Genomic DNA, 56,445 nt, shown 5'->3' with positions numbered 1-56,445 from the left:
TCGATATTCAGGTGTTGCCCGCAACTTACCTGTCTGGTCCGTCTCCGGCTTACCTGAGCTGGACCACGCCCGTCCAAGCATCTTTAAATATTTTAAGAAAATTTGCGTCTGATTCTAGAGGTTTAACCGGCCGGTAACATTAACGCGCTTTAATCACGGTCAGTCTGTACCGGGTATCTGCGGGTAAATGCGATGCAATTCAGTATTTTGAAGGCAAACGGACGCAACCTGGCGCGGGGTATCGCCGTCCTGATGGTTGCGGGCACTACGGCGGGATGCAGTTCCCAGGTCTCGCGGTTCAACAGCGTCGACGATGTCTTCACGTCGTCGACAAACAACCAGCGCGCCATCATCGACAAGCAGGACGCCGCCCAGCCCTATCCCGGCGATGCCGCCGCGGTTTCGGCCGCGCCGCCCGACGGCAGCCACACCCAGTCGGTAAGCCGTTCAAGCCTCGAACCGGTCACGACGCAGCAATTGCCGCCGGTCGACCAGGCGCAGCCGGCTACCGCGTCGGCGCCCGCCGCCAGTCCGGCTCGCACCGCTTCGGCGCCAGCCGCTCCCCGGGTCGACCGGACTGCGACCGGAACCGTGGCAAAGCCGTTCAAAGAGTCACAGCCCGATGCTCCGCGCATGGTGACTGCGGGCGGCGAGCCGCGTGCCACCGAGATCATCGTCAAGGACGGCGAGACCATTTCCGGCCTGTCGCGGCGCTACGGTGTGCCCGCCGACGCCCTGATGAAGGTCAATGGGCTAAGCGCGACCAACGGGCTGAAGACCGGCCAGAAGATCGTCATCCCGGCCTATGCCTATTCGGGCAAGAAACCGGCCCCGAAGCTTGCCGACGCCAAGCCTGCGAACGACACCAAGCACGATGTGCCGGCCAAGGCACCGGAGATGGTCGCCGTGCTCCCGCAGCAGCCCAAGCTCAAGGAGGGCAAGTCCGCCGCGCAGGTGGATGCATCGGCCGCGGCGAGCCAGCCGAAGGACGGTGCACCCAAGGCGGCTGGTGCCGGTGGCTCCTACACCGTCCAGCAGGGTGATACGCTGTCGGCCATCGCCAGGAAGACCGGCGTCGGCGTGGTTGCGTTGAAGCAGGCGAACGGCATGCAGGACGGTCTGCTCAAGATCGGCCAGACATTGAAGGTGCCGGCCGGCGGAACCGCGACAGTTGCCAACGCCAAGCCGGCAAAGGTCGATCCGGTAACAACTGCCACCACCCCGCCTGCGGCGAAGACGACGCCGTCGGAAACGCTCGCCGCCTACACGCCGCCGAAGAAGGAAAAGGTCATCCAGCAGGCCGAGGACGACGACGCGGTCGCGCCGAACGCCACCGGTATCGGCAAGATGCGCTGGCCGGTGCGCGGCCGCGTGATCTCCAGTTTCGGCGGCGGCAAGGACGGTGTCGACATTGCCGTGCCGGAAGGAACGCCAGTCAAGGCGGCCGAGAACGGCGTCGTCATCTATGCCGGCGATGGCCTCAAGGAATTCGGCAATACGGTGCTGGTGCGGCACGAGAACGGTTTGGTCACAGTCTATGGTCACGCCCGTTCGATAGAGGTCCAGCGCGGCCAGAAGGTCAAGCGCGGCCAGGAAATCGCGCAGTCCGGCATGAGCGGCACCACCGACTCGCCGAAACTGCATTTCGAAGTGCGCAAGAATTCGGCGCCGGTCGATCCTTCGACCTATCTTGAATAAAGAAAGTCGATCCTTCGACCTATCTTGAATAGAACAAGAAAAGCGATTGCGGGCCGCCTGACCTCCAGTCCGGCCCGCCGGCTCAGCCCGCTCCGCAAGGGGCGGGCTTTTTCAGGGGCTTTTCCGGACCATGATCTTGCCCGAAAACCGGGCTCCACTTTTTGCTACGCTGACCTTCGGTTCGGATCATGGTCTAATCCTGGAGCGACTTGCCGAGCCGGCCTGCCAGATCCTGGGTGTACTGCCAGGCGACGCGGCCCGAACGGCTGCCGCGCGTCGTCGCCCATTCCAGCGCCTCGGCGCGCAGCGTCTCGGGATCGATGGCAAGTCCGTGATGGCGGACATATCCGTCGATCATGTCGAGATACTCGTCCTGCGAGCATTTGTGGAAGCCGAGCCAGAGGCCGAAACGGTCGGAGAGCGAGACTTTTTCCTCGACCGCTTCCGACGGGTTGATGGCGGTCGAGCGCTCATTGTCGATCATGTCGCGCGGCAAAAGGTGGCGCCGGTTCGACGTGGCGTAGAAGATCACATTGGCCGGGCGGCCCTCGACTCCGCCTTCGAGCGCCGCCTTCAGCGACTTGTAGGACGTGTCGTCGTGGTCGAATGAGAGGTCGTCGCAAAACAGGATAAAACGGTAAGGCGCTGCCTTCAGCAGCGCCATCAGCTTCGGCAGCGTGTCGATGTCCTCGCGGTGGATCTCGATGAGCTTGAGTGGCAGGTCCAGCTTTGCCGATGCGTTGACCGCCGCATGCACGGCCTTGACCAGCGAGGATTTTCCCATGCCGCGTGCGCCCCACAACAGCACGTTGTTGGCTGCGTAACCGGACGCGAAACGCTCGGTGTTGTCGACCAGTATGTCGCGGACGCGGTCGACGCCGCGGATCAGACCGATGTCGACGCGGTTGACCTTGCGCACCGGCTCCAGATAGCCGGGATCAGCCTGCCAGACGAAGCAGTCGGCCGCGCCGAGATCGGTTTCCGGCACCGGCGGCGGGGCGAGGCGGGCGACCGCCTCGATCAGGCGGTCGAGTTTCTTGTTCAGGGCTTCGACGGTGCTGTCGGTCATTCTTGTCTTTTGTTTTTGCATTCAGGAAGCAACGGAACCTGTCGATTCCGGCGGCTTCGCAACCGGCTCCAACCTTTTGTTAGGCCACGATCTTTTTCGAGAACCGCGCTCCGTCTTTCGGGACCATGCTCTAACACGGCTCAACCAGCCGGAAAAGCAGCTGAAATGCTCGGCCGCAGTTGCATTGGCAACTTTACCGACTATATTCCGGCCAAATTTCACGGGGCCGCCAAATTACCCGTTTGGCGGCTGTTTTTCAAAATTCAGGAGTACTTCGATGTTCGTGACACCGGCATATGCCCAAGGCGTCGGCACCTCCCCGGATATGTTCATCAGCATTTTGCCGTTTGTCCTGATTTTCGTGATCATGTATTTTCTGATCATCCGGCCTCAGCGCACGCAGTTGAAGAAGCGCGGCGAGATGCTGGCGGCGGTGCGCCGCGGCGATACGGTCGTCACTGGCGGCGGTTTCGTCGGCAAGGTGACCAAGGTCATCGACGACAACGAGCTCGAGATCGATCTCGGCGGTGGCACCAAGGTAACGGCGTTGCGCTCGACGATTGCCGATGTGCGCGTCAAGGGCGAGCCAGTGGCGAACCAGAACGCCAAGAAATAAACCGATTGTCGGCGAACGATCTGCGGATACACCCAGACCGACAAACGCCGTTTGCTGTATTTTCGCGCTTCAGGACGAACCTGATCTGGCTGGCCGCCGGTATCACGGGGCGCCAACGATCTCGTGATGCCATTGCGCACTGGTCCCATGCCGGCAAGATTGACAATAGTTGAAGAAAGCCCGATGGCAGCATCAAAGTGAACTGCCTTGTGCTCGACATCAACCTTTGTGCGGACCACGGCGAGCCAGTGGCGAACCAGAGCGCCTAGAAATAACCCAATTCCAGGCGGAACGATCCGCCCGAATGCCGTGACGGACGACGCCATATGCTCTATTTCTCGCGCTTCAAGATGATCCTGATCTGGCTGGCCGTGGCCGCCACAGTGATCCTGGCTGCGCCCAATCTTTTTTCGGCAAGCACGCTCGCCAAGCTTCCCGACTGGGTTCCGAAGCGCCAGATGACGCTCGGCCTCGATCTGCAGGGCGGCTCGCATATCCTGCTCAGGATGGATCCGAACGATCTGATCAAGGATCGGCTGGAGACGACGCGCGACGAAATCAGGACGCGGCTGCGCGATGCCAAGATCGGCTATACCGGCCTTGCCGGATCAGGCCGGGCCGTGCAGGTCCGCATCACCGATCCCGGTCAGGTCGAAGCCGCCAAGACGGCGCTGAAGACATTGACCGACCCGGTGGCCGCCGGCCTGTTCAGCGGCGGCTCCGTCCAAGAAATGTCGCTGGATGATTCCGAGCCCGGTCTGCTCAAATTTGCCTTCACCGATGCCGGCATCAAATATCGCACATCGACAGCGCTGGCGCAGTCGCTCGAAGTCGTCGAGCGCCGCGTCAACGAACTCGGCACCACCGAGCCGATCGTGCAACGCCAAGGCGACGACCGCATTCTGGTCCAGGTGCCGGGCCTGCAGGATCCGCAACGGCTAAAGGACATTCTAGGCCAGACCGCCAAGCTGACCTTCCAGATGGTCGACCAGTCGATGCCGGTGCAGGACGCGCTCAACGGTCGTCCGCCGGCCGGATCCTCGGTGTTGTATTCGCAGGATGATCCGCCGGTTCCCTATCTGATCGAGAACCGCGTCATCGTTTCTGGCGAAAATCTCGTCGATGCGCAGGCGACGTACAATTCCCAGACCAATGAGCCGGTGGTTTCGTTCACGTTCGATTCCAAGGGGGCGGCGCGTTTCGGCCAGACCACCTCGCAGAATGTCGGCAAGCTGTTTGCCATCATCCTCGACAATCAGGTGATTTCGGCGCCGCAGATCCGCGAACCGATCCTTGGCGGCAGCGGCCAGATCTCAGGCAATTTCACCGCCGAGAGCGCCAACGACCTTGCCGTGCTGTTGCGTGCCGGCGCGCTGCCGGCGACGCTGACGGTGATCGAAGAGCGCACGGTAGGCCCTGGGCTCGGCGAGGATTCAATTCACGCCGGCAAGGTCGCCGGCGTGATCGGCTCCATCCTCGTCGTCGTGTTCATGTTCGTGGCCTATGGCTTTCTCGGCTTCATTGCCAACATCGCGCTGGCGGTGCATGTCGCGATGATCATCGGGTTGTTGTCGTTGCTTGGCGCGACACTGACATTGCCCGGCATCGCCGGCATCGTGCTGACCATCGGCATGGCGGTCGATTCAAACGTTCTCATCTACGAGCGCATCCGCGAGGAGCGGCGAAACGGCCGCTCGGTAATCCAGGCGATCGACACGGGTTTTTCCAAAGCGCTGGCGACCATCGTCGATTCGAACGTCACCTCGCTGATCGCGACCGTGGTGCTGTTCTGGCTCGGGACCGGCCCGGTGAAGGGCTTTGCCGTAACCTTCGCCATCGGCATTCTGACCACCGTCTTCACCGCCTTCACCTTCACCCGCCTGCTGGTGTCGATCTGGCTTCGCCGCGCCCGCCCGAAGGAGTTGCCGCGCGCGCCGGTTACCTTCGTTCCGCCGGGCACGCGAATTCCGTTCATGGGCATCCGCCGCTGGACATTCGCGCTGTCCAGCGTGCTGTCAATCCTGGCGGTCGTGCTGTTCATGACCGTCGACATCAATTACGGCATCGACTTCAAGGGCGGTTCGCTGATCGAGGTCCAGGCCAAGGATGGCACCGCCGATATTGCCGACATCCGCGGCAGGCTTTCTGAACTCAATATCGGCGAAGTGCAGGTGCAGCAGTTCGGCGACCCGAACGACGTCTTGATTCGCGTCGGCACGCAGGAGGGCGGCGAGAACGCCGAACAGACCGTCATCGACAAGGTGCGTGGAGAGTTGCAGGACCATTACGATTTCCGCCGCGTCGAGGTGGTGGGACCGACGGTTTCCGGCGAGCTCGCCAAGCAAGGCACCATCGCCATGCTGATCGCGCTGCTCGGAATCCTGGTCTATGTCTGGTTCCGCTTCGAATGGCAGTTCGCGGTCGGCGCCATCATCGCCACGGTCCACGATGTGGTCATGACCATCGGCTTCTTCGTCATCACCGGTCTCGAATTCAACCAATCGTCGCTTGCGGCGATACTCACTATCATCGGCTATTCGCTCAATGACACGATCGTCGTCTATGACCGTGTTCGCGAAGACTTGCGAAAATACAAGAGGATGCCGCTGCCGCAATTGTTGAACAACGCCATCAACGAGACGCTGTCGCGAACGACGCTGACCTCGGTGACGACGATGCTCGCGCTGCTGGCGCTGGTGCTGTTCGGCGGCGAGGTGATCCGCTCGTTCACGCTGGCGATGCTGTTCGGCGTCGTCTTCGGAACCTATTCGTCGATTTTCATCGCCGCGCCATTGCTCATCCTGTTCAAGCTGCGGCCGGAAACCGCGACGGCCGATGTGGAGAAGCCGGTGAGCGGCGGCAAAGCCATAGCAACCTGACGGGCGGCCAACGGGATGACCAAAGGCATTGTCATCCGTGAAGCGCATTTCCCCGGCCGTGCGCCGATCGAGGCCTATGGCAATGGCGGGTTTCGTTTCGCCGACATGTCGCATCGCGGCTCGCTCCTGTGCCTGCCGTCGGGCATCTATGGCTGGGAGCCGGCTGATCCCCTGGCACTGACGGCGGCGGATTTCGTCAAGCTGCTCAACGAGGCTGACCAGGTCGAGATCCTGCTGGTCGGCGCCGGCAAGGACCTCAGGCCGTTGCCGGCGGCGCTGCGTGCTGCGCTGAAGGCGGAGGGCATTGCGGCCGATCCGATGTCGACTGGTGCTGCGGTGCGGACCTACAATGTTCTCCTGGCGGAAAACCGTGCGGTGGCCGCCGCGCTGATTGCCGTCGAGTGACGTGAGCAAAAACGCCAAAATCGTCATGGAAACGGTGCGCGCCGCCGACCATGATCGCTATGTTTGCGCGCTCTATGCGCCCGAGGACAAGCGTGACGCGCTGTTTTCGCTCTATGCCTTCAATGCCGAGATATCAGGCATTCGCGACCGTATCCGCGAGGCACTGCCCGGCGAGGTGCGACTGCAATGGTGGCGCGATGTCATCGCCGCCGAGGACGCCGGGGTAGGCACAGGTCATCCCGTCGCCGACGCGTTGAAGGCGACGATTTCCGCCCATCACCTGCCGAAGCCCGCCTTCGAGAACATGCTCGAAGCCCGTATTTTCGATCTCTATGACGACCCCATGCCGTCGCGCACCGATCTGGAAGGCTATTGCGGCGAGACAGCAGCGGCGCTCATCCAGCTTGCAGCGATGGTGCTCGATCCCGTCGCAGCACCGCAGTTTGCCGAACTTGCGGGCAGGGCAGGTTGCGCACAAGCGATGACCGGCCTTTTGCTGCTGCTGCCATTGCATCGCAAGCGTGGGCAATGCTTTGTCCCGGCCGACATTCTGGCCGCGGCAGGATCGTCGTCCGAAGAGTTCGTTGCGGGCGATGACGGGCCAGGAGCACAACGCGCCGTCGCCGCAATGATCGCGCTGGCGCAAGAACATCTTGCAGCTTTCGAGCAGGGCGCATCGTCGTTGCCGGATTCGCTGCGACCAGCATTTTTGCCGCTGGCCTTGTCGCGCGCCTATCTCGGCAAGATGGAAAGTTCTCGTCAGTCACCTCTGAACGGCGTGACGCGGCTCTCGGCCTGGCGCCGGCATTTTCTGCTGTTGCGCCGCGCAACGCGAGGCTGGCCGGACGCCTGACGGCTGCCAAGCATGAAGGAATCCGGAAAGCCGGAACTATCACGGCAGCCGTAGACGTCTGTCACGATGGGTCGCTCGATCCGCCATCGCGCATCAGCGCCTCATAGTCGCGACCGCCATAGAAGATGTTGACGATGCGGACGACATCGTCATCGACAACGCAAGCGATGATGGCAGAGTGCTCGAACGGCACCGTTCGCAATCCCGGCGCAATGTCATCGCGCGACCGGCCACCCCGAGGCGCATTGCCGATGCTCTGGCAGCGGTCTTCGATACGCAAGACGAATTTCAGCGCAACTTCCGGACTTCCGCCAGCCTCTACGATGTTCCTGAAAATGTCGGCCAGATCATTCCTGGCGGTTTCTCGATACTCGACTTCAAGCCGCTGAATCATCAGAACGGCTCGAAAGTCGGGCGACGAATCCCCGAAGGTGAGCGCGAACCTCTTCTCCTGAATAGCCCGGCCTTGTATCCTCGATCGATGCCTTCACGCGCGCCCTGATCGAGGCCATGCGCTCGGCATGCTCTTCCTCCTCGCGCTGGAAGGCGCGAAGGGCTGCACGGATGACCTCGCTCGCCGATCCAAAGGTGCCATCCTCGACTTTTTCGCGGATCATGCGCGCCATGGCGGGTGTGACGGTGATGGACAGTTTCTCGGCGGGTTCCATGGAATTGCCCCCTATGATGGTAGGATAGTATCCTACTCTCCTGTCGACCGATCGACAAGAACAGACAGGCGGGCTACTCCGCCGCTTCCGCCTGGGAAGGCAGCCCCAGCCATTCGCGGCAGGCGGCCAGCGCGCGCGATGTCACCGCACGCCGCTTAGCGACGGTCTTGTCCTTGCCGCGCAGGCGTTTTCCCTCGGCTTTCGGCGCTTCCACCGGAGGGAACAAGCCGAAATTGATGTTCATCGGCTGAAATGAGCGCTTTCCCGGCTCGTCGTCGGAAACGATGTGACCGCCGGTAATATGGTTGAGCAGCGCGCCAAAGGCTGTGGTCATCGGCGGCAGCGCCGGCGCGTGCCCCAACCGCTCGGCGGCGGCAAAGCGCCCGGCAAGCAGGCCGATGGCGGCACTTTCGACATAGCCCTCGCAGCCGGTGATCTGGCCGGCGAAGCGCAGGCCGGGCCGTGATTTCAACTGCAGCGATTGGTCAAGCAACGTCGGCGAATTGATATAGGTGTTGCGGTGCAGGCCGCCGAGGCGGGCAAACTCGGCGTTTTCGAGGCCCGGGATGGTGCGGAACACGCGAACCTGCTCGGCGTGCTTCAGCTTGGTCTGGAAACCGACCATGTTGTAGAGCGTGCCCAGCGCATTGTCCTGGCGAAGCTGCACGACGGCATAGGCCTTTACCGACGGATTGTGCGCATTGGTCAGCCCCATCGGCTTCATCGGCCCATGGCGCAGCGTCTCGACGCCGCGCTCGGCCATGATCTCGATCGGCAGGCAGCCGTCGAAATAGGGCGTGCCTTCCCATTGCTTGAATTCGGTCTTTTGGCCGTCGACAAGCGCCTGCACGAAGGCAAGATATTGCTCCTTGTCCATCGGACAGTTGATGTAATCCTTGCCGGTGCCGCCAGGTCCGACCTTGTCGTAGCGCGACTGGAACCAGCAGATGTCCATGTCGATCGTGTCGAAATGGACGATCGGCGCGATGGCGTCGAAGAAGGCGAGCGCATCGGCGCCTGTCACTTCCGCGATCGATTGGGCGAGCCCAGGTGCGGTCAGCGGGCCGGTGGCGATGATCGCCTGGTCCCAATCCGCCGGCGGCAGGCCGAGCACTTCCTCGCGCTGGATGGTGATGAGCGGGTGCGCTTCGAGCTTTCTTGTCACCGCTCCGGAAAACCCGTCGCGGTCGACAGCCAGCGCTCCGCCGGCCGGCACCTGGTGCGCGTCGCCGGCGCTCATGATCAGCGAACCGGCCAGCCGCATTTCGGCGTGCAGCAGGCCGACGGCGTTGGTCTGCGCATCGTCGGAGCGGAAGGAATTGGAACAGACGAGTTCGGCCAATCCATCCGTCTTGTGCGCATCGGTGCCGCGGATGGGACGCATTTCATGCAGCACGACGGGAACGCCGGCTTCGGCCGCCTGCCAGGCGGCTTCAGAACCGGCCAGTCCACCGCCGATGACGTGAATGGGATTCTTGTTCATGAGCGCCGAAATAATCCTTTGTAGCTGCGATTGCAATTACACGAGCCGGCCGCGTTGTTGCCGCCAAGCGCGGCAATCGTCTACTGTCGGAGAATGGACGGGATGCTTGGGATCTTTGCCAGAGCGACATTTCTGACAGTCGTGATCGCCGTGGGCGGATCAGCGGCCGCCGGCGAACTGGCTGTGACGGCTTCCAAGCGGATCCCCATCTGCCACGGCTACAGCTGCAACTATCGCACGATGCTGGCGCTTGGCCCCGGTGACGGCGCGCGTTTCCGCTCTATCCTGCGTGCCGGCGCCGGTTCGCCCCAAGCCGAGCGTGCGGCTATTTCGAAGGCTGTTCGCTATTTCGAGCAGCGCATTTTCCGGGCCACCGGCATTCGCGATCTGCCGCAGTCGGAATTCGGCGCATCGCGCATCAGGGGCCAGATGGATTGTGTCGACGAATCGACCAATACCCATGCGCTGCTGGTCTATCTTGCCGAGCGAAAATTGCTCAGGTTCCACAAGGTCGAGGACAAGGCCTCGCGAGGCTTGTTTGTCGACGGGCGCTATCCCCATTGGACGGCGGTGATCAGCGACCGCAGAGGCACCGAGTGGGTGGTGGATTCCTGGTATGCGCCGATGGGCGGCGCACCGGACATTTTTCCGCTCAGCCAGTGGAAGAAGAGGGGCGTGCTGGAAAGCGGTGCGCTCGACTGACGACAGGGACTTGCCCGCCAGGACGAATTCCCAGAACGATTCTCAGAGTGTGCGTCGACCCTGAAAAACAACAACACCCGCCGGGGGAGGATCCGGCGGGTGTCGTTTTGCTGGTCGATCCTCGGGAGGAGGTGAAGATCGACCGTATTCGCCATCGCCGGGGAGGAGGTCGGCTTTGACGAAATTCCTTTCGCCTGATGAAAGGGGGCGAAACCCTTTTGGACGAAATCGATTCGCCTTGGGGAAACAGCGCCCGCCGCGGGAGGAGGTGCGGCGGGCGCCGTTTTTGTGGTCAACCCTCGGGAGGAGGTGAAGGCTGACCGTATCCGTCAGGGTCGGGGAGGAGGTCGACTCTGGCGAAATTCTGACTAGATCGCCTTGCGGGCGATGCTCTTGATCTCTTCGCGGACGATGCCGAGATCATGCAGCTGGCGGTTCGAAAGGCGACCCAGCTCGGTAACCGTCGAGCGATAAACGCGCCAGTTACGATAGTTGCGGATCAGGTTCATTGTCGTTCTCTTTTCAAGTCAAACTGGTTCGGACCATTTGCGGTCCGAAGAGGATTAGACCGCCTTGCGGGCGACGTAGTGGATGTCGCTGCGGCTGATGCCGAGGTCGGTCAGTTCACGGTTGCTCAGGCGGCTCAGCTCGGAAACGGTGTCCCGGTAGCGGCGCCAGTTGCGGTAGTTGCGGATCAGGTTCATGGTATTCTCGTTTCGTCTTTCTTCCGGATCATTCCGTCTTTGTGTACGCCATGAAGATAGGTCGGGTCATATCGATTTAAAAGCGCTATTGGTGCATAGCAGCAATGCAAATTGTGCAATGCACAATCACCGGCAATTCTCGTGTTCGACAGAGATAGGCCCGAATCGGAAAATGCCGTAGCGTCAACGGTTTGTCCGGGTCGGCTGAAGAAACGACCAAGCTGGGGGAGAAAGGCATGGCGAGCTATTCGTCGCGGGTCAGGGCCGATATCACACGATGGCTGCAGGCTGGCCTGATCGACGCCTCGACGGCCGACGCGCTGACGCGCGACGTCGAGGCCAATGAGCGCAAATCACTGAGCTTCGGCTCGATCCTGGCGATGATGGCGGCGCTGCTTTTTGGTGCGGCCGTGCTGATTTTCGTCGCCGCCAACTGGGAAGCCATCCCGCGACTGGCGCGGGTGGCAGCGCTCTTCGCCATCATCTTCGCCGGCTATGTCGGCGGCGCCGTTCTGAAGACACGCGACCATGCTGCAATCGGCGAGGCACTCTGGATCGTCGCCGCGGCGGCATTCGGCGGATCGATCGCGCTGATCGGCCAGATGTATCATTTGTCAGGCGACGAAGCGTCGGCCTTGATCACCTGGGGCGCGGGCACCGCCCTGGCGGCAGTTGCGCTGCGCTCGAACCCGCTGACCGTCGCTTCTGTCGGCATTGCCGACGCATGGCTGTTCCTGAGAGGGTTCGACTATTTCAGGCGCACGGAATTTCCGCACCTCTTCGTCGTCATGGCGATCGTGTTGTTCGCCATTTCGTTCTGGACCCGCAGCCAGGCGGCGCGGCATCTGATCATCCTGTCGGTCATCTTTTATCTCGTGCTGTTGTTTACGGAATACGAAACGCTGCAGGTCGCCGTCCCGCTCATTGTCGTGTCGGCGCTGCTTTTCGCGGCTGCGATCTTCGCAGCCGAGCCCGTCGACGGGGTCTTGCAACTCGGTGGCAGGTTGCCGTTACACGCGCTGATCGGGTTTCTCACCGGCCTGGCGATGATCCAGTTCGAACTGGCCGGTGACAGCAATAACAGCGGCTTCGGCATTGCCTCGGCCATTTCGCTTGCCGGCATTGTCGCGGCAATCGTGCTCGGCGGCCGCGAGAGCAGGGGCTTGCGCTGGGTTGCCTATGCCGGCTTCGCCTTCGAACTCGCCATCATCTATGTGGTGATGCTGCAGTCGATGCTCGACACGGCAGGCTTCTTCCTTGCAGCTGCTGTGCTTCTTGGCCTGCTTGCCCTTGTCATCCTCCGCGTGGAGAAGCGCATGAGGCTCCCGAGCGTAGAAGGAGCAGCGGCATGATGACCGGCAAAAAACTGATCATTTCAGCGCTGGTGCTGGCACTCGTCCAGATCGGCTTCCTGAGCTGGATCATCGCCGGCCGGGCGGCGATCCTGCGCGCCGGCAAGCAGGTGCTGCTGAGGGTCGAACCGATCGATCCGCGCGATCTCCTGCGCGGCGACTACATTATACTTAGCTATGATATTTCGCGCCTGCCGGTGAAGCTGATCGCCAACATTCCGACCGGCAAGCTGACGAGCAACGATACGCCGATCGTGGTCAGGCTGAGACAGGGCGCCGACGGCTATTGGGGCGCAACCACGGCCTGGTTCGGGCAAGCGCCGGCGCCGGCAGCATCCGATGCAGTCGATATCGTCGGGCATGTGTCAGAAGGCTGGGATCTCAGCGTAGCCACGACGATCGCGCCGGATTACGGCATTGAGCGCTTCTATCTGCCGGAAGGCGAGGGGATGGCGATCCAGAACGACATGCGGTTGCGGCCGTTCGGCATCCGTGTTGCAATCGCGGCCAACGGTACCGCGCAGATCAAGGCGCTGATGGACGGCGACAAGACGCTGTTCGAGGAACCGCTTTATTAGAATTGGCCCGGATTAGAATTGGCAAAGCGTGGCCGGCTCGGACAGCATCAAACATGACGATTTTCGTGACCGCCGCTGCCTCGATGCCGCGAGGGCGATGCCGGCGGTGATTGGCTCGCAGGTGGACTCGACCCCAACGCCTTCCGGTACTGGAATCTTAGTCCACTGTTCGAGCGGAGCAGTGGTGCGGGTAGAGGGACTCGAACCCCCACGTTCTCACGCCAGAACCTAAATCTGGTGCGTCTACCAATTCCGCCATACCCGCTGGCTTCGTGTCACCGTGACATGTCTATGTCACAACCCGTGTCACAAGTTCAATACTTAGATTTTCGAGGTTTTTGGGCCTCGCGGTGCCGTCGGCGGCCACGGCGCGGACTTTCTGTCCAAAGTAGGCGACGGCGGCGCGAACGAACTCGTCGGCGGCCGGGTCTTCCTGCCAGGATGTCTTCAAATTCTTTCAAATTGATTCGGAATATTTTTTCTACACGTAAGTCACGACCGCAAACATTGTTTCGTGTTAGCGATTCAAACACTCTCTGGGTTCGTTATTGCTAAAGTAGCAAATTTGAAACTGCTATTGTGGGGTAATTACCAAAGGAGAGTGTCATGGCAAACGTCGTTAACAGCTTCGCCGCAGCTTTGGCCTGTAGTGCACTTGTTTTATCTCTTTCTTTTCCCGCCAGCGCAGGCGGCATTAGCGTCGGCGCCGGCGCATCGGTTGGCGGCCGAGGCGGCGTAAACGCCGGTCTCGGCGCCTCGATCGGCGGCAGTGGCGGCATCAATGCGGGGGCCGGCGCCTCGATCGGCGGCAGTGGCGGCATCAATGCGGGGGCCGGCGCCTCGATCGGCGGCAGTGGCGGCGTCAATGCGGGAGTCGGCGCTTCGATCGGCGGTAGCCGCGGGGTAAATACGGGAGCCGGCGCATCGATAGGCGGCAAGAAACGCATTATCGCGGGTGTCGGCGCTTCGATCGGCGGCCGAAGCGGGGTGAATGCCGGCGCCGGTGCATCGATCGGCGGCAGCAGGGGCGTTAGCGCTGGTGCCGGAGCCGATGTCGGCGGCACTCGTGGCGTCACGGCTGGCCTGGGTGCCAATCTCGGCGGCACCCGTGGCGTCACGGCCGGCCTGGGCGCCAATGCCGGTGGCACCAGTGGTATCACTGCTGGCGCAGGCGCAAATGTAGGCGGCACCGGCCTCGTTGCAGCGGGTGTGGGTGCCAATGTTGGTGGGACGACAGGGGTCGGCGTCGGTGTAGGCCTCGGCGACGGGGCCCTTGCTGGCACACCCGCGACTCCTGGAACACCCGGGACTCCTGGCGTGAGCCTGGTCGCGCAGATGTCCAGCAGCCAGTTGATACGGATGAAGAAGCGCTGCGTCGATGTGCTCGGGAGCGGCGGCACCTACGATCGCGACCTGCGTGAGCTTGCTTGCTGATCGCACGCCGCTGAGAAGACTGTTGCGCAAAACGGGAGTGTCGCATCGGCCGTACAGGCTTTGACAACACTCTCCTGGCCTCGCGGCCGGCCCGCCACTCGCAAGGTGGCGGGCTTCTCTGCGTCAGGACCGCTGCGCTGAGCGGCTGCCGACTTCGGGTAGCTACACCAGCGGGAGCCAAGTCGGAGTGGAACCTAAATCCAGCGCGGCCAGCAATTCCGCCGCATCCGCGTGCCCCGCAGGAGCCATCATTCTGTCAATGTCGCGGTCAAAATAGCGGCCGTTCGCCGGCGCATGATCCCGAAAAACGAAAAATCGTATTTTTGGGGATCATGCGCCAAAATCAAGGTGCTCCAGCTTCCTGTGCGCGTCCAAGATAACGCGCGGCGCTGTAGACGCGAAGATGGTTGAAAATCGGCCGCGCCTGTGACAAAAGGCGTGTCGAATGTGACGGGATGCGACGATCCACTTCTGCAGAATGTGATAAGAAGTCGGAAAAACAAAGACTTATTCACATTTTGGAGCGTGTTTCTGGACGATTTTGAGCCGCGTTGAGTGGACAGATCGCCAAGTCCCGCACCAAAAGCCATTCCCGGCAAGATCATACCGGCAGGCTGTAAACGGCAAGAGCCGTTTGGCTGCGGAAACGAAGGTTCTATGATGCAGGTCACCGAAACGCTCAACTCCGGTCTCAAGCGCGAGATCAAGATCACCGTGCCGGCCGGTGACATGGAAGCCAAGCTGATGGCGCGGCTTTCAGATGCCAGGAGCAAGGTCCGCATCAACGGCTTTCGCCCCGGCAAGGTGCCGGTGCAGCACCTGCGCAAGGTCTATGGCAAGTCGTTCATGGCCGAAGTGGTCAACGAGATCCTCAACGATTCGACCCGTTCGATCATTACCGGCCGTGGCGAAAAGGCTGCCATGCAGCCCGAAGTGATCATGACCGAGGACGAGAAGGAGGCCGAGAAGATCCTGGCCGGCGGCGCCGACTTCGAGTTCCGCCTGAACTACGAGATCATTCCGCCGATCGAGATCAAGGATTTCTCCGACATCAAGGTGACGCGCCAGGTGTTCGACGTGCCGGATTCGGAAATCGACGAGCAGGTCAAGCGTGTCGCCGAATCGGCGCGCACCTACGAACCCAAGACCGGCAAGGCCGCCGAGGGCGACCGCGTGACGATCGACTATGTCGGCAAGATCGATGGCGAAGCCTTCAGCGGCGGCGCCGGCACGGACCAGCCGCTGGTGCTCGGCTCCAAGGAATTCATTCCCGGCTTCGAGGATCAGCTCATCGGCAGCAAGGCCGGCGACGAGAGGCAGGTCACGGTCACATTCCCGGAAAACTACCAGGCGGCGCATCTTGCCGGCAAGGAAGCCACCTTCGACGTCACCGTCAAGGAAGTGTCCCAGCCCGGTGCGTTGGAGATCAACGACGAAATGGCCAAGAATCTCGGCCTGGAGTCGCTGGAGCGCCTGCGTGAGGTGGTGCGCGGTCAGATCGAGAACCAGTTCGGCTCGATGACGCGCCAGAAGATCAAGCGCCAGCTGCTCGACCAGCTCGATGCCGCCTACTCGTTCGAGGCGCCGTCGAAGCTTGTCGAGGCCGAGTTCAACAACATCTGGAACCAGGTCAACCGCGATCTGGAAGCCGCCGGCCGCACCTTCGCCGACGAGGAGACGACGGAAGAAGAGGCGCGCGCCGAATATATGCGGCTTGCCGAGCGCCGTGTGCGTCTCGGCCTGGTTCTCGCCGAAATCGGCGAGAAGGCCGGCGTCACCGTGTCGGACGAGGAATTGCAGCGCGGCTTGCTCGAGCAGGTGCGCCGCTATCCGGCCAACCAGCAGCAGGAAGCCTTCGAATTCTACCGCAGCAATCCCGAAGCGCTGAACACGTTGCGCGCGCCGCTGTTCGAGGAGAAGGTGGTCGACCATCTGCTCAGCCAGATTTCGGTCACCGACGTCAAGGTCAGCAAGGAAGAACTGATGGCCGACGACGAGGACAGCGAGACGGCCAAGGCGAAGCCGGCCAAGAAAGCCGCAGCGAAGAAGGCCGACGCCAACAAGGCCGACGATGCGGAAGAGCCCAAGAAGAAGCCCGCGCCGAAGAAGAAAGCTGCCAAGGACGCCGAATAACACGGCATTCTGCTGGATGTGAAAGGCCGCCCTCGAGGCGGCCTTTTTCGATGCCGCCGACGTCGCAAGGCCGCTGCCGCCCTATTCGCGCGGCAATTGATTGACGAGGATCCGCATCACGGTGACCCGTTCGGGCAGCTCGACGAGAAACTCTTCGTCGCGCGGCAGGTGATGGATCTTGTGCGGGTCACCGCCGGTGAAGCTCGCCATGGCTTCGACGTCAGGCCAGTACGAGATCGTCACGAACTCTGTTTCTTCTTCACGATCCTCGCGAAACAACTGCACGCCAAGTGCCTTCCCCTGAAGCGGCGGAATGCCTTCGCGGCGTAGATAGGGCTCGTAGGCGTCCGCCAGATCACGGCGTGTCCTTCCCCGCCAGATCCGGGCGATTGTGGCGTTGTCGATCATGGAGTGCGCTCCTCTCGATGGGTTGTCATGAGGATGGGGCAGCGATGGCGGAATCCGCTGCGGTGTTGTGCGGTTCTTTTTTATGCATGTCGTTATCGCAAAACCGCTGCGCACTTTTGCGCGATATGCATTAACGCAGGACCTTGCCCAGAAACCGTCGTACAAGTGGCAGGGCGACCTCGAAGTGTGTCTCCAGCAGCCAGTGCCCTGCGTCATCCAGCAGATGCAGTTCGGCCTCGGGGAGATCGCGCAGATAGGCGCGCGCTGCCGGCTCGGGCATGTATTCGTCCTTCGGTCCCCAAAGGATCATTGCCGGTGGCCGCTGCTCGCGCAGGTATGCCTGGTAGCGAGGGAACCAGTCGAGATTGGCCTTGAGCTTCTCCATCAGTCCAACTGAAAGCGCACGGCGCACAGGCGTATCCATCAGCGGCCAATGCAATTTCCACAGATCGGGCGGGACACGTCGAGCGACGTCGTCATCGACTTCGCCTACGAACTCGGCGCGAAAGCCGTCTTCGCTCACCGCCTGTTCGAGCGGCGCACGGTTCGCTGGCGAAGGGTCACGCCAGAAACGCCGGATCGTTTCATACTTCGGGCCAAGAGCATCGGCGTAGATGTCGCCATTCTGGATGATCAGGGCCCTAATCCGCGATGGGTGCGCTATGGCGTGGCGCAGGCCGATCTGCGAGCCGTAGTCGTGCAGCCATAGCGCGTAGCTGCCGAGCTCCAGCGCGTCGGTGAACCATTCCAGGAACGTTGCATAGGCATCAAAATCATAACCGAACCGTGCCGGATCGCCACTGTAGCCAAAGCCGTGGAAATCCGGCGCGACCGTCCGCCACCGATCGGCGAGCGCCGGCATCAGCCGGCGATATTGGAAGGATGAGCACGGATAGCCATGCGGAAGCAGCAACACCGGCGCGGTTTCAGAACCTGCTTCTCTGTAAAAGACGGTCTCGCCGTCGATCGTGCGGGTGCCGTGGCGCACCTCCAGGTCGCTCCTGTCGTTCATAGACACTTCTCTGATCTTTTGATCTTCCAGATGTTTAACCGTAGCTGGTCTAACGCCATTACCCGGTATGCGTTCCGATTGCGCTCGACGCCGATCGGCCTGCCTCGTCGCCTCTGCGGCGATCCCGCGGGTCGACTTCTTCTATCTGCCGGCCGGATTCTGTGGTATGTAGATGCCGCAATTTCATGCGGGAGACGCGGATATTCCGCTCTGTCGTGAAGGGGCGCATGCCGTGTCGGTACGCGCTGATCGTCCAAGGCAGATTTGGCGATCGGGAGGATATGCCATGCGTGCAATCGCGTTTTTCGCAGTCGTGTCCATTGCGACCTTTGTCACGAGCCAATCCCAGGCACAGGATGCCGCCGCAGGTGAGAAGGTCTTCGCCAAATGCAAGGTTTGTCACGTCGTTGACAAGGACCAGAACAAGGTCGGTCCGTCGCTGAGCGGCGTCATCGGCCGGACGGCCGGCACGCATCCGGGGTTCAAGTATTCTAAAGCCATGACCGAGGCGGGCGCATCCGGCGTCAAATGGGACGACGCCACGCTGACGAATTATCTTCGCGATCCCAAGGCCATGATCAAAGGTGGGAAGATGGCGTTTCCCGGCCTCAAGAAGGACGAGGATCTCGCCAACGTCATCGCCTATCTGAAGCAATTCTCCAAATGACCCGGTTCTTCCGCCAGGAAGTAACCCGGTTCTTCCGCCAGGAAGTAACCCGGTTCGTCCACCAGGAAGAAACCCGGTTCTTCCGTCGGCCGAGGGGTCGGCCCGATTGCGTGTGCCAATCGGTAGTCGCCTGAAATGTCGGCTCGGGAAAGCGGCCTCAAGGATACCGGTATCCATATCTCTGAAGCGACGGTCAGTGATTTCTTCGCGCTTCTGAAACCACGCGTCATGGCGCTTGCTGTTTTTACCGCTTTCGTCGGGCTGATGGTGGCGCCCGGGGCGATGAATCCGGTCATCGCCGTGATTGCAATCGGTGCAATTGCGGTTGGAGCGGGCGCGGCCGGGGCACTCAACATGTGGTACGATGCCGATATTGACGCGTTGATGTCGCGCACGTCAAAGCGGCCGGTCCCGTCAGGCCGGGTCACGCCAGGCGAAGCGCTCGGCTTCGGCCTGGTGCTTTCCGTACTTGCGATCATGACGCTCGGCGTGCTGGTGGGCTGGCTCGCCGCATCGCTGCTGGCCTTCACCATCTTCTTCTACGTCGTCATCTACACGATGTGGCTGAAACGCTCGACGCCGCAGAACATCGTCATAGGCGGCGCCGCGGGTGCGCTTCCTCCGGTCATCGGGTGGGCGGCCGCCACCGGCGCCGTCGGGGTTGAAAGTCTCGTCCTGTTTCTGATCATTTTCCTCTGGACGCCGCCGCACTTCTGGGCGCTCGCGCTGTTCAAGATCGGCGACTATGCTGCGGCCGGCATTCCGATGATGCCGAACGTGGCCGGCCAGGTTTCGACCAGAAAGCAAATCTTCGTCTATTCGCTGATCCTGGCACCAATCGGCGTGCTGCCTTGGGCTTTCGGATTCGCGAGCGGATTGTACGGGATTGTTTCGGCCGCATTGGGCGCGGGTTTCATCTGGCATGCCTGGAAGCTTCTGGTCGACAAAAGGTGGGCTGAAGGGTGGGAGATGAAACGCGCAAAGGCGCTATTTGCCTATTCGATATTCTATCTTTTCGCGATCTTTGCCATGCTGCTTGCCGATACCGTTGCAATGCGTGTCGTCATGTCAGCCGGAAATTGACGGCATGACCTGCCTCGTGGCTGCATTGAATCCTGATGTTCTCGGATTGTTTGCCGGGTTGAAAATCGGCGATTGCTGAACGAGGTGCGCCCGAACCTGCCCAAACCCTCACGTTGGCACTGCGCAGAATCCCAGCACCAGCAGAATAACTATGCCAAGGCCGAGTATAAGAACGGTCTTTCCATCCATGACCTTCACCCTTCAACCCAGCTTTGAGACTAGCGAAGAAAGGCCGTTAGAGCTAGCGGGATCACGGAGCCGTCCCCGCAGACAAAGGGCGGCGACAAATGCCATGCAAGAGCGTATGTTGATCATGGTGCAGGTCGCGGTTTTGCGTGGCCAGTCACGCTGAACGACAGCACCGTGAAATCGCGACCTTTACCGGACCTGGTCTGGAGGAATGGTCATGGCAAGTTTTCACGTGATTGCAGGCGCCAGCGAGACGCTGGAGCACACCAGAATTCGAAAGATAGGCGTTTCCGACCTTTTCGACGCGCTCAAGCGTGGCGTCGATGATTTCATGGTCAAACCGTCGCACATCGTTTTCCTCTTCCTGATTTATCCGCTTGTCGGCGTCGTGCTCGCTGTCTGGACGTCGGGCAACAACGCGTTGCCGCTGTTGTTTCCGCTGGTATCTGGTTTTGCGCTGATCGGTCCATTCGCGGCGCTCGGCCTATATGAAATCAGCCGGCGGAGAGAGGCCGGGCTCGACGCCTCATGGAGCCACGCTTTCGAGGTCAGGAACTCTCCAGCGCTGCCGGCCATCGCGGCGGTCGGGATCATGCTGCTTGCGATCTTCATCGCCTGGTTGTTGACCGCGCAGATATTTTATCAGCAGGTGTTCGGTTCGGCCCCGCCGGAATCACTGTCCAGCTTCATCAGTGAAATATTCGCAACCGGACGCGGCTGGACGCTGATTATCGTTGGCCACGCGATCGGCTTCGTCTTCGCCGCGGTCGTGTTGTGCACCACGGTCGTCGCGTTCCCGTTGTTGCTCGACCGCGACGTCGGCGCCTACGAAGCCATCCATACCTCGGTGCGGGTGGTCCTGGCGAACCCGATCGTCATGGCTGTCTGGGGCCTGATTGTCGCCGTCGCCCTGATCATAGGCTCGCTGCCAGTGTTCGCCGGGCTGGCGGTGGTGCTGCCGATCCTCGGTCACGCCACCTGGCACGTCTATCGGAAAGTCGTGGAATCGCCGGCCTCCACCAGACCGGCGGACTGAAAAAATCCTGCCCTGCCGCACCGGCGAGAGGCCGCTGCGGCAGGTTGGCAAGAGTGTTTAGTAAGCCGGATAGCTAAAGCGGGCTTGTTGTGCGTCGCTGGTCAGGTTGCGGAAATCCTTGCCGCTGACATGCACGAGCGTCCTGTGGTCGCCACCCTCGAAATAGATATCGCCGGCATTGCCGAGGCTTTCATCGACAATCACCGGCACATCGTAGGCCGCGCCGATCGGCGGGATGGCGCCGGTGTCGCAATCCTCGAAGAGCGAAACCACCTCGTCCTCGGAGGCGAGCCCGATACGCTGGTGCATCACGTCCTGCAACGTGCCGAGCTCGATCCTGTGCGTACTGGGCACCACGGCCAGCGCATAGCCACCGTCGTGGTGAACCACCACCGATTTGGCCATTATGCTGCCGGGCACATGCGCCGCTAGGGCGGACTGCCTGCTTGTCGACGTGCGGTGGTGCTCGACGGTATCGTAGGAAATTCCTTTCTCGTCGATAAAGTCCTTCAATCTGTTTGCGATCGTCATCTTGAGCCTCCCTTCCTGGAGTTCGCGACGGAGAAACGACGAAAATCGTTCTCCTTCTGTCGTTTTCCGGTGGTGACAAAAATGGGCCAGCTGTCGACCGTTTCAAGGCAAGGCAGAGCGGGCCGTGAACAGCCCCTCCGGCCCCCGACGGGAAACGCTGCCCGAACCCGGATTGCGCGTCAGGGCTCGGTCCCAAAAAACAGCGTCCGGGTGAGAAGCGTGTACTCCGATTCGAAGACCATCATTGCCACGAACACCAGCACCAGGATCGGCGGCAATATGATCGCATAGGTCAGCGCCAGCCGTTCCCAGGCCATATGCATGAAGACCGCGACGATCAGCCCGGCCTTGAGCATCATGAAGATCAGGATCAGCGACCATCTGAGATAGCCCTGGAGGCCGACATAATCGACCAGATAGGAGCAGGCGCTGAGGATGAACAGCCATCCCCAGACCACCAGATAGAGCTTGATAGGGTGCTCCTGATGAACCTCCGCAGGGGCGATGCCGGTTGCTGCCGCATCATGCGCTTGGGTTCCGTGCAGCGTATGTTGCCCCAGACCGTTTGCGGTTGCTTCAGCCATATCTGCCTCTCACCAAAGCCATGTCTGCCTCTCACCAAAGATAGAAGAATGCGAAAATGAACACCCAGACCAAGTCGACGAAATGCCAGTAGAGTCCCATGATCTCGACGTGCTCGTAGCTGCCCCTGCGGCTGGTGAAGAACCCGGGCCGGCCGGTTTCGTAATCTCCGCGCCAGACCTTTCGCGCCACGATGATCAGGAAGATCACCCCGAACGTCACATGGGTGCCGTGAAAGCCGGTGATCATAAAGAAGGATGACCCGAACTGCGCCGCGCCCCACGGATTGCCCCAGGGCCGTACCCCCTCGGAGATCAGCTTGGTCCATTCGAAGGCCTGCATGCCGACGAAAGTCGCGCCGAGTGCTGCGGTCAAAAGCATCAGGATCGCCGTTTTGCGGCGGTCGTGGCGGTAGCCGAAATTCACCGCCATGGCCATCGTTCCGCTGCTCGAGATCAGCACGAAGGTCATGATGGCGATAAGGATCAGTGGAATATTCGAGCCGCCGATATGAAGGGCAAAGACTTCGCTCGGATTGGGCCACGGCACTCGGGTGGACATGCGCGCGGTCATGTAGGAGAGCAGGAAGCAGCCGAAGACGAAGGTGTCGCTGAGCAGGAAGATCCACATCATGGCCTTGCCCCAGGACACGTTCTTGAACGCGCGCTGATCCGAGGACCAGTCGGCGGCGACGCCTTGCAAGCCAGCCGGCCGCGCCTGTGCTTGGCCGGTATGCGTCACGGTCGTGTCTGCCATCCGTCCGGCCCTCCTAGGTCAGCAGCTGTCGGCAAATTTCGATAAAAGTCGCGGCCCAGCCGGCCAGAAGTGCAAAAATGGCGAGCCAGACGAAAAGCAGGAAATGCCAGTACATGGCGCACAGTTCGACACTGAGGCGAAGCCGCTCCGGCCGTGCTCCGTTCCAGGCGCCGGCAGTTGTTCTGCCCAGGCCCACTAGCCCGCCCAGTATGTGCAGCCCATGCATCCCGGTTATCAGGTAGAAAAAACTGTTGGCCGGATTGGCGGTCAGCAAGTAGCCGTCGGCGGTCAGTTCCCGCCAAGCCACAAGCTGTCCAACCAGGAAGGCAAGAGCGGTGAGCCCAGCCGTGACGAGGCCGAGCCTGACCGCGTCGATCTCGCCCCGGCGCGCAGCGACCGAGGCGCATTGCAGCGCGATGCTGCTCAGGACCAGCACGCCGGTGTTGAACCAGAGCACGCGCGGCAGCGGCAGCGCCTGCCAGTCCGACAGCGCCATGCGCATGAAGTAGGCGCTGGTGAAAAGCGCAAACAGGCAGCCGACGACGGCGAGGAAGACGCCGAGCCCGATCTTGGCGGTCGGCAGCGCCGATCCTTCCGGGCCTATAATATCCCCGATCAAACCTTGCTCGAGCCATGGCTTGGCCATCAGCCGCTGATGGGAAAGCCACCATCCGACAAAGCCGACGATGACGAGGAGGAAGACCAGAATGACGCTCATGCCGGCTCCCTGGAGGATCCGAAGGAGCCCGGCATGTTTTGCGGGATAAAGTCCTCCTTGGCGCCCGGGACGCTGTAGTCATAGGCCCAGCGATAGACGATCGGCAGTTCCTTGCCGAAATTGCCATGGGCGGGCGGTGTTTCGGACGTCTGCCATTCAAGCGTCGTGGCGCGCCACGGATTGCCGCCGGCCTCGCGGCCGTGGCGAATGCTCCAGATCAGATTGAACAGGAACACGATTTGGGCGAAGCCGACGAGGAACGCCATGATGCTGATGAACGCGTTCAGATCGTGGGCCGACTCGGTCATCACCGTCGTGGCGGTCAGTTCGTTGTAGCGGCGTGGCACACCCATCAGGCCGATGTAGTGCATGGGAAAGAAAATCAGATAGGCCCCGAGGAAGGTGACCCAGAAATGGAACTGGCCCATGGCCTCGTTCAGCATCCGGCCAGTGACCTTCGGGTACCAGTGATAGATCGCCCCCAAGATCACGAGGATCGGGGCAACGCCCATGACCATATGGAAATGGGCAACGACGAACATCGTGTCCGATAGCGGAACGTCGACGACGACGTTGCCGAGAAACAGTCCGGTCAGCCCGCCATTGACGAAGGTGACGATGAAGGCCAGCGCAAAAAGCATCGGCACGGTGAGGTGGATGTCGCCGCGCCACAATGTCAGCACCCAATTGTAGACCTTGATCGCGGTCGGGACGGCAATGATCAATGTCGTGGTGGCGAAGAAGAAGCCGAAATAGGGATGCATACCGCTGACATACATGTGGTGCGCCCAGACCACGAAGCTCAGCGCGCCGATGCCGACGATGGCCCAGACCATCATCCGGTAGCCGAAGATGTTCTTGCGCGCATGGGTGCTGATCAGGTCGGACACGATGCCGAAGGCCGGCAGCGCCACTATGTAGACCTCGGGGTGGCCGAAGAACCAGAACAGATGCTGGAACAGGATCGGGCTGCCGCCGCCGTGCTGCAGTTGTTCGCCCATCTCGACGATGGCCGGCATGAAGAAGCTGGTGCCGAGCGCACGGTCGAACAACATCATCACGCAGGCGACAAACAGCGCCGGGAAGGCGAGCAGCGCCATGACTGTCGCGGTGAAGATACCCCAGACGGTCAGCGGCAGGCGCATCAGCGTCATGCCGCGTGTGCGGGCCTGCAGCACCGTCACGACGTAGTTCAAGCCGCCCATGGTGAAGCCGATGATGAACAGGATCAGTGAGACGAGCATCAGGATGATGCCCCAGTCCTGGCCGCCTGGTGTGCCGGTCATGATCGCCTGCGGCGGATAAAGCGTCCAGCCGGCGCCGGTCGGTCCGCCGGGCGCAAAGAAGCTCGACACCAAAACCAGCACGGCGAGCAGGTAGATCCAGTAGCTCAGCATGTTGACATAGGGAAAGACCATGTCGCGCGCGCCGACCATCAGCGGGATCAGGTAGTTGCCGAATCCGCCCAGGAACAGTGCCGTGAGCAGGTAGATCACCATGATCATGCCGTGCATGGTGATGAACTGGTAGTAGGCTTCCGGGGTGATGAAGTCGAAGGTGCCGGGGAAGCCGAGCTGCAGCCGCATCATCCAGGACAGCACCAGCGCCACCATGCCGATTGCCGTCGCCGTCGCCGAATACTGGATGGCGATGACCTTGGCGTCCTGCGAAAAGACGTACTTCGTCCACCAGCTGTGCGGATGGTAGAGTTCCATCTCCGCGACTTCGGCCGGCGGTACCCCATCTGCAGGTGTGACATCGACCATATAGGAACACCTCCGTGTCCTTTTCGGCCAGGCTCGACAGTTTCGAGCCGTGCCGCAATTTCAACCCAAATCGCCGTCTTTGCCGGCGTCTACTCTGCCGAGCCCACCTGCTGGGGGGCCGACAATTGCGCAAAAGTCTGCTGTTCGCCGAGCCACGCCAGATAGTCTTCCGGCGTGTCGACCATCACCACGCCATTCATCAACGGGTGCCCCTGGCCACAAAGCTCGGCACACAGGACCTGAAAAGTTCCGGTCTTGGTCGGGGTGAACCAGAAATAGGTGACCGAGCCCGGGATCATGTCCATCTTGGCGCGGAATTCCGGCACGTAGAAATCGTGCAGCACATCGATCGAGCGGAGCAGCATCTTGACCGGCTTGCCGACCGGCAGATGCAGATCGGCGGCTTCGACGACGACATCGTCCTGGCCGTTGGCGTCACTGGGGTCTACGCCGAGAGGATTTTCAGGGCTGACGTTGCGGGTGTCGGACGTGCCGAGCTTGCCGTCCTTGCCGGGCAAGCGGAAACTCCACTGCCATTGCTGGCCGACGACTTCGACCTCGGTTGCGTCGCTTGGGACGCTGACGAACTGGTTCCAGACGAACAGGCCGGGAACCAGCATGGCGGTGACGCCGATTGCGGTGACGATCGTCAGCCACCATTCGAGCCGCTTGTTCTCGGGTTCGTATGCAGCCTGGTTGCCCTCCCGGTGACGGAAGCGGAAGACGCAATAAGCCATGAATAGGACGACGGCGGCGAAGACGACGCCGGTGATCCAGAAGGTGATGATGATGGTGTTGTCGATATAGTCCCAATTAGAGGCAATCGGCGTCCACCACCATGGGCTCAGGAAGTGGAACAACACTGAGCCCACAACTACCAAAACGAGTACAAGCGCTATGGCCATATCCCGTTCCTCCCGGCATTCCAAGGGCGCGAAGCCGTCCCAGGAAATGCCAAATGCATCATAGCTCGATTTCCGGTCGAAATTCTAGTGCGGTCTTCCCGTCAGACGAAAACGCAATGGCGATGATGTGGAAGAACCCAAGAAGAAGAAGGCTGCGGCGAAGAAAAAACCTGCTGGGGCACCGAACAACACGGCGTTCTGCCGGATCGTGAAAGGCCGCCGGCTCGCGGGGGAGGAGGCTGGTTCGGAATGGTGCCGACGCGATAAAGGCGATTGTTTTTTCGCCGACCGGCTCCTGCTGTCCTGGCGATTCGGCTGCTGTCGGGGCGAGGCGAGGCCGATTTCGACCTAACCGGGTTCAGCGAGGCGGTCGGTCGGAATCGCCGGCACCTGCAACATAGAGTTGCTGTGATCGAATCAGCAACGCTCCCTTGACCGTTGCGCTTTAAGAGATCCAGTGAGTTTTTCCGGTGCAAACGTCTCGAACGCAGCCGCGCAGCCACCGGTGCGCCGGATCGGCATCCAGCCGCGGGTGCCACAAAAGTGAGACCGCGATTTCCGGCAGGGGAACCGGCAGAGGGAACCAGAACATTCCATCGCGCAGGTTTCCCGTATAGCGTTCGGGAACGCTGGCGATCAGGTCTGAGGCACGCGCCAGAGCCAGAGCTTCCGAAAAGCCGCTGACGACCGTCACGATCTCCCGTTTCAACCCTAACGGCGCAAGGGCATCGTCGATCGGTCCCCTGTCGAGTCCGCGACGGGAGATGAGGATGTGCCGGCCGGCTGCGTAGCGGGTAGGGGTCATCGTGAACTCGCACAATGGATGTCCCATCCGCACGACGCCGACGAAACGATCACGGAACAGCGCTTGCGCGCGCATCTCCGGTCCCGTGGCCTTTCCGACAACGCCGGTTTCCAGGTCTACGCTACCGTCGCGCAGAGGCGTGCTGTCCTTGTCCGGCTTCAGCACAAAACGCAGCCGCACGCCCGGTGCTTGTTCGCCGACGCGCGCAATGAGATCCGGCCCGAAATTCTCGACAAAGCCATCCCTGTTTCTAAGCGTGAAGGTCCGCTCAAGCCGTTTCAGGTCGAGCATCTCAACAGGGCGCAAAACGGCTTCGGCGTCCTGCACAAGCCGACCGACGCGCTCGCGGAGCTCAAGGGCCCGAGGTGTCGGAACGAGGCCGCGTCCGGCCCTGACCAGCAGCGGATCGCCCGTCGTCTCACGCAATCGCGCCAGCGCCCGGCTCATCGCCGACGGGCTCAGCCGCAGCCTTCTGGCGGCGCGCGCCACGCTGCCTTCCGTCAACAACACTTCAAGCGTGACAAGCAGATTGAGGTCGGATGCGACATATGATGATCGTAGCATGGCCGGCACGATCTGACATGGCGTCAAACGCAACGATTACGTGCAAATGATGCGCCTTCCGCCATCTCAAGCAAAGGACTACCTGTCTGCCAGCTCCGTTTCGGGAGTCGCGCCAGAAAACGGAGTTCATGTTGAAGCCAATCGATGTAGGACGGGCAGTCGCCGAAAATCCAGAACGGGCACCTGCGGTTCGGTGGGCGCTCGCCAGCCTTTCGCTATCGATGTTGCTGTCCTCGCTCGGCATCAGCATCGCCAATGTCGCCTTGCCGACGTTGACGCAGGCGTTCGACGCCTCGTTCCAGGAGGTCCAGTGGATCGTGCTGGCTTACCTCCTCGCCATCACCACCCTGATCGTCAGCGTCGGGCGACTAGGTGACATCACCGGTCGCCGGCGGCTGCTGCTGGCCGGGCTGTTCCTGTTTACGGTGGCCTCGGTCCTGTGTGGCGTCGCGCAGACGCTCTGGCTGCTGATTGCAGCCCGGGCGGCCCAGGGCTTGGCGGCGGCCATCATGATGACCCTGACCATGGCTTTTATCGGTGAGACGGTGCCGAAGGCAAGGACCGGCAGCGCCATGGGGCTGCTCGGAACGATGTCGGCGATCGGCACCGCTCTCGGTCCCTCGCTCGGCGGTCTGCTGATTGCCGGAGCCGGTTGGCGGGCGATCTTCCTCGTCAACGTGCCACTGGGCTTGCTGGCATTTTGTCTCGCCTACCGCTATCTGCCGGCTGATCGCCGGGAGCCGAAGACGGATCGGGCCGGCTTCGACGTTGTCGGCACGCTGCTGCTTGCCCTGACGCTTGGCGCCTATGCGCTCGCGATGACGATCGGGCGTGGCAGTTTTGGTCAGCTCAACCTGGCTCTATTCGTGGCTGCAGTCTTCGCGGCCGGTTTGTTTGTGCTTGTCGAGGCGAGAGTGGCGTCGCCTTTGATCCGATTGGCCGCTTTCGGCAATACGACGTTGAGCGCGAGCCTCGCCACGAGCGCGCTCGTGGCGACGGTGATGATGGCGACACTGGTGGTCGGGCCGTTCTATCTGTCTCGTGCGCTCGGGCTCGACGCCGCTGTTGTTGGCATCGTCATGTCGGTCGGTCCGCTTGTCGCCGCGCTGACAGGTGTGCCGGCTGGTCGCATAGCCGACCGTTTTGGCGCTGGGCGCATGACCGTCATTGGGCTTACCGCGATAGCCGCCGGTTGCTTCATTCTATCCGTGATGCCGGCAATATCGGGCATCCCTGGCTACATCGCCCCGATCGCCGTCATCACATCTGGTTATGCGCTGTTTCAAACGGCAAACAACACCGCTGTCATGTCGGATATCCGCCCGGACCAGCGGGGCGTCATTTCCGGCTTGCTCAATTTGTCGCGCAATCTCGGGCTCATCACCGGCGCATCCGTCATGGGCGCTGTGTTCGCATTCGCCTCAGAGGCCATCGACATCGCAATGGCGCGGCCCGACGCCGTCGCGACCGGTATGCGGATCACGTTTGCAGTCGCGGCAATACTGATAATCGTCGCGCTCGTCGTTGCGGTCGGAGGCCGCGTTCTCGCGGCACGCCCGTCGCTGCCTGGCGTGTCATGACACGAGACCGGACGCTTTGGGGCCGATGCTTGTCCAAACAGGGCGTCAGATCAGCAGCAGGCCCTTCATGCTGGCATGACCCTTCTTGCCGATGATGATGTGATCGTGGACGGCGATGCCGAGCGGTTTGGCCGTCTCGATGACCAGCTTTGTCATCTCGATGTCGGCGCGCGACGGCGTCGGGTCGCCTGACGGATGATTATGCGCCAGAATGATCGCCGTGGCGGAGAGTTCGAGCGCCCGCTTGACCACTTCGCGCGGATAGACCGGCGTGTGGTCGACGGTGCCGACCTGCTGCACCTCGTCGGCGATCAGCGCGTTCTTCTTGTCGAGAAACAGAATGCGGAACTGCTCGCGCTCCTCGAAAGCCATGACCGACCGGCAGTATCCGAGAACCTGCGTCCAGGACGACAGGACCTCGCGGCCTTTTATCTCGCTGCGTGCCGCGCGTTGGGCGGCCGCGGCAACGATCTTCAGATCGAGTGCCACTGCCGGACCGATACCGCTGACCTCCTCAAGCCGCGCGACCGGCGCGCCAAGCACCTCGGCCAGCGTGCCGAAGCGTGCCAGCAATGCCTTGGCGACGGGCTTGGTGTCGGCGCGGGGGATCAGGCGAAACAGCAAGAGCTCCAGCAATTCGTAGTCGGGGAGGGCGTCGGAACCGGCCGCAAACCGTTGGCGCAAGCGGTCGCGATGGCCGAGATAGTGCGGCTTTTCGGGCGACTTATCGACCGAATTGGCTTTCGCGAGCGGTTTTATCGGTGTTTCGGGAAAGAAGATCCGTTCGTCATCGTCGCTGGTCTTTCCCATAGGCCGCCCGCATTTTCTTGACCGGAAAGATCCGGCCCTCGCGCAAACACTATGCTGGCAGGCCGGGGCGGTCGAGGTTTTTTGGCGACAGCGTGAAAATCTCGCATCCGGTCTCGGTGACGCCGATCGTGTGCTCGTACTGCGCCGACAGCGAGCGGTCGCGTGTCACCGCCGTCCAGCCATCCGACAGCACTTTTACGTGCGGCCGCCCGAGATTGATCATCGGTTCGACGGTGAAGATCATGCCCGGCCGCATCTCGACGCCCTCGCTGGCGCTGCCATAGTGCAGGATGTTCGGCGCATCGTGAAAGAGCTGGCCGACGCCGTGGCCGCAGAAATCGCGCACCACCGAGCAGCGCTCGGCTTCGGCATAGGTCTGGATGGCGGCGCCGATGGCGCCGGTGCGGGCGCCGGGCCTGATCGCGGCGATGCCGCGCATCAGGCATTCATGCGTGACCTCGAGCAGGCGCTCGGCGGCGCGCTTGATCGTGCCCACCGGATACATGCGCGAGGAATCGCCATGCCAGCCATCGAGGATGTAAGTGACATCGATGTTGACGATGTCGCCGTCCTTCAACGGCTTGCTGTCGGGGATGCCATGGCAGACGACGTGGTTGATCGAGGTGCAGGACGACTTGGTGTAGCCGCGATAGTTGAGCGTCGCCGGCAATGCGCCGTGATCCATGCCAAACTCGAAGACGAAGCGGTCGATGGTTTCGGTGGTGACGCCCGGCGCGACGATCGACACCAGTTCGTCGAGGCAGCGCGCGGTGAGATCGCAGGCCTTGCGCATGCCGGCAAAGCCTTCTTCGCCATAGAGGCGGATCTGGCCGGTGTTTCTGAGCGGTGCCGTGGCGGCTTCGAGATAGGTGACCATTGTGTCCGTCTTGCCGGGTGAAAGGGCCTCTGTTGAGCCCGCGAGAAAAGTCCCTCAGATTTGGCACCGGACGGCGCCAGGTTCAAGGACGAACTGCCGGCGATTGGGCTCAAGCCGGCGATATTCACGCTTTGCGGCTTCATCTTGTGCGTGTCCGGCCCCATGCCGGGCCGTTCGTCCGCACTGACGACATATTTCTGAACAAGATGTGGGCCTGAGCGGAAAGCCGGTCAAAGCAACTTTTTGCGACGAGCGGCGTTGCCGCGGGACCGCGTTCTGGCGAGACAGGAATGGACAGATTGCAATTCGAGGTGCCGGTGCGCATCACGACCGCGGCTGGCCTGCCAGTCGAGGAAATATACAGCGTCGAACAGGCGCTGGATTTCCTGCAAGGCTGGCCGGTTCGCCGCCAGGGCCCAGTCTATCAGGCTGCGTTCAACGCCTGCTTCGGCGCCACCGTCGACCTGATCGAGACCGAGGAGGCTTGCCGGGCGTTCATGGCATTCTGCCGGGTGAGCCGCCTGCTGGCCAGGGATATGATGGTTCCGCGCAAGCGCGGAGGCGAGGCGAGGGGGCTGAGGGCTTAACGCCGAGCGGGCAAGTCCCAGCAAATTGCTTGATGCATAGCTTGCCCTCGGTGGCAACGCCTGTCGGTGATGCTGTGCCAACCAGCCACGAATCGGCTATGCGTCGCGCATGCAGGAAACGTCTCTTTACATGCCGGTGAAGCGGTTTCTTGAGAGTCTGGACTTCACTGTCAAAGGCGAGGTTGGCGGCTGCGACGTCGTTGGACTGCGTGACGGCGAGCCGCCCGTGCTCGTCATCTGCGAATTGAAGCTGCAGTTCAACCTCGAACTCATTCTTCAAGGTGTTGACCGTGCTGCGTCATGCGATGAGGTCTGGCTCGCGGCGAGGATGTCAAGTCGAGGCAAGGGCCGCGAGCACGATCGCCGGTTCCGTGCGCTGTGCCGGCGGCTCGGCTTCGGCCTTCTCGGGGTTGGCTCCGCCGGCAACGTCGAATTGCTGCTCAGTCCGGCCGCCTTGCCGCCCCGGCGAGACCCGAGGCGACGGTCGCGCCTGGTGGACGAGCATCGGCGCCGGCGCGGCGACCCTGTAGTCGGCGGCGGCTCGCGTACGCCGGTCATGACCGCTTACCGGCAGGACGCGCTGGCCTGCGCCGCTGCCATGGTCGACGGCCCAAAACGCCCGCGCGATCTGAAAACCATTTCGCCACGCGCCGCCAATATCCTGCTTCACAATGTCTATGGCTGGTTCGCCAGGGCCGAGCGCGGCGTTTATGCGCTTACCGACGTTGGCCGTGCTGCGCTACAGCGCTGGCCTCAATCGGCTTCTGACGAGGCAGCACGAGTCGTTTGAGCGACTTGCAGCGGCACGCAGACAACGAAGTCCCCGTCAAGTGACAGAAGAGGTGGAGCGGCTTACGGTTGCCGGCCGCGCAACCGTGAGCAGAGTGGTCAGCCCCAGCGGCAGCGACGGCTGGATGACGGGCTTCTCGCGCTCAGGTTTCTTTAGAATGTAGAGCGGCTTGGCTGTCCTCAGCTGCTGCAATTGTCGCCGGGCCTTGGCGCGCAGGGCGGTTTCCGCGGGGGCGGGCGATCCATTCTCAAGGACCAGAGTGAAAGCCTGGGCCGCCTCATCCGTCCGCTGCAGGGCGAGAAGGCTGCGGCCCAGGGCATAACGCGCTAGAATGAGGCCTGGATTGAGGTCCGTTGCTCGCCCAAACGACTCGATGGCTGCGGAGTGGTCGTTTAGCGACTGCTGCGCAATGCCCAGGCAAAGCCAGGCGTTTACAGATTGCGGCGACATGGCTGCAAGCGCGCCGAAGCATTCCGCAGCCTGACGGTGATCGCCCTTGGTGCCCAGAACGTGACCGAGTCCGTACAGAGCCTGATCATGCGTCGGCTCGGTGTTCAGGATCTGGCGATAGATGTTTTCGGCCTGGATGATCCAACCCTTCTTGTGGAGGCCGGCCGCCTGCTGCAACGCGCCGACCAAGGATCGCCTGTCCAACTGGTCGCCAAGGTTCCGGCCGGTTTTGGTCCGCACAAGAGTGCAGTTGAGGACGGTTTCGTGGGTGCCGAAGGAATATTTGTAAGGTTCGTTGCCGCGCAGGAAATCATATGTCCGGAAACCGTTCTCGATCGCGCGGCGGATGCAATAACCGTGCAGGACCAGTCCCGACGGCAGCATGTCGGCCGTCTCGTCGCGCCCGACCATGTGGAACAGCATGCTCTTCTTCACCGGATCGAGGAAGATCGCGAGAGCGCTCAAGGGCCGGTCGCCGTGCCAAAGTACAGGCACAAACAGCGTGCCCCGTTCGAAAGCTTGCCTGAACAGCAGTCGGTTACTCTTGACCAGGCCGGGAACCAGCTTCCCCTTCCGCGGCGTCCACTTGATGCGCCAGAACTCGAGCAGGATGTCGATATCGCGCTCGATGGTAGAGGCGTCGGCATGCGTTATGCGAAACTCGTCAGAGTTCTCCAGTTTCCGAAGAAATCTCCGCATCTTTTGGCGGGTGTTAGCGCTGAGATTGTGCAGAAGATAATCTTCCCATGAGGACGGGAGGTCGATCGCCGGGCATATGCAGTTGTCAACATTGTCAACCTGGTTGACGCGCCTCATTCGACGGATCGTCAGCCGATTGTCGGAAAGCTGCTCCATCAGCCAGGCTATCCTGCGTTCCGACATCCGCAGGTTTTCCAGATGCAGGCTGGCCCAATGCATCGTCTTCAGATGCTTCGCGAAAACCGCGATTGCCCGGTAGGCGTATTCCGGCGCGCAGAGGATGCCGGTATAATCGGCTGCGAGGTTTCCCCCCATATACACTTCATGGTAGATTTCGCCGGTATTTTTCCTCATGCTGGTGCGCAGCCGGAGCGGCAGAAGCGCGACATAGGGAGAGCCCGGCGGCCCCTTGCGCGCCGCCAAAATGAACCATTCACCGTCGAAGCGTCGAAGATAGTGGGAAAGAAAGTCCCACGAGACGAAGAAATGCGCGTCAGGATCCCTGGCGTAGAGGTCGTCCCAGTTGTCGCGAAGCCCGTTCAGTTCTTCCGGGCGTGTCAAGACGTCGATCTGCATATTTACCCCCCCGCCTCTACGGTCAGCGCTCATTAAATGCCCTAGCCATGCTGTCCTTGATCGGCTTGGACAGGTAGCTGAAAAAGGTCCGCTCCGCCGTCTGGATGAGAATTTCAGCGGGCATGCCTGGCGTCGGAACAAATCCAGGCACGCGAGCCAGTTCGCTGACTGGCAGGTTGACGCGCGCCAAATAGACCTCCTTTGCGGTCGGACCGGAAGCGTCGGGGAGCGAGTCGGCAGAGACGTAGTAGACTTCGCCGTTCAGAACCGGCGTCGTGCGCGCGTTGAGCGCGACCAGCCGTACCGTCGCCTTTTGTCCGACCTTGACATTGTCGATCTCGGTGCGAGGCACCTGCGCTTCTATGATAAGCGGCACATTCGCCGGCAAGATCTCCATGATGCTCTTGCCGCTCTCGATCACGCCGCCGGACGTGTGGTAGAATAACCGCACGACAGTGCCCGAAACCGGCGCATTGATCGTCGCTCGGCGCAGCACGTTTTGCGCCTCGCGGGACTGTTCGCGGATGCTGTCCAGTTCGGTTTCAACGCCCTCGAGTTCGTCGAGCGCCGCCTGGCGGTAGGCGTTTTCTGTCTGCCGCATCTCCTGTTCGTGCTTGATGACCTGGGCGCCGGTCTCGGATATCTCGGCTGAGAGCCGCCCCATCTGCCCTTCGGCATCTGCTATGGCGCGCTGAATCGCCTTGATCTCGGTCGCGCGGATCAATCCTTGGTCGAGCAGGGTCTTCTTGCCGGTATACTCCTCGCGTAGCAGACCGAGCTGTATCGTGACCGCTTTCAGCAACTGCTCATAACCGCCCGCCCGGAACTTCAGGGCGCCGATGTTCTGGTCGAGCAATCGGATCTCGCTGCTCATTTTGGTGCGCGAGCCCTCGAAGTTGAGACGCTGGCTATGCACGATCGAAGCAATTTCCGGGTCGTCGCGATTTTCGGTTATTGTGGCCGGGAACTGTATAGTCTCCGCCCCGTGCACCTCGGCGGTCAAGCGCGCCACGATCGCTTCAAGGCGCGCCTGGCGGAAGAACAACTGCCGTTCCTTTGCCCGCGCGGCCGTTTCGTCGAGCAGCACCAAAGGCTGATTGGTTACGACATGGTCGCCTTCGCTAACCAGAAGCTGCTTGATGATACCCCCTTCGAGGTGCTGGATGATCTTGTTCTGCCCAGTGGCCACGAAGCTTCCTTGCGCGACGATCGCGGCTGCGAGCGGTGCCGTGAATGCCCAGGTGCCAAATCCGCCGAAGGTGACGGCCATCAGCAGCAATCCGGCGGTCGTCTGCTTCCAAATGGAACGCGGAACGGCGCCATACCATTGAGCGTCTTCGATCTTGGCTATTTCCTTCACGGCCGTTCTCTCTCATTTGACCTGAATATTGGCAAAATGGCCGCCATCGAGGCTCATGCCGCGCGCCGCCAAAGCCTCGAGCACGTCCTGACGCATCCCGAAAAGAGCCACGGTGCCGTTGACGAGCACCAGGATCTTATCCACGGTCTGCAGCAAAGCAGGCCGCTGCGTGATCGTCACCATCGTGATCTTTTGCTCTTTGGCTTGCTGCAGGGCGCGCGACAAAGCCAACTCGCCAGCGGTGTCGAGGTTCGAATTCGGCTCGTCGAGGACCACCAGTTTCGGGCTGCCGAAAAAGGCGCGCGCCAGAGCGATACGCTGCTTCTGCCCGCCAGAAAGCGGCGCGCCATCGGCGGCGACAAAGGTCTCGTAGCCATGCGGGAGCGAGGCGATCAGTTCGTGCACGTCGGCTAGCTTGGCGGCTTCGTAAATTGCGCCATCGTCGACGTTTTCGCGCATTCTGGCGATGTTCGCCTTGATCGACCCCGGGAAAAGCTGCACGTCCTGGGGAAGGTAGCCGATGCTTTCACCAAATTGCCGCTGATCCCAGTTCCGCAGGTCCATCAGGTCGAGCCGCACGCTTCCCGAAGTTGGAAGGATCGAGCCGACGAGCATTTTGCCCAGGGTCGTTTTTCCGGCGCCCGAATTGCCGATGATCGCCAGCGAGTCTCCGGCCTCCAGGCCAAAGCCGATGCCATTGAGCACGACACGTTTGGTTCCTTGCGGCACGAACAGCAGCCGCTCGACATCGAGGCGCCCTTCCGGACGCGGCAGCTTCAGGCGTTCGAAGTTCAGCGGGGATTCCTTCAGCAGCGCACTGATGCGGCCAAAGGCGGCGCGTGACTGCACAACCTGGTTCCACCCTTCAATCGCACCCTCGATCGGGCCAAGTGCGCGACCGGCAATGATTGACGCGGCGATGACCATGCCACCCGTGACCGAGCCTTCGATGGCCAGGTAGGCGCCCCAGCCGAGCATTATGACCTGGGTCAGCAGCCGGACGCCCTTGGAAAGAGAAGCAAAGGCTATGTTTCGGTCCTGAGCTATGACCTGCCATTTGAGCGAGTTGCCGGTATCCTTGCCCCAGATCCACACGGCTTCGGGGATCATCGCGAGCGCGTTGATGATCTGCGAGTTGCGCGACATCGAATCGACGTGGAGGTTGGCTTTGGTTTGGCTTGTGTTGGCCTCGCCGAACGGCTTGGCGGTTGCGCGCTGGTTGGCGAGCGTGATGGCCAGCAGCAGCAGCGCCGTCGCCACGACGATAAAGCCGAGGTCGGGGTGGATCAGGAATATCGCCAGCATGAACAACGGGGCCATCGGCGCATCGAGAAGAGACAGCAACGTGCCGGACACCAGAAACGTACGCAGCTGCTGAAGATCCCCCAGCGTCTGATATTCGCGCCCGTTGCTGTGCAGTGAAGCCCTGGCGGCTGCGCTGAGGATTGGTCCGCCCAGTTGGGCGGCGACCTCGACCGCTGTGCGCATGAGGATGAAGCGCCGGATGGCGTCAAAAACCGACTGCAGGATGACTGCGCCGACGATCACGATCGTCAGCATCACCAGGGTGTCGACCGAGCGGCTCGTCAGCACGCGATCCGAAATCTGGAAGAGGTAGACTGGTATCGCAAGCACCAGCACGTTGGTCGCGATCGTGAAGATCATCACCGCGATGAGGTTCTTCTTGACCGCGCGAAGGCCGGCTGTGAGGCTTGCCGAGAGATCGACTGGGCCGAGACGCTTGTGGAACGCGCCGCCGCCGCCGCCATTGCCGCCGCCGCTCCCCTTGCCGGTTCCGGTCGGACCACCGCCGCCAGGCACTTCCCGGGCAAGCAAGGGACCGCGGTCGCCCTCGATTGTCACGCCGGGCAGAACCGGCTTGTTCTTCATCTCCTGCGTGGGCGGCTCTACTCGCGCGCTCGGCTGGTCCTGCTTGCCGGGCGCGTCCTTCGGCGCGTTCGGCGTCTTGCGTTCCAATATTTCCGGCTCGGGCTTGCGCGCGGGTTCTTCCTTTGGTGGTACGGCGCGCTGGGCCGGCTCGGGGATCCGAGGGCTCGGTGGCCGGATCTCCTGCGTGGGCGGCTCGCCTCCTCGCGCGCTCGGCTGGTCCTGCTTGCCGGGCGCGTCCTTCGGCGCGTTCGGCGTCTTCCGTTCCAGTATTTCCGGCTCGGGCTTGCGCGCGGGCTCTTCCTTTGGTGGTACGGCGCGCTGGGCCGGCTCGGAGATCCGAGGGCTTGGTGGCCGGATCTCCTGAGTGGGCGGCTCGCCTCCTCGCGCGCTCGGCTGGTCCTGCTTGCCGGGCGCGTCCTTCGGTGCGTTCGGCGTCTTCCGTTCCAGTATTTCCGGCCCGGGCCTGCGCGCCGGTTCTTCCATTGGCGCTACGGCGCGCTGGGCCGGCTCGGAGATCCGAGGGTTCGGTGGCCGGATGGGGTCGGGCCTTCTCATGCTGTCTGCGGCTGGAGCAGTGGGCGTGGCCGGCGACGGAGCCGAAGGCGCTTTTGCTTGCGGGGAGGGTGGTTGCACCTCGCGTTGCGGAGCGCTTCTATAACCAGGTAAAGGCGCGGTTGAAGGGCGCGCTTGTTCGGTGACCCTGGCTTGTTCGGTGACCTTGGCTGGCGTCGTTTCGCGAAGCGATGCTGGCGTTTCGGCTGGCCGGGCGTCCACTATGCGCCACAATTCGGCAACGACATCGTCCAGTTTTTCCACCGAACGATCGACCGCCTTGCTGTGACGAAACCAAGTCTGTGCGATCGGCTCGGCGGCGCTTCGCCCGACTGCTTCGCCGCCGTCATCCGGCCGATCCCATTCTGGTTCTTGGACGAAAGCGCGCCCGGTTTGATCGCGATCTTCGGTCATTGCTGCCACCCCGGTTCGAAAATCACGCGAGAACGCTTTGCATCGGATCGGAATAGGTCTCAGGCACGAGCGAGGGATACGCCACGTTTTGAGAGCCTTCCGGCGCCAGCATATCGTCATCGAGGAAAGCGACCGCTTCATTCACCAGCACGTCGGGATTCTGGCCGCCAAGATCGGGGCCGGTGGAAATCAGCTCCGCCTGGATGAGGATCTCGTCCGAATAGATGCCGCCGCCTACATAGGTCTTGCCGGTGGAATCCACGTCGGCAATGTAGGCATAATTGACCAGCGAGTTGGTTCCTGTCGAAATTGTCCAGTCCGCCTCCGGATGCGCCAGCGCATTCATGGCCAGGGCCACCTGATCGCTGTCACCAAGAATGGTGGTCTGTTTGATGTATTGTAGATTGAGGATGTCGCCGGAGATGTAGAGCACCCGAATCGCCCCGATGCCCGCGAATGCGCCATCGTTCAGTATGTCGGAAAGGTCACCGTTGCCGTTCTGCAGGCTTTCACACGCCTTGCGATAAGCTTCAGACATCGCCTCGAAGCGATCGCCGGCGCCGTAATTGACGATGTTGGCCTGGTTCCAAAGCAGATTGTCGCTGGTGGAGGCCGCGCCTTCGCCGGTTGTCTGGAAACCATCGACCGCGCCGATCAGGTCGTTGTCCAGCAGCACGTTCAACTGATGGATGATGTTGGCGTCGTAAATGTTTCCGCCGACGACGATCAGGTCGTAATTGAAGCCCAGTTCGTCCAGCGAAATGTCGTTGGCCGCCGTGTTGGCGCCGGCTGTCACCAGCGTCTTGACTCCCGATGACGACAGGACGGAAACGTCATTGTCCATCATGAAGGTGTATTGCTGGATCCAGTTCATGATGAGCAGGTCGCCTTCGACCTCGGTGACAACCCAGTGCTTGGGAAAGTCACCCTGCTTGGCCTGCGACGCCGCAGCTTCCGCCGACGGATCGATGCGCTTGAACATCGCGATATTGAAGCCTTGGGTCGGATCGGTGGCGTTCAGGCCCCAACCGTTGATGGAGGAACTGACGAGGTCGCTGTCGCACGCGACATTGATCTGAATGATCGCGTTGAGCTCGACATGGTCGCCCATCACCGCGCAAACCGGCGACTGCAGCCAATTGTTGGCCATCGCGACGCTGTTGACGAGGAGATTGCCGCCGGCTTCCAACTCGACTGAAACATCGATGTCGATGCTGCCGGACCCAGGCGTGTAGGAGGGTTGCTCGGCCTCTTCTTCCTCGTCCTCTTCCTCATCGGCTCGACGGTGCTTCTCCGGGAGGTGATCGTCGAGCTTGGGCGCTTCGTCCACGGACTGCCCATTGACGTAAGTGCCTTCGATGACGTCAGCCTTGACGACGAAAACATCGGCTTCGCCATCCGTTTCCTCCGCATAGCCGTTGAGCCGTTCGCCGGCTGTCTTGATGACAGCCACTATCTCCTCGGACGAACCCGGCATTTCCAGATCGTCGATCGGCGACAGATCCGCCGCCGCGCCCAGCGAGGTCGCCATTTCGGCAGCATGGTCCGCTGCTGCGGGAGAGAATTTCAGGCCATGTCCGCCAGCGCCTACATAGTCGTTATCGGAGAGCCGAAGCTCCTGATTGATAAGGACCGCCACCGAGCCAGGGGGCTCGATATGGGGCAGGATCAGGCGTGAAGGCGCACTCCCCATCGGCGGCGCGTCCGGGTGGAACAGAAAACCTGGATAGGCGACGTCCGGCTGCGGGATCGCAGGGATGTCTGGAGGAGCGAATTGGAAATCCGACCAGGGTGTCGTCAGGACAAGTTTGGGTGCAACTGGCGAATACTCGATGGAGGGAACGAAATCCTCCAGATCGTATCCTGCGTCGACGTTGACCGTTTGACTGGCAAGCTCCGGCGTTTCTTCCTCGACCGCCTGGGCCGCCTTGAATTCGTCATAGGCTTTCCTGAGACGGGCTTGCTCCAGTGTGATTTCAAAGAGTCCCACAAAGTGGCTGATCGCCTCGGTGATCTTGTCCATATACACGGAAGTTTCCTCCGGTTTTCGAGATCATCCGCGCCCTTGCCGGGTCGCGCTTCTCTTCTCTGGTTGGGAAGACTGCGCGGGGTTTTCCTCCGCGCAGTCCCTTTTTTGCAGGTCTCGCCGCGGCGAAACCGGCCATGCCAGTTATGTCGCGTCGTCTTCGCCAACCAGCGAGCTGGTGAGGTTGCCGCCCACTACTGTCATGTCGACCGAGTGGCCTTGCAGGTTGGCGCCCATCACGATCTGCTGGTTGAAGCCGTTCATGTCGATGGTGCCATTGGCGTTGGCCTGGCTTATGGCTTCAATGTGCTGGTCGTGGCCGATATTCGACCCCCAGCTGCCGCCGCCGCCGCCGTCGCCAGCCGCGCCGCCGGTCGCAGTCGCTGCGCCGCCGTTGCCGCCAGCGCCGCCCGTGGCGTCGCCGCTCCAGGCATAGCCACCGTCCGCTCCGTCAGCCCAAGCGCCGCTGAGAGCAACCGCGCCCGTTCCACCGGTCGCCGTCGAAGCGCCGCCAGTTGCATCGCCGCCAGTCGCATCGCCGGCCGTGGCCGCACCGCTGGTGGCTGCGCCACCGGTGTTGACGTTGCTCGCCAGGCCGCTGCCGGCACCGCCGCTGCCGGCACCGCCGGTTGCGTCGCCGCTCGTGCCAGCCCCACCCGCGCCGCTGGTCGCGCCGCCGCCGGCGCCGCCGACGCCAGAGCCAGTGCCAGCGCCAGTGCCAGTGCCTGAGCCAGCGCCGCCGGTCGAGTTTGCGCCGCCGCCAGTCGAGCTTGCAGCGCCGCCATCGACATCGGCGAAGTTGCCGGCAACCGCGCCGCCGCCACCGCCACCGCCGCCGCCGCCGCCGCCGCCACCGGTGTTACCGGCATCGGTGTCGCCATTCGCGGCGATCGGGATAGCTACGGCGACGTTGTCATCGCTTTTGTTCCCACCCCAAGAGGCACCGTTGTCGCTGCCAGCTTCGGCATCGTCCATCAGTGCCAGGGCGACAGGTATCGCGGTCGAGTCGCCGCCGCGTCCGCCATTGCCGCCGTCGCCGCCGTCGCCGCCCTTGGCGTCGGCAAAGCCAAGCGCGCCAGCGTCGCCGCCCTTGGCGTCGGCATCGCCGCCGTCGGCCTTGGAGTCGCCGCCGACGCCGACGCCCAGGCCGAGGCCCAGACCGAGCCCGACGCCGTCGCCGCCGTCGCCGCCCTTGGCGTCGCCGCTGTCGCCGCCAAAGGCTTCGCCACTGTCGCCGTAGCCGCCCTTGCCGTCGCCGCCTAGGCCTGCGCCGACAGCCACGCCGGTCGCGTCGCCGCCCTTGGCGTCGCCGCTAACCGCGATCGGCACGGCGTCGCCGCCATCAGCGTTGCCGCCGTCGGACTTGGCGTCAGCGGAGCCGACGACAATCGGCACGCTAACGGCCACACCGCCGCCCTTGGCATCGCCGCCCTTGGCGCTGCCGGTATCGGCATCGCCGCCCTTGGCGCCGAAGCCACCCAAAGCGACCGAATCGCCGGCATGGCCGCCGTCGCCGCCGGCATCAATGCCTTCCTCGGACTTGGCATAACCACCCTTGGCGTCGCCCTTGTTGCCGAAGTAGCCGTCATTCTTGACCGTCGCGCTGCCGAGATAGTCGTTGTCCTTCATGTCGCCGGTCTGGTTGATGATCGTGGCGCTGTGGCCATTGCCAGCCCCGGCAAACGCGCCGTTCAGGACGTCCGAGAAGCTGACGTCATCGCCCGGATCGAAGCTGATGTCGCCGTCGCGGCTGAACATCATGACGCCGCCGAGGCCAACATTCACGTCGTCGAGGTCAATGAAATCGTCGTCCGACTTTCCGTCCGACGACGCGCTGGCGCTAACACTGGCGTTAACATTGGTGTTAACGTTGTTGGTGTTGGTGTTGGTGTTGCTGTTGTTGCTGCTGTTGCTGTTGCTGTTGCTGCTCGAATTGCTGTTGTTATTGCCGTTATTGTTGGTGTTGTTGCTGGTCGAATTGGCCGTAGCGTCGCCAATGCCGATGCCAGCTCCGACACCCACACCTACGCCGACGCCGACACCGGTGGCGTCAGCGTCGCTCTTGGCGTCAGCGTCGGATTTGGCATCGGCTTTGGCGTCGGCGCTGGCGTCGCTCTTGGCGTCGGCGCTGGCGTCGCTCTTGGCATCGCCATCTCCGATATCGATTACGGTGTCGTCATCGGAGACATCGCCGATGAACTGCCAACCGGTGTTGGAGTTATTGCTGTTGCGAGTAGTCATTGTCGTTCCCTCGGTTAGAGGCCGCGACAACCGAACCACATTCAATCTGACGTGGTCTTGGGCTGCTCGCGGCCGTTAAGTTTTCTCGGTAAGAGGCCGCGACAACCGAACCACATTCAATCTGACGTGGTCTTGGCTGCCCGCGGCCGTTAAGTTTCATGTGGTTGGTTTTGGATCGCCTGCGCCTAGGGGACTAAGGCCGGAGATCCGGTCATCGTCTGTTTGTATGGCGTCACCTCCCTTTGACGGGGAGCGAGGCAGCCAGATTGCGCACGAGTTACCGCCTGCGCCGCCCAACGGTGCGGTCGCTCGCTGCTCTCGTGAATCTCTGGATGTTCCCCAAACTCCCAATACGGAACATTGGAAGTCTGTGACCGTCAGCCGTAAATTGTAAGCTGATAGTTGGAGCTAGCCCGTTTGGGACGATCTGTTCGCCATCAAGGGTTAAATCCTGGGCGGAAAACCAGGTCGGCAGCAATCGTGAATGGCGGACAGTTGCGCGCCGCGTCGCGGTGTCCCAGCAATTGCCTAGCTCGTCAGGACTATATTTTTTCGCCTATTTTTGAGTTAGGAAGTCGTTAACGTGTCGTCCGGGTTAGGGGTTCCCGGCCTTTAGTGCTTGTTAGTAGACAGGTGGGCCATGAATGGGGTGGATGGGGTGGAGGCGAGCGGACGAGGTCGAGCTGATTCCGCCGATCGGGAATCCTGGGCCCGACGAACCTTGCTGTTCATCGCCCCTGACGACACGATCTCCGATAGCCTGGTGCATGCCGTCGAAAGGGAATTCCCGTGGATCGGGGCTGAGCGCGTTCGCGACCTTTCCGCCACCTGGACTGCCTTCGATCCTTCGGTTTCCCTCATCCTGATCGATGCGGTATTTCTGAGCGAGATCGATTCCTGTTCCGCCCAGCTGGCCCGCTTCCACCCGGCAGCCATGACCGCTGTGATGCAGGACGACGGCAGGAGGCGGCTTTTCCCCGATGAGGTCTTTGCGTCGCGAGTGGTGCGCGGCGTGCTTCCCATGAACCTGAAGCTGGATGTGTGGCTTTCCGTGATCAGGCTCATGCTGCGCGGAGGCGAATATTTTCCCTTAGCCATGTTTCAGTCGTACCTGAACAACGGCATGCCCCATAGCGAGGCGAAGGAGTCGAAGCCCGCCATCAAACGGCAAGCCGCACTCGAGGAGTCTGGCCAACTGACATGTCGGGAGAGTCAGATCCTGGAAATGGCGTCGCAGGGACTGCAGAATAAAACCATAGCCGCCGCACTTCGCCTTTCCGAACACACCGTCAAAATTCACATGCACAACATCATCAACAAGCTGGGCGCCCACAACAGGACTGAAGCCGCAGCCCTTTTTCATGCCCGACGGGTTGCGGCCGCTGGAATGGTTCCAGGTGCGGATCGCCCGGTGATCTCAACTCTCACGTGAGCAGGTCGATGCCGCGCTTCCAGGAGATTTTACTGCTTGTTGGTCAATTGAACTACACATGGACCAACACGGAAAGCTTGCTGATTTACCTGATTGCCGGTCTGGCGAAAGTAGACAAGGAGACTGCGATCGTCATTTTCCTGACGCTGAACACCACGCGTGCACGGATCGAGTTGGTCGAGCGGTTGGCGAAGATGGCCGGAACACCGGTTGAATGCCGACGCCAGGTTCTGGAGATCGCCAGTCAGCTTACCCGGCAGGGAAAGCTGCGCAACAAATACAGCCACTGCATCTATTCGTTCGACGAAACGGGAACGCATGCGAGCACGCAACTAATGCGCATCTTCGACAGCAAGGATGCAATCAAATATGGGAAGATCGAAGAACTCGACGATTCCGAGATGAAGAGGATCAGCGCCTCCATCCAGGCGATCAGCGCAATCAACAAGGATATTTGGCGGGTCGTCGAACGCAATTCCTTTCCGCATTGAATTGCTTGTCCTGTGACGCCGCGCATCGAGGTTGACATAGGCAGCGATCGGGTCCGGGCCGCCGTGACCTCTGCCTGGACGCATTATCGCGCAGAGCCGGTGACGGTCGCGGCCAACCGTCGGGCTGAGAACGCCAGATCGAAGATAGATCCGGTTTGCGCCCCCAGGAAATCGGCGGGGCGAAATCGACGCGGGGCGATCAAGGCACGGGTGTCAGGTTCTTATCCGCGTCCACTTGCCGTTTTCGGACTGGGACTGCCGAGCAAAATAACGGTAAGACGTCCGTGACCAATTCCTGATTGCGCCCGTTCTGTTATCCAGCACCAGATCGCCCTGGTTCGTCCGCACCGTCAGGACCGTATGACCAGCGCCGCCAAGCGTCGCAACGGTCAGCAACAGGGCGGATGCGGGCCACCCGCGTTTCAACAACTCGGCTTTCTTGAGGATGGCGAAATCCTCGCAATCGCCTTCGCCGGTCGGCAAGCCCCAAACGTCGGCTCGGCCTGCGGAGTCTCTGTCGCCTCTCTCCTTGATGCGGCGATTGACCGACTTGTTCACGCTCGCAAGTTCCGCTTCCAGCCTCGGCGTGAGTTCGACCGCTTTGACCTTGCCGCGGGTGCTGCACAGCGCCGGATCGCTGGCGCAGAATTTGTAGAAGGCGGCCGGTGCAAAGGCGTAGCCTTGCGTGGCCATCTTCGTTGCTGTTCCAGTTGTTTGATTGCTGCAGCCGGCCAACAAAATGGCCGCCGCGAGAAGCGCCGCTGAACGAATCACTGAGTGTCCCCTTTTGGTGGGTCGTCATAATCCTTATGGGGGTTGGTAAATCAATCCTGAGGATCGCGATTGCGCAGGAACAAATTGTTTGCCATACTTAACAAAGTGTTACCGATGGTCGGTAATATTGACTCTTCGCGCAACCAAAGGGGACGGGAGCGCCTTTTTTTCCCTCAAGGAGGAAGAAAATGCACCTGTACCCTGACGTCTCAAGCACGATTCTAAGAATACTGCTCCTTTCATCCGCTGCCTTCACGGTGGCAATGATCACACCGGCAACCGCACAGCAGAGTCAACGTCCTCGGCTTGCGGCTGCACAGTGCCAACCTCTCACTGAAGCCAATTTCGCGCTTTGCTGTATTGCAGCCAACCGCACCAGCATTCTTTCTGCCGCGCAAATCGACATGTGCCCGCCGGTTACCACGGCCCTTATCACCGCCGCCTTGAACGATGGCGGCGATGGTGACGGCGGCAATGGCGGCGGCAGCGGCGGCGGCAATGGCGGCAATGGCGGCGACGGCGACGGCGACGGCGACGGTGACGGCGACGGCGATGGTGACGGCGATGGTGACGGCGACGGCGACGGCGATGGTGACGGCGACGGCGGCAATGGCGGCGGCGGCGGCGGCGGCGGCGGCGATGGCGGCGGCAGTGGCGGCAGCGGCGGCAGCGGCGGCAGCGGCGGCAGCGGCGGCAGCGGCGGCAGCGGTGGTAGCGGCGGCGACGGCGGCAGCGGTGGTAGCGGCGGCAGCGGTGGTAGCGGCGGCAGTGGCGGTGGCGGCGGCAGCGGCGGCTAACGACCCACCAGATATTCGCTCGATAATCGCGAAGGTGAGCGTCTAAAGGCGCTCACCTTCCGTTTGGGATACTGAACTGGAGGGCCGGCGCGAGGCTGACTATCGGCCGCGAAGCTATCTTCACTCCTCCGCGCCGGGCTTCGTCGCAGACCGGCCCTTCAATGCAGCGACAAACCAGGATCTTCACGGCTCTCTACGCTCATTTGGAGCCCGGCCCTACAGCCGAGGCCGTTGCCACCGCATAGACCCTGCCATTACAGTCGACGCTTGAAGAGCAGCCAAAAACTCGATCAATCTCGGCGAAACCATGTCCGCCCAACGGATTCAAACCTCCAAACGCCTCATGCCGAAGACGAACTTTCATCGCGCCGAACGGTCTCCCGAACGACGGACGGACGTGTCGCTGCCGGAGGAGATGGCAAGGATCCGAGACTTGGCGGAAGCCTGGATAATCCGCAATATTGGAAAAAAGGGCCTGTTTACCTACAGTATCAATCCGTATACGGGCGAGAGATCGGAAAAAAACAATGAACTAAGACAGCTTATGTCATCGCGCACGTTGGCGGAAATGAGCGTAGGAAATCTCTCGCTTCGCCCTGTTCATCGCCGGAATTTGTCATTCATCATGAATACATGGTATCGGGAGGAGGGTGGTATTGGTTATATTGAATATGATGGCAAGTCAAAGCTCGGGGCAAATGCGATGCTGCTTCGCACATTCGCGGCAAGCCCTCATTTTGGACAGTTCCAGTCAAAGGCCAGTGCAGCCGCGGAGGGCATCCTTGCGCTCCAGAATGCAGACGGGTCCTTTCGCCCTTGGCTAAAGGAGCCGAATTATTCCTTCGACGCAAAATACCTTTTAACATTTTACTCAGGGGAAGCGCTGGTTGCTTTGCTCGAATATTATACCCGGACTGGATTAACCCGTTATTTCGACGAAGCGGCGCGCAGTGCAGAATTCTATTTAGAGGAATATGTCCGCAATATCGCAGATAATTATTACCCGGCATACGTGCCTTGGCACACCATCGCCTATCGGCATCTATATGAGTTGACGAAAGCCGATAAATTCGCCGAGGCGGTGTTTACTCTGAACGACAAATTGCTTGAACTTCAGGACCGGTCGTACAGGATTGGACGATTCTTCAATCCAGCAACCCCTCAGTACGGCCTTCCGCACGCGTCCTCGGACGGAGTTTATACCGAGGGGCTGGCTTATGCATTCGAGATGGCGCAGCGGACACGGGATGAGGTGAGGGCAGGGCGATACCTTGACGCTATTATGCTCTCGTTGAAAAACATCGCATCCTTGCAGTATAGAGAAAAACTGGATGAATCTTCTCTTCCTTTTTATGCGTACCGAGGAGCCATCAGGACCAATGCAGAGAAAAATAGGTGGGCTCGCATAGACAATGCCCAGCATACGATAGACGCTATCCAGGCCTTGGAGAATTTTCTCGGAAGCAAGCAGGCTTCTAAATTCGAGCTGGGGCTTTGACTCCCGTCAAAGGACAGCCGGGAGCCCCGAACTGCTCCTGCGTTTCTTCACCGGGCAGTGCGGCCAGCATCCCAGTCTGGATCTGTACCATTTCGACCTTCAACGCCACCCAATATATTGCCCGTGGTTCTGCTTGACCGGCTCAAGCCATGATGCAAGCATGGAAAAGCGTTTTGAACACATCAGGCTCATAAATGCCGACGTTGGAATACCTGTTGACCCCATCGCCGGAAGAGCTGGCGCAAACCCATGTGCTGTTTTTGGCGCGTCATGCCCTCGACTCCAGCCCGGAGCGCAGGGCCAAGTACGGCTACCACGTCGTCTACCATGCCATCATGCTCGAAACGCTGCGCGGGCTGGGTTTCAGGGTCACGCCGGCGAGCGAGCACGAGGTGCTGTTCGGGCCTCTCGACTTCGATTTCCTCTATGCCATTCACTCGCATGCGATATTCGATGGTCACGAGCTCCTGGCGCCGGCAATCGCGGCCTATCGTGGCGTCCCGTGTCTCGGCGCATCGGCGTCAAGCCGGGCGGTCTCGGAAGACAAGGTATTGGCCAAGCAACTGGCTGCTTCGCTGGGGCTCGATGTCGCCAAGCACAGGATCATGCAGCCCGGTGAGGTCAGCAATGACAAGTTCAGCCTGCCCGGTTCGTGGATTGTCAAGCCGCGAGGGGGTATCGCTTCCGACGCAATTGTAAAGGTCGAGAATGAAGCGGATTGGCGGGATGCGCTGACAACCATCTCGGATCCGCGTCACGGCGGCCGTGAATTCATTGCAGAAGAGTTTGTGCCGGGCCTCAATCTGACGGTTCCAATTGTCGAGGGCTTCCCCCCGGGTTCATTGGCGGTCTTCGAGGAGCGCGGCCGCCCTGGCGACAATGTTCTGACCAATGAAGCAAAGCGAGGGCTCAACAGTTCCTACAAGTCCGCTCCTTACGACGGACCGGGAGCTGAAGAGGTTTCGGAGGCAACCGCACGAATGGTGGCCGAGATGTCGCCATTCGATTATGCCCGCTTCGACTTCCGTTATGATCCCGACACGCGGCGGACCGTTTTCATCGAAGTGAACATCGCCTGCAACATGGCGCCGGCCTCGGCGGTCTATCGTTCGGCCGCCCTGCATGGGATCAAGTATGAAGAACTGGTGGGACATGTTTTGACGCACAGTCTCAGGCGTCAGAGAAAGCGGCAAAGATAACCGCAACGCTCGATAAGGCACTTCAGTGATGGTCAGCGCATGCAAATCGATATGGTCGACAAATTCGAAGCGTTGGAGCCGCTGAGAGAGAATTGGGACCGGATATATGACTCCGATCCGGAGGCGAACTTCTTCCTGTCGTGGCCATGGATGTCGAATTGGCTGCGACGCCCAAATTGGGTGATTTTGGCCGCGCGGTCTACCGGGTCGAACGAGTATGTCGCCTTCTTCCCTTTGCAACTCGTCACCGGGCTTGATGAGCAGGCGGGGTTTTATAGCAGCATAAGGATGGCCGGCTCGTATTTCGCCACCTATACGGGCTTCATCTGCGTTCCCGAATTCGAAGAGCAAGTCATTTCGTCGTTCGCCGGTCGCCTGCAGGCGCTGAATTGGAGAACGTTACACTGCGACGACATTTCGATATCGGCCAGGCGCCGTCAAATGCTGCTTGGAAGCTTTTCCGACAACGAGTTTGTGAAAGAAAAGATTGAACGACGTCGCCATACCACCCGAACAGGCGAGAACATAAATCATGACATCTACATGTATGTCGATTTGCCAGCCGATTGGGATGAATTCCTGGACGGCAACCTTGGCCCGAAAACCCGTCGTGATGTCCGCCATTTTCTTCGTCAGGTCGAAAATCGCGGAGAATACCGGATAGGTTTGGCAGACTTCGAGACGATCCAAAGCGACCTGGAGGTTTTCTATCAACTTTGGCTTGCGCAGTGGGAGGCCAAAAGCCGCGTCTATGCTCAGGGTGTTATTGCCAACTGCCGCCATATGTTACTTGAGTGCCACAAGGCGGGTGTGCTGTTCTCGCCCGTATTATGGAAAGGCGATACTCCATTAGGAGTGCACATTACGTTTATCGACAGGTCGAAGCGTTCACTCGTCTGTTTCCTCGTCAGCCGCAATCTCGCATTTCGGAAGCCTCCACCGGGCTTGGTGCTTCACGCCTACAGCATCCGTTGGGCAATTCAAAACGGCCTCAGGACTTACGACCTTGGCACTGGAGATTTTTCGTACAAGTACAGTTTCGGATCGAAGGAGCGGCTTGTAGAGGGTGTCCGGATCGACTCCACCAACAGCCGCGGAAACAGGCTGGATCGAAGAAGCCTTCCCTCGGTGATTTCGTCGGTGCGAAAGCTGCGTCAGGAGGGGAAGTTCCATCTGGCCGAGCGCGGCTGCAGGCAGGTGCTCGAAACTGAACTGAGCAATCTGGAGGCGCGCCGGCTTCTGGACGAGCTTGTGGCGGCTAGGCGTATTGAGGAGCAATTTGCGCGTGCGCTGCAATGCCATCGGAGCAAGCAATTTTTGGATGCCCAGAGGATTTATCTGCAGGTACTGGCAGCAAGTCCCCGGCATTACGACGCTAATTATCTGTTGGGCGTTCTATGTCTTCAGGCCGGTCGGTATCAGGCAGCGGACACCTACCTGGCTCGCGCCACTGAGATCAATCCGAAAGCCGCAGCTGCGTACAACAACAGGGGGCATGCCTTGCGCGGCCTGAAACGGTATGACGAGGCTCTCGCGTGCTACGAGAAAGCCATCGGGGTGAAACCCGATTTCGTGCAGGCAATGAACAATCGGGGGGTGACGCTGCGGGCGTTGGGGCGCATTGATGAAGCACTCGCCAGCTTTGACGAGGCGCTGACGCTCAAACCGGACTTTGCCAAGGCCTTATCCAATCGCAACCAGTTGCGTGTGCCCCTGCCGCGCGACCGTTTGTCTATCGCCGATGATGTGGACACCTTAGAGTAAAGCGCATCGCGTTTGCATCTGTCAAGGACAGGAATGGCCGGATAAACCGTCGACCTGCTAACCTTTCCACTCCATCGATAGCCCATGCGGATCGCAGACCGCGAGCGTTTTTACCCTGCGCTCGCCATTGAAGTATCTGCTGACCTTGAGAGGATTGAACGTCTCAGTGGGGTTGGGGTGTGCGACCTCGCCTTCCACGGTGACGCGCCAGACCGGCGCCGTCTTGCTCGCCTCCAACAGGATATCGTTTATGCGTCGGTGTTGATCGCCGGAAAGCTGATAGCCCATTATCGTGTGATACACGCAGCGGGCTTGATAAGGCGGAATCTCCGCCAGTGCAGAGCTCAGGTTCAACACGGCGTCGCCGCCTTTGATCCGGGGCGGATGCGCGGCGGCGACCTTCAAGGCGCCATCCAGTTTTGTAAGCCGGTCAATGCGCTCGGGCCAGACAAGCGCCTTGAGCCACCGGCGTTCATTTTCATCCCGAACATCGGTCGGATAAAGTTCGAGGCCGATCCTCGATGCAACGGGGGGCGGGAACGTCCCCAAAACAGGCACGCCAGGCCCTTCAAGGATGCAGGAAAGGACAAAATCCGCATCGGTCCACCGCTCCAGCTTCGGAGCGCCTTTCCCGTCCGTATACCGATATCCATAGCTGTCGAAGTTCAGGTTCAGGCCGGCGCTGGATCCGATCTCGACGAGACCAAGCGGAGCGGCGGCCTCGCGCGCAACCAGATCGAATGCGGGCAGCAGCAGCGCGCTGCGGCCAGCCTCGTTGGTGTTGGTGGCGCGCTTGGCGATGATGTCGACGAGCTCGGCTTCGTGGGCACCGCAAAAAGCGGCGAAAAGTTCGAATGCGCGATCGTCGGCCGGCCGCGTTCCGCCCAGACTCGGATAATAATCCTTGAGAGGATGATCGACGCCGCCAAGCAGGAGATACTGTACCGCGCCGAAGACAAGGTTCGCCGCCGGCTGGCCCTTCCTGCGCCCTGCCGCCAGGCGCTGCAGCGCGACATTGTCCGCAATCCCGAGCGACAGCTTTTCATAGAGGGGGGAGCCGCCACGACGAGACTCGTTGGCAAAGAAGCGGTAATAGTGAGCGCTAGTTTCAAACACCACCATAGCAGGAACCTAGCGGGCAATAGATGTCTTGGATGTGGATTCCACCTGTAATTGCCTTAATGCTTTCGGCCCAGCGGGTCAAGGAACCGGGCGAACAATAGAGGTTTTCGAGCATACATTCCTGAGAGGCTGGCGGATGAACGAAAGCGTGGACGATTCACCTTCGGGATATACTGTCATTGATGGCGCTTTCCGCGACGAATCGCGCAGCCGTTCCGTGCCGTACCGGCTTTATGCCCCAGCCCCCCTCTCTGGCGCTTCCCCGGTGATCCTTGTGTCGCATGGCATTGGCGGATCGCGCGAGGCGATGCCTTACCTCGGGCGGCGCCTGGCGCAAAGCGGCTACGTGGCGGCGCACCTGCAGCATACCGGGACGGACAGTTCGATCTGGCAACAGGCTAACTCTCTTGCGGAAGTCTACCGCCTTCTTCGTGAAGCCATGTGGGACGCCAATGCGGCGCGCGCGCGATTTCAGGACGTGCCCTTTGCCCTGCGCGAGCTAGCGCGCATGAACGGCGAGGGGCGGCTCGCCGGCCGCCTGGATTTGACACGCATCGGCATGGCCGGACACTCTTATGGAGGCGTCTCGACGATGGTTGCAGCAGGGCAGAGAATGGGTCCGGGCGGGCAGTGGTCGTTCAAGGAGCCAACAATTCGCGCTGGCCTGGTCATGAGCCCGAACATACCCATCCAGGGCGGCGACTTGGCCGCCCTTTACCGCGATATCAGTATCCCGCTGTTTCACATCACGGGGACGAAAGATGGCAATGCGGTGCCCGGCAACAAGGAATTCGATCCGATACAGCGGACCCTTCCTTACGAAGCGCTGACCATCCCTCATCAATATCTGCTGGTTCTCGACGGTGCTGGCCACAATGCGTTTTCCGGCCTGAAGCACGGACCACACGCCCACGGCCCCGAGGAGGAGACCCGCTACACGCGCGTTGTACAAGACGCAGCGGTGTCGTTCTTCGATGCCTACCTGAACGGGAAAACAGCGGCTCTGGCGGCCCTTCGCCAAACGTTTCAATTCAGCCTTGAGCCGACCGACAGGTTTGAATGGAAATAGTTGGGAGTCCGCCAGCGTTCAGTGACAGTTATTCGAGCTAGATTCGACGTGGCGGGATGGGGGGAGCCTGCTTGATTTTGTCTGGTACGCCCAAGGGGAATCGAACCCCTGTTACCGCCGTGAAAGGGGAGAAAACCACTACCGTTCATGCCTAATGCCGAACGCTCGCAAGGCGCTGCAGCAGTCTGCAATTTCTTTGAACGGCATTTGCGGATTTGAAGGCGGATTTGCTTTAGCCTCGCAGGAGCGGTCTCAAAGGAACCGTCCATATGCACCGTACTTTCCGGGGAATCTTGGCGACAATGTTGATTGCCTGTGGTGTCGCAGACGCTGCCGGCTACGCGCAGGCGCAAAATCTGCTCACCATCACCGCACCAGTCTCCGGTCAGACTGTTGATGGGACGCTCTCCTTTTCCGGGACGGCTTTCGTCAACAGTATTACACGGCGCGGTACTATTCGCGGACAGACCAACACTGGGGTCGAATGCCGAGGCACGACCACTGCCAATCTTACCTTCTCGCGTGGAGAAGGAACGATGGTTTGCGGGCAACTCTCAACCCGATTCGTGTTCTCGCTGACCCGCAGACAACCCCCGGTTGGCACAGGAACGGGAACCCTTTCCGACGGGCGCAAAGTGGTGTTGAGAATAGGACAATGACCGCAAAACGACTGGCACGAATTGATGTCCTACTCACAGCGCACGTGGCTTTCACACCGTTTGGCCCAGTTGCCAGAACCGGTCTTGGTCGCGCCATTTCCGGTTATTGGCGGGACGGACCATTAGCAGACATTTAGCACCAGGATTGGTGCTGTTGTCGAGGACGGGACCTGCAGAGCCTTGAGCGGATCGTGAAAACCTGGACGAGAACTGGTCGCCGCGTGGTGGTATGCGACTTTGCCGGCAGTTTGTCACCGGCGAGATGGACGACAAGGCGAAGCGCCAGCGCAAGAGCACCGCCAACAGGGTGCTCACGGTGCTAAAGGCCGCGTTCAACCCTGCCTTCCGCGATGAGCATGTGACCGACGACGCTCGATCCCGGTATTCTTTTTGCCCGATTTCTTGCCAGCTGCTTTCTCCTGCGCAGCTATCACGGCGGCGGAATCTTTACCTCCCTTATCAAAGTCAATGACGTGCTCTGGAAGGAAAACCACTTGGCTATCATAATCTAGATCATGCCAATCGACGACACAGAAAGGCTGGTTGCGCAATCGCCCGATAAAGTAAGGGCCATTCAAACCAACAATTTCTACCCACATGCGTTCACCACCACCCGCAACCTCTCTTTCGTCAAAATCCTCCGGATAGACGTATTCAAACATCAGCTTGACGACATCACCTACAACTAGCGATCTGCGCGTTGCCTCGCTGGGTATCTGGAAAGTCTCGGGATGCAACTCGTTGCGAACCACCCCACTCTGCAACTCCCAATGTTCGATTTCGAAATCGGCAAGTCGTACAAGGTCAATTATCGCCAAGCTTTCGATGTGCCCTAGTACGAACGGGGGCGGATTTCCCAGGGTTGGTCGCGTCAGCCCCGGCTTTCCGTACACGTGTCGCAGCAGGTTCTCGAACATTGGGTCAAACTGAGCATCAAGGCGCATATCGATCGCCCTGATTCCCATAAAATGCGGAGGCACCGCACAATTCGGGTCGCCTGGTGATAGATTGCCGTTCCGAATGATTAGTACGAATTTCGATCGTGCAATAGATGCAGCGACGTGAGAAGAAATGATCTGCGCTTCGAACCCGACTCCGCCCTTCCTCGCCGTTGACTTGGCGGCGTACTGGGGGGTGCAGATGATGAACACAAAATCTGCAGTCGAGAGCTTTTCTTCCATGTATTGCGTAAGGCTTTCGCCGTACTGGACATCCCAGTCATCGAGGTAGGCGTGGACGCCATTCGATACCAATCGCTCGGCGAGCGTTCTCACCCAGACCTTATGATCTTCGTTGTCCCAAGAATATGAGACGAAGACGTGTTTCGGTTCAGTCATGATTGCCCTGAGTCAGGCCGAAATTGATCCAGTGGTGTGGTCACTAAGGAACTGCGCTGTCAAGGGCGGCTGCGCACCGCCCACACACTTGGGGCGACGCGCATGGCTCTACGGCTGTAAGCGGCGTCTTTGACCGAGCTACTTGGGAGCAGGAAATGCTCCGGCAAACTGTACGTCGAGATCAATGGATTGGAGAGTCCGGTTTTCGAGTTTGGGCGAAGACCAGTCCTCTGAATTCTGATGGTGAAAATCGATCTTTATCTTAGGCCTGCCGACACTGTCGCCTAAGATAATTTTCCAATTAATGCCGAACACACTGAAGGGGCGAACAACTCCCGGAGTTGTGCTCGTCGTCAGTTTCAAGAGTTATCTGAAAGCACATTGCTCCAGCGACGAAAGCGAAAACGTACTCTGGAAGACGCCTCTCGTCGTTCAATCGCCTTAAGACTGCGCCTTGAACGATCGGTGCCGGATTCATCACATTCGCATAGGAAGTGACTACCTCAAAGCTTTTCGGCAGCGCCGATTCATCCTTTCCAGCGAGCCAGGCCTTCAGCTTTTCAAAGTGTTCTAGATGTTCCTGGGGTAGGATTGCTACGCCCATCTTCGCCAGCGCTTTGTATGCTAACAGTGGCACATATCTCTCTGGCGGCACCGGAATCTTGAATTTCACGTTCCGGCTACTCGGATTGATGGATACATATTCGCCCGGGTGGCCGTCTGTTATGCGAACGCTCACCGAGCGCGGGCTTCCGGGGCTCTCACGAATAACAGCGGTGCCCGCGGATCGCCCGGTCTGAGGGGATCTTCCACTCTTGCCTTTGACGCCTCCTAACGTCAGGAAGGGCTTAACCCGCTCCGCCAGCGCTCCCTCATTCTGGCTGAATCTTGCGTTGCATTCATCGCATTCATCGCGGCTGAAGATCTTGTTGCTTCCGAAGAAGTGAGGAAACGTATGAGCTTCCTTTTTGAATTTCTTCGGATCAGTCTGCCCGCAGAAACGACATTTCCCCTTGGAGCCAATGTAATGTCGCTGTGTTTCCGAATGCGAAAAGATCGAAACGAGGATGCCGTAGTTGCCCTCCGTATCGAGTTTGATGGTCCCATCTGGAATGCTCACATCGGCTCCCTTGAGGATTGACCGGACCTCTGCGGTTCGCGGATACCTTATGGGGCAACATGACACCGTTCGCCCGAACGTCAAATTTGGCGCGGCGCAGAATCACCGTCCAAGCGCATATATCGCACAAAAGTTACACAAAATCGGATGGGTATAAGCTAAGTGCTTGAAAATGGCTGGTACGCCCAAGGGGAATCGAACCCCTGTTACCGCCGTGAAAGGGCGGTGTCCTGACCGCTAGACGATGGGCGCGCTCAGATGTGAGCGCTTATAGTTGCGTTGCACCAAACCGGCAACCCGTCTGCCGCTACCTGCGACAACTTTTTTCGGTGACCGCAAAACCGCGCATTTTCGGCGATTTCCCCCCGGTTCGACGCAGCATCGCGTGCCGTGCTGAGACAGCACACTGCGGCGTTGCATAGACGAGAGGAGAACCAGCCGTTACCGCCGCCGGCGGCAGCGCCAGTTCCAGTCGCGCTCGGGACCGACGTCGATGTGGACGGATTCGGTATGGCAGTAGGTGCCGACGCCGCCGCGCCCTGGCATGCTGCGGATGTAGCTTGCCAGTTGCGCTTTCGAGACGCCTGGAACCTGGATGTCGGCAGCGGCGCAATACATGTGCAGCGAATTCTTGGCGCCGTTGGCGCGGCGATTGCGGGACGGATCACGATAGCCGGAGGTGACGATCATCTTCTTGCCGTAGTGGCCCTCGATCGTCTTCAGCACGCGGACCAG

The 56,445-nt window shown here is 60.7% G+C and carries 53 protein-coding genes and 2 tRNA genes (1 of these 55 cut by a window edge); 25 read left to right on the top strand and 30 right to left on the bottom strand.

Features of this window, described 5'->3' with window-relative positions; genetic code table 11:
* Positions 1–192: 192 nt before the first annotated feature.
* Positions 193–1,698 (top strand): LysM peptidoglycan-binding domain-containing M23 family metallopeptidase, encoded by a 1,506-nt coding sequence (locus AC0L28_RS09605; protein WP_128169968.1) that lies wholly within the window; start codon positions 193–195, stop codon positions 1,696–1,698.
* A 193-nt stretch (positions 1,699–1,891) separates the two neighbouring features.
* Here AC0L28_RS09605 and AC0L28_RS09600 read toward each other — a convergent pair whose 3' ends face one another.
* A complete protein-coding gene (locus tag AC0L28_RS09600; RefSeq protein ID WP_128169967.1) occupies positions 1,892–2,767 on the bottom strand; it encodes an ATP-binding protein in 876 nt (291 codons plus the stop codon).
* Positions 2,768–3,044: 277 nt separating this feature from the next.
* On the opposite strand from AC0L28_RS09600, the gene yajC reads away from it, so the two are divergent.
* The 4 genes from yajC (at position 3,045) to AC0L28_RS09580 (ending at position 7,520) form a co-directional block, all read left to right on the top strand.
* Positions 3,045–3,383, top strand: a complete 339-nt coding sequence (yajC, locus tag AC0L28_RS09595) for a preprotein translocase subunit YajC (RefSeq protein ID WP_023802565.1) — start codon at positions 3,045–3,047, stop codon at positions 3,381–3,383.
* Between the two features lie 326 nt (positions 3,384–3,709).
* On the top strand, positions 3,710–6,262 hold the full coding sequence (secDF, locus tag AC0L28_RS09590) for a protein translocase subunit SecDF (protein ID WP_128169966.1): 2,553 nt from the start codon (positions 3,710–3,712) through the stop codon (positions 6,260–6,262).
* Positions 6,263–6,277: 15 nt separating this feature from the next.
* Positions 6,278–6,667: an Mth938-like domain-containing protein gene (locus tag AC0L28_RS09585; protein WP_128169965.1), complete on the top strand. Its 390-nt coding sequence runs from the start codon at positions 6,278–6,280 to the stop codon at positions 6,665–6,667.
* Between the two features lies 1 nt (position 6,668).
* Positions 6,669–7,520 carry a phytoene/squalene synthase family protein gene (locus AC0L28_RS09580; RefSeq protein ID WP_287376959.1) on the top strand — a complete coding sequence of 284 codons (852 nt, stop codon included), beginning with the start codon at positions 6,669–6,671 and terminating at the stop codon, positions 7,518–7,520.
* Positions 7,521–7,581: 61 nt separating this feature from the next.
* On the opposite strand, the gene AC0L28_RS09575 is transcribed toward AC0L28_RS09580, so the two are convergent.
* The 3 genes from AC0L28_RS09575 to trmFO form a co-directional block, all read right to left on the bottom strand.
* The gene (locus AC0L28_RS09575) at positions 7,582–7,914 is read right to left on the bottom strand and encodes a type II toxin-antitoxin system RelE/ParE family toxin (RefSeq protein ID WP_287376962.1); all 333 of its coding nucleotides are present in this window, start codon (positions 7,912–7,914) and stop codon (positions 7,582–7,584) included.
* Positions 7,898–8,188: a type II toxin-antitoxin system ParD family antitoxin gene (locus tag AC0L28_RS09570; protein WP_128169963.1), complete on the bottom strand. Its 291-nt coding sequence runs from the start codon at positions 8,186–8,188 to the stop codon at positions 7,898–7,900. Before AC0L28_RS09570 ends, AC0L28_RS09575 begins: the two co-directional genes overlap by 17 nt.
* Positions 8,189–8,261: 73 nt before the next feature.
* The gene (gene trmFO, locus AC0L28_RS09565; RefSeq protein ID WP_287185411.1) at positions 8,262–9,671 is read right to left on the bottom strand and encodes a methylenetetrahydrofolate--tRNA-(uracil(54)-C(5))-methyltransferase (FADH(2)-oxidizing) TrmFO; all 1,410 of its coding nucleotides are present in this window, start codon (positions 9,669–9,671) and stop codon (positions 8,262–8,264) included.
* Positions 9,672–9,773: 102 nt separating this feature from the next.
* On the opposite strand from trmFO, the gene AC0L28_RS09560 reads away from it, so the two are divergent.
* Positions 9,774–10,373, top strand: coding sequence for a hypothetical protein (locus AC0L28_RS09560; RefSeq protein WP_287345732.1), 600 nt, complete (start codon positions 9,774–9,776; stop codon positions 10,371–10,373).
* Between the two features lie 368 nt (positions 10,374–10,741).
* Here AC0L28_RS09560 and AC0L28_RS09555 read toward each other — a convergent pair whose 3' ends face one another.
* Both AC0L28_RS09555 and AC0L28_RS09550 read right to left on the bottom strand, forming a co-directional pair.
* Positions 10,742–10,882: a DUF1127 domain-containing protein gene (locus AC0L28_RS09555; protein ID WP_023802557.1), complete on the bottom strand. Its 141-nt coding sequence runs from the start codon at positions 10,880–10,882 to the stop codon at positions 10,742–10,744.
* Positions 10,883–10,936: 54 nt separating this feature from the next.
* Positions 10,937–11,077, bottom strand: coding sequence for a DUF1127 domain-containing protein (locus AC0L28_RS09550; RefSeq protein ID WP_006335194.1), 141 nt, complete (start codon positions 11,075–11,077; stop codon positions 10,937–10,939).
* 236 nt (positions 11,078–11,313) lie between these two features.
* Here AC0L28_RS09550 and AC0L28_RS09545 point away from each other — a divergent pair, with 236 nt between their 5' ends.
* Together AC0L28_RS09545 and AC0L28_RS09540 are read left to right on the top strand one after the other, a co-directional pair.
* Positions 11,314–12,429, top strand: coding sequence for a DUF2157 domain-containing protein (locus AC0L28_RS09545; protein WP_473477005.1), 1,116 nt, complete (start codon positions 11,314–11,316; stop codon positions 12,427–12,429).
* A complete protein-coding gene (locus tag AC0L28_RS09540) occupies positions 12,426–13,007 on the top strand; it encodes a GDYXXLXY domain-containing protein (protein ID WP_473477004.1) in 582 nt (193 codons plus the stop codon). Before AC0L28_RS09545 ends, AC0L28_RS09540 begins: the two co-directional genes overlap by 4 nt.
* Before the next feature lie 182 nt (positions 13,008–13,189).
* Here AC0L28_RS09540 and AC0L28_RS09535 read toward each other — a convergent pair.
* Positions 13,190–13,272: transfer RNA gene (locus tag AC0L28_RS09535), tRNA-Leu, on the bottom strand.
* Between the two features lie 341 nt (positions 13,273–13,613).
* Here AC0L28_RS09535 and AC0L28_RS09530 point away from each other — a divergent pair.
* Positions 13,614–14,441 (top strand): hypothetical protein, encoded by an 828-nt coding sequence (locus AC0L28_RS09530; RefSeq protein WP_473477002.1) that lies wholly within the window; start codon positions 13,614–13,616, stop codon positions 14,439–14,441.
* Between the two features lie 248 nt (positions 14,442–14,689).
* Here AC0L28_RS09530 and AC0L28_RS09525 read toward each other — a convergent pair whose 3' ends face one another.
* Complete coding sequence (locus tag AC0L28_RS09525; RefSeq protein WP_156941737.1) at positions 14,690–15,124, bottom strand: hypothetical protein; 435 nt, start codon at positions 15,122–15,124, stop codon at positions 14,690–14,692.
* Here AC0L28_RS09525 and tig point away from each other — a divergent pair.
* Entirely contained in the window at positions 15,102–16,574 is a 1,473-nt protein-coding gene (gene tig / locus AC0L28_RS09520; protein WP_287074905.1) for a trigger factor, read from the top strand. The two genes, AC0L28_RS09525 and tig, sit on opposite strands and share 23 nt — an antisense overlap.
* Before the next feature lie 81 nt (positions 16,575–16,655).
* Here tig and AC0L28_RS09515 read toward each other — a convergent pair whose 3' ends face one another.
* A complete protein-coding gene (locus AC0L28_RS09515) occupies positions 16,656–16,982 on the bottom strand; it encodes an antibiotic biosynthesis monooxygenase family protein (RefSeq protein WP_287074868.1) in 327 nt (108 codons plus the stop codon).
* Positions 16,983–17,112: 130 nt separating this feature from the next.
* Complete coding sequence (locus AC0L28_RS09510) at positions 17,113–17,994, bottom strand: alpha/beta fold hydrolase (protein WP_473476999.1); 882 nt, start codon at positions 17,992–17,994, stop codon at positions 17,113–17,115.
* Positions 17,995–18,280: 286 nt separating this feature from the next.
* Between AC0L28_RS09510 and AC0L28_RS09505 the strand changes: the two genes are divergently transcribed.
* The 3 genes from AC0L28_RS09505 (at position 18,281) to AC0L28_RS09495 (ending at position 20,969) form a co-directional block, all read left to right on the top strand.
* On the top strand, positions 18,281–18,661 hold the full coding sequence (locus AC0L28_RS09505; RefSeq protein WP_027156233.1) for a c-type cytochrome: 381 nt from the start codon (positions 18,281–18,283) through the stop codon (positions 18,659–18,661).
* A 135-nt stretch (positions 18,662–18,796) separates the two neighbouring features.
* Positions 18,797–19,744, top strand: coding sequence for a heme o synthase (locus tag AC0L28_RS09500; RefSeq protein ID WP_473476995.1), 948 nt, complete (start codon positions 18,797–18,799; stop codon positions 19,742–19,744).
* A 406-nt stretch (positions 19,745–20,150) separates the two neighbouring features.
* On the top strand, positions 20,151–20,969 hold the full coding sequence (locus AC0L28_RS09495; protein WP_473476993.1) for a DUF2189 domain-containing protein: 819 nt from the start codon (positions 20,151–20,153) through the stop codon (positions 20,967–20,969).
* A gap of 57 nt (positions 20,970–21,026) precedes the next feature.
* On the opposite strand, the gene AC0L28_RS09490 is transcribed toward AC0L28_RS09495, so the two are convergent.
* From AC0L28_RS09490 to coxB, 6 genes are all read right to left on the bottom strand, one after another.
* Positions 21,027–21,500: an aminoacyl-tRNA deacylase gene (locus AC0L28_RS09490; RefSeq protein WP_023802548.1), complete on the bottom strand. Its 474-nt coding sequence runs from the start codon at positions 21,498–21,500 to the stop codon at positions 21,027–21,029.
* 179 nt (positions 21,501–21,679) lie between these two features.
* Positions 21,680–22,084 carry a cytochrome C oxidase subunit IV family protein gene (locus tag AC0L28_RS09485; RefSeq protein ID WP_051505866.1) on the bottom strand — a complete coding sequence of 135 codons (405 nt, stop codon included), beginning with the start codon at positions 22,082–22,084 and terminating at the stop codon, positions 21,680–21,682.
* Positions 22,085–22,115: 31 nt separating this feature from the next.
* The gene (locus tag AC0L28_RS09480; RefSeq protein ID WP_128169954.1) at positions 22,116–22,838 is read right to left on the bottom strand and encodes a heme-copper oxidase subunit III family protein; all 723 of its coding nucleotides are present in this window, start codon (positions 22,836–22,838) and stop codon (positions 22,116–22,118) included.
* A gap of 13 nt (positions 22,839–22,851) precedes the next feature.
* Positions 22,852–23,556 (bottom strand): cytochrome c oxidase subunit 3, encoded by a 705-nt coding sequence (locus tag AC0L28_RS09475; protein WP_091596997.1) that lies wholly within the window; start codon positions 23,554–23,556, stop codon positions 22,852–22,854.
* A complete protein-coding gene (gene ctaD / locus AC0L28_RS09470; RefSeq protein ID WP_023802544.1) occupies positions 23,553–25,322 on the bottom strand; it encodes a cytochrome c oxidase subunit I in 1,770 nt (589 codons plus the stop codon). Before ctaD ends, AC0L28_RS09475 begins: the two co-directional genes overlap by 4 nt.
* Positions 25,323–25,411: 89 nt before the next feature.
* Complete coding sequence (coxB, locus tag AC0L28_RS09465) at positions 25,412–26,227, bottom strand: cytochrome c oxidase subunit II (RefSeq protein ID WP_023802543.1); 816 nt, start codon at positions 26,225–26,227, stop codon at positions 25,412–25,414.
* Between the two features lie 127 nt (positions 26,228–26,354).
* Between coxB and AC0L28_RS09460 the strand changes: the two genes are divergently transcribed.
* Positions 26,355–26,579, top strand: a complete 225-nt coding sequence (locus AC0L28_RS09460) for a hypothetical protein (RefSeq protein WP_473476989.1) — start codon at positions 26,355–26,357, stop codon at positions 26,577–26,579.
* Between the two features lie 93 nt (positions 26,580–26,672).
* Here the strand turns inward: AC0L28_RS09460 and AC0L28_RS09455 are convergent, their stop codons facing one another.
* Complete coding sequence (locus tag AC0L28_RS09455) at positions 26,673–27,596, bottom strand: LysR family transcriptional regulator (protein ID WP_473476986.1); 924 nt, start codon at positions 27,594–27,596, stop codon at positions 26,673–26,675.
* Positions 27,597–27,724: 128 nt separating this feature from the next.
* Between AC0L28_RS09455 and AC0L28_RS09450 the strand changes: the two genes are divergently transcribed.
* A complete protein-coding gene (locus tag AC0L28_RS09450; RefSeq protein ID WP_473476984.1) occupies positions 27,725–29,176 on the top strand; it encodes an MFS transporter in 1,452 nt (483 codons plus the stop codon).
* A 45-nt stretch (positions 29,177–29,221) separates the two neighbouring features.
* Here AC0L28_RS09450 and radC read toward each other — a convergent pair whose 3' ends face one another.
* Together radC and map are read right to left on the bottom strand one after the other, a co-directional pair.
* Positions 29,222–29,986 (bottom strand): RadC family protein, encoded by a 765-nt coding sequence (gene radC, locus AC0L28_RS09445; protein ID WP_023802539.1) that lies wholly within the window; start codon positions 29,984–29,986, stop codon positions 29,222–29,224.
* A gap of 49 nt (positions 29,987–30,035) precedes the next feature.
* Positions 30,036–30,863 (bottom strand): type I methionyl aminopeptidase, encoded by an 828-nt coding sequence (gene map / locus AC0L28_RS09440; RefSeq protein WP_027156242.1) that lies wholly within the window; start codon positions 30,861–30,863, stop codon positions 30,036–30,038.
* 290 nt (positions 30,864–31,153) lie between these two features.
* Here map and AC0L28_RS09435 point away from each other — a divergent pair, with 290 nt between their 5' ends.
* Both AC0L28_RS09435 and AC0L28_RS09430 read left to right on the top strand, forming a co-directional pair.
* Complete coding sequence (locus tag AC0L28_RS09435; protein WP_128176546.1) at positions 31,154–31,450, top strand: DUF982 domain-containing protein; 297 nt, start codon at positions 31,154–31,156, stop codon at positions 31,448–31,450.
* Between the two features lie 109 nt (positions 31,451–31,559).
* Positions 31,560–32,240 carry a DUF2161 domain-containing phosphodiesterase gene (locus AC0L28_RS09430; protein WP_128169946.1) on the top strand — a complete coding sequence of 227 codons (681 nt, stop codon included), beginning with the start codon at positions 31,560–31,562 and terminating at the stop codon, positions 32,238–32,240.
* 36 nt (positions 32,241–32,276) lie between these two features.
* On the opposite strand, the gene AC0L28_RS09425 is transcribed toward AC0L28_RS09430, so the two are convergent.
* From AC0L28_RS09425 to AC0L28_RS09405, 5 genes are all read right to left on the bottom strand, one after another.
* The gene (locus AC0L28_RS09425) at positions 32,277–33,965 is read right to left on the bottom strand and encodes a GNAT family N-acetyltransferase (RefSeq protein ID WP_473476981.1); all 1,689 of its coding nucleotides are present in this window, start codon (positions 33,963–33,965) and stop codon (positions 32,277–32,279) included.
* 22 nt (positions 33,966–33,987) lie between these two features.
* Entirely contained in the window at positions 33,988–35,325 is a 1,338-nt protein-coding gene (locus tag AC0L28_RS09420) for an HlyD family type I secretion periplasmic adaptor subunit (RefSeq protein WP_128169944.1), read from the bottom strand.
* Between the two features lie 12 nt (positions 35,326–35,337).
* Positions 35,338–38,031 (bottom strand): type I secretion system permease/ATPase, encoded by a 2,694-nt coding sequence (locus AC0L28_RS09415; protein ID WP_473476979.1) that lies wholly within the window; start codon positions 38,029–38,031, stop codon positions 35,338–35,340.
* A 172-nt stretch (positions 38,032–38,203) separates the two neighbouring features.
* Positions 38,204–40,204 carry a type I secretion protein gene (locus AC0L28_RS09410; protein WP_473477083.1) on the bottom strand — a complete coding sequence of 667 codons (2,001 nt, stop codon included), beginning with the start codon at positions 40,202–40,204 and terminating at the stop codon, positions 38,204–38,206.
* 147 nt (positions 40,205–40,351) lie between these two features.
* A complete protein-coding gene (locus AC0L28_RS09405) occupies positions 40,352–42,448 on the bottom strand; it encodes a hypothetical protein (RefSeq protein WP_473476977.1) in 2,097 nt (698 codons plus the stop codon).
* A gap of 721 nt (positions 42,449–43,169) precedes the next feature.
* Between AC0L28_RS09405 and AC0L28_RS09400 the strand changes: the two genes are divergently transcribed.
* Both AC0L28_RS09400 and AC0L28_RS09395 read left to right on the top strand, forming a co-directional pair.
* Positions 43,170–43,880 (top strand): helix-turn-helix transcriptional regulator, encoded by a 711-nt coding sequence (locus AC0L28_RS09400; protein ID WP_023804219.1) that lies wholly within the window; start codon positions 43,170–43,172, stop codon positions 43,878–43,880.
* 8 nt (positions 43,881–43,888) lie between these two features.
* Positions 43,889–44,371 carry a hypothetical protein gene (locus AC0L28_RS09395; protein WP_023804220.1) on the top strand — a complete coding sequence of 161 codons (483 nt, stop codon included), beginning with the start codon at positions 43,889–43,891 and terminating at the stop codon, positions 44,369–44,371.
* Between the two features lie 213 nt (positions 44,372–44,584).
* On the opposite strand, the gene AC0L28_RS09390 is transcribed toward AC0L28_RS09395, so the two are convergent.
* Positions 44,585–45,112: a transglutaminase-like cysteine peptidase gene (locus AC0L28_RS09390; RefSeq protein WP_245277906.1), complete on the bottom strand. Its 528-nt coding sequence runs from the start codon at positions 45,110–45,112 to the stop codon at positions 44,585–44,587.
* Between the two features lie 492 nt (positions 45,113–45,604).
* Between AC0L28_RS09390 and AC0L28_RS09385 the strand changes: the two genes are divergently transcribed.
* From AC0L28_RS09385 to AC0L28_RS09370, 4 genes are all read left to right on the top strand, one after another.
* On the top strand, positions 45,605–45,988 hold the full coding sequence (locus AC0L28_RS09385; RefSeq protein ID WP_473476975.1) for a hypothetical protein: 384 nt from the start codon (positions 45,605–45,607) through the stop codon (positions 45,986–45,988).
* 387 nt (positions 45,989–46,375) lie between these two features.
* Complete coding sequence (locus tag AC0L28_RS09380; RefSeq protein WP_287228502.1) at positions 46,376–47,440, top strand: glycoside hydrolase family 88 protein; 1,065 nt, start codon at positions 46,376–46,378, stop codon at positions 47,438–47,440.
* A gap of 194 nt (positions 47,441–47,634) precedes the next feature.
* The gene (locus AC0L28_RS09375; protein WP_027156252.1) at positions 47,635–48,639 is read left to right on the top strand and encodes a D-alanine--D-alanine ligase family protein; all 1,005 of its coding nucleotides are present in this window, start codon (positions 47,635–47,637) and stop codon (positions 48,637–48,639) included.
* Positions 48,640–48,678: 39 nt separating this feature from the next.
* Entirely contained in the window at positions 48,679–50,403 is a 1,725-nt protein-coding gene (locus tag AC0L28_RS09370) for a GNAT family N-acetyltransferase (protein WP_473476971.1), read from the top strand.
* A gap of 57 nt (positions 50,404–50,460) precedes the next feature.
* On the opposite strand, the gene AC0L28_RS09365 is transcribed toward AC0L28_RS09370, so the two are convergent.
* Entirely contained in the window at positions 50,461–51,525 is a 1,065-nt protein-coding gene (locus AC0L28_RS09365) for a DUF2332 domain-containing protein (protein ID WP_287228507.1), read from the bottom strand.
* Positions 51,526–51,661: 136 nt separating this feature from the next.
* Here AC0L28_RS09365 and AC0L28_RS09360 point away from each other — a divergent pair, with 136 nt between their 5' ends.
* Together AC0L28_RS09360 and AC0L28_RS09355 are read left to right on the top strand one after the other, a co-directional pair.
* Positions 51,662–52,594, top strand: a complete 933-nt coding sequence (locus AC0L28_RS09360; RefSeq protein WP_473476968.1) for an alpha/beta hydrolase family protein — start codon at positions 51,662–51,664, stop codon at positions 52,592–52,594.
* A gap of 269 nt (positions 52,595–52,863) precedes the next feature.
* Complete coding sequence (locus tag AC0L28_RS09355) at positions 52,864–53,253, top strand: hypothetical protein (protein ID WP_473476965.1); 390 nt, start codon at positions 52,864–52,866, stop codon at positions 53,251–53,253.
* A gap of 332 nt (positions 53,254–53,585) precedes the next feature.
* Here the strand turns inward: AC0L28_RS09355 and AC0L28_RS09350 are convergent, their stop codons facing one another.
* From AC0L28_RS09350 to AC0L28_RS09335, 4 genes are all read right to left on the bottom strand, one after another.
* Complete coding sequence (locus tag AC0L28_RS09350) at positions 53,586–54,590, bottom strand: toll/interleukin-1 receptor domain-containing protein (protein WP_473476963.1); 1,005 nt, start codon at positions 54,588–54,590, stop codon at positions 53,586–53,588.
* A 301-nt stretch (positions 54,591–54,891) separates the two neighbouring features.
* On the bottom strand, positions 54,892–55,710 hold the full coding sequence (locus AC0L28_RS09345; protein ID WP_473476962.1) for a hypothetical protein: 819 nt from the start codon (positions 55,708–55,710) through the stop codon (positions 54,892–54,894).
* A gap of 177 nt (positions 55,711–55,887) precedes the next feature.
* Positions 55,888–55,962 (bottom strand) — tRNA-Glu (locus AC0L28_RS09340).
* A gap of 189 nt (positions 55,963–56,151) precedes the next feature.
* Positions 56,152–56,445: the end of a YcbK family protein gene (locus AC0L28_RS09335; RefSeq protein WP_473476960.1), read on the bottom strand. Its footprint extends 960 nt past the window's final position; only the last 294 of its 1,254 coding nucleotides appear in the window; the start codon falls outside the window, past its right edge; it ends in the stop codon at positions 56,152–56,154.

The sequence above is a fragment of the Mesorhizobium sp. WSM4847 genome (assembly GCF_055811335.1).
The sequence above is the reverse complement of the archived record's forward strand: the minus strand, read 5'-3'. Positions and strand labels throughout refer to the sequence as shown.

Coding starts and splice junctions, on each gene's coding strand:
- yajC (WP_023802565.1), top strand. CDS start 3,045: ATGTTCGTGACACCGGCATATGCCCAAGGCGTCGGCACCTCCCCGGAT.
- AC0L28_RS09375 (WP_027156252.1), top strand. CDS start 47,635: ATGCCGACGTTGGAATACCTGTTGACCCCATCGCCGGAAGAGCTGGCG.
- AC0L28_RS09555 (WP_023802557.1), bottom strand. CDS start 10,882: ATGAACCTGATCCGCAACTATCGTAACTGGCGCGTTTATCGCTCGACG.
- AC0L28_RS09550 (WP_006335194.1), bottom strand. CDS start 11,077: ATGAACCTGATCCGCAACTACCGCAACTGGCGCCGCTACCGGGACACC.
- map (WP_027156242.1), bottom strand. CDS start 30,863: ATGGTCACCTATCTCGAAGCCGCCACGGCACCGCTCAGAAACACCGGC.
- coxB (WP_023802543.1), bottom strand. CDS start 26,227: ATGGCCATAGCGCTTGTACTCGTTTTGGTAGTTGTGGGCTCAGTGTTG.
- AC0L28_RS09530 (WP_473477002.1), top strand. CDS start 13,614: ATGGCAAACGTCGTTAACAGCTTCGCCGCAGCTTTGGCCTGTAGTGCA.
- AC0L28_RS09545 (WP_473477005.1), top strand. CDS start 11,314: ATGGCGAGCTATTCGTCGCGGGTCAGGGCCGATATCACACGATGGCTG.
- AC0L28_RS09500 (WP_473476995.1), top strand. CDS start 18,797: ATGTCGGCTCGGGAAAGCGGCCTCAAGGATACCGGTATCCATATCTCT.
- AC0L28_RS09505 (WP_027156233.1), top strand. CDS start 18,281: ATGCGTGCAATCGCGTTTTTCGCAGTCGTGTCCATTGCGACCTTTGTC.
- AC0L28_RS09495 (WP_473476993.1), top strand. CDS start 20,151: ATGGCAAGTTTTCACGTGATTGCAGGCGCCAGCGAGACGCTGGAGCAC.
- AC0L28_RS09405 (WP_473476977.1), bottom strand. CDS start 42,448: ATGACTACTCGCAACAGCAATAACTCCAACACCGGTTGGCAGTTCATC.
- AC0L28_RS09515 (WP_287074868.1), bottom strand. CDS start 16,982: ATGATCGACAACGCCACAATCGCCCGGATCTGGCGGGGAAGGACACGC.
- AC0L28_RS09425 (WP_473476981.1), bottom strand. CDS start 33,965: ATGCAGATCGACGTCTTGACACGCCCGGAAGAACTGAACGGGCTTCGC.
- AC0L28_RS09350 (WP_473476963.1), bottom strand. CDS start 54,590: ATGACTGAACCGAAACACGTCTTCGTCTCATATTCTTGGGACAACGAA.
- AC0L28_RS09395 (WP_023804220.1), top strand. CDS start 43,889: ATGCCGCGCTTCCAGGAGATTTTACTGCTTGTTGGTCAATTGAACTAC.
- AC0L28_RS09540 (WP_473477004.1), top strand. CDS start 12,426: ATGATGACCGGCAAAAAACTGATCATTTCAGCGCTGGTGCTGGCACTC.
- AC0L28_RS09370 (WP_473476971.1), top strand. CDS start 48,679: ATGCAAATCGATATGGTCGACAAATTCGAAGCGTTGGAGCCGCTGAGA.
- AC0L28_RS09605 (WP_128169968.1), top strand. CDS start 193: ATGCAATTCAGTATTTTGAAGGCAAACGGACGCAACCTGGCGCGGGGT.
- AC0L28_RS09475 (WP_091596997.1), bottom strand. CDS start 23,556: ATGAGCGTCATTCTGGTCTTCCTCCTCGTCATCGTCGGCTTTGTCGGA.
- AC0L28_RS09560 (WP_287345732.1), top strand. CDS start 9,774: ATGCTTGGGATCTTTGCCAGAGCGACATTTCTGACAGTCGTGATCGCC.
- AC0L28_RS09485 (WP_051505866.1), bottom strand. CDS start 22,084: ATGGCTGAAGCAACCGCAAACGGTCTGGGGCAACATACGCTGCACGGA.
- AC0L28_RS09585 (WP_128169965.1), top strand. CDS start 6,278: ATGACCAAAGGCATTGTCATCCGTGAAGCGCATTTCCCCGGCCGTGCG.
- AC0L28_RS09510 (WP_473476999.1), bottom strand. CDS start 17,994: ATGAACGACAGGAGCGACCTGGAGGTGCGCCACGGCACCCGCACGATC.
- trmFO (WP_287185411.1), bottom strand. CDS start 9,671: ATGAACAAGAATCCCATTCACGTCATCGGCGGTGGACTGGCCGGTTCT.
- AC0L28_RS09385 (WP_473476975.1), top strand. CDS start 45,605: ATGGTGACGGCGGCAATGGCGGCGGCAGCGGCGGCGGCAATGGCGGCA.
- radC (WP_023802539.1), bottom strand. CDS start 29,986: ATGGGAAAGACCAGCGACGATGACGAACGGATCTTCTTTCCCGAAACA.
- ctaD (WP_023802544.1), bottom strand. CDS start 25,322: ATGGTCGATGTCACACCTGCAGATGGGGTACCGCCGGCCGAAGTCGCG.
- AC0L28_RS09600 (WP_128169967.1), bottom strand. CDS start 2,767: ATGACCGACAGCACCGTCGAAGCCCTGAACAAGAAACTCGACCGCCTG.
- AC0L28_RS09410 (WP_473477083.1), bottom strand. CDS start 40,204: ATGGACAAGATCACCGAGGCGATCAGCCACTTTGTGGGACTCTTTGAA.
- AC0L28_RS09365 (WP_287228507.1), bottom strand. CDS start 51,525: ATGGTGGTGTTTGAAACTAGCGCTCACTATTACCGCTTCTTTGCCAAC.
- AC0L28_RS09430 (WP_128169946.1), top strand. CDS start 31,560: ATGCAGGAAACGTCTCTTTACATGCCGGTGAAGCGGTTTCTTGAGAGT.
- AC0L28_RS09490 (WP_023802548.1), bottom strand. CDS start 21,500: ATGACGATCGCAAACAGATTGAAGGACTTTATCGACGAGAAAGGAATT.
- AC0L28_RS09450 (WP_473476984.1), top strand. CDS start 27,725: ATGTTGAAGCCAATCGATGTAGGACGGGCAGTCGCCGAAAATCCAGAA.
- AC0L28_RS09355 (WP_473476965.1), top strand. CDS start 52,864: ATGCACCGTACTTTCCGGGGAATCTTGGCGACAATGTTGATTGCCTGT.
- secDF (WP_128169966.1), top strand. CDS start 3,710: ATGCTCTATTTCTCGCGCTTCAAGATGATCCTGATCTGGCTGGCCGTG.
- AC0L28_RS09455 (WP_473476986.1), bottom strand. CDS start 27,596: ATGCTACGATCATCATATGTCGCATCCGACCTCAATCTGCTTGTCACG.
- AC0L28_RS09570 (WP_128169963.1), bottom strand. CDS start 8,188: ATGGAACCCGCCGAGAAACTGTCCATCACCGTCACACCCGCCATGGCG.
- AC0L28_RS09435 (WP_128176546.1), top strand. CDS start 31,154: ATGGACAGATTGCAATTCGAGGTGCCGGTGCGCATCACGACCGCGGCT.
- tig (WP_287074905.1), top strand. CDS start 15,102: ATGCAGGTCACCGAAACGCTCAACTCCGGTCTCAAGCGCGAGATCAAG.
- AC0L28_RS09360 (WP_473476968.1), top strand. CDS start 51,662: ATGAACGAAAGCGTGGACGATTCACCTTCGGGATATACTGTCATTGAT.
- AC0L28_RS09480 (WP_128169954.1), bottom strand. CDS start 22,838: ATGGCAGACACGACCGTGACGCATACCGGCCAAGCACAGGCGCGGCCG.
- AC0L28_RS09575 (WP_287376962.1), bottom strand. CDS start 7,914: ATGATTCAGCGGCTTGAAGTCGAGTATCGAGAAACCGCCAGGAATGAT.